Annotated in this window: 49 protein-coding genes, 4 tRNA genes, 2 rRNA genes and 3 pseudogenes (2 of these 58 cut by a window edge); 38 read left to right on the plus strand and 20 right to left on the minus strand. The window is 61.4% G+C overall.

All coding sequences use genetic code 11. From position 1 onward, the window contains the following. The 10 genes and pseudogenes from NMB38_RS05340 to NMB38_RS05385 all read left to right on the plus strand — a co-directional run. Nucleotides 1–1,767 (plus strand): 23S ribosomal RNA (locus NMB38_RS05340) (it extends 1,126 nt beyond the left edge of the window). A gap of 134 nt (nt 1,768–1,901) precedes the next feature. After that, nucleotides 1,902–2,017: ribosomal RNA gene (gene rrf, locus NMB38_RS05345) — 5S ribosomal RNA — on the plus strand. A gap of 218 nt (nt 2,018–2,235) precedes the next feature. After that, nucleotides 2,236–3,117 carry a nitrilase family protein gene (locus NMB38_RS05350; RefSeq protein ID WP_049696444.1) on the plus strand — a complete coding sequence of 294 codons (882 nt, stop codon included), beginning with the start codon at nt 2,236–2,238 and terminating at the stop codon, nt 3,115–3,117. 115 nt (nt 3,118–3,232) lie between these two features. Then, a complete protein-coding gene (locus NMB38_RS05355) occupies nt 3,233–3,784 on the plus strand; it encodes a UPF0149 family protein (protein ID WP_027914186.1) in 552 nt (183 codons plus the stop codon). A 14-nt stretch (nt 3,785–3,798) separates the two neighbouring features. Continuing rightward, nucleotides 3,799–3,867: pseudogene (locus NMB38_RS05360) on the plus strand (UPF0149 family protein); the annotation flags it as partial. Next, entirely contained in the window at nt 3,867–4,298 is a 432-nt protein-coding gene (locus NMB38_RS05365) for a UPF0149 family protein (RefSeq protein ID WP_494354915.1), read from the plus strand. The pseudogene NMB38_RS05360 and the gene NMB38_RS05365, both read left to right, overlap by 1 nt. 208 nt (nt 4,299–4,506) lie before the next feature. Further along, nucleotides 4,507–5,136: a glutathione S-transferase family protein gene (locus NMB38_RS05370; RefSeq protein WP_027914188.1), complete on the plus strand. Its 630-nt coding sequence runs from the start codon at nt 4,507–4,509 to the stop codon at nt 5,134–5,136. Nucleotides 5,137–5,163: 27 nt separating this feature from the next. Beyond that, a pseudogene (locus NMB38_RS05375) lies at nt 5,164–7,188 on the plus strand (pyridoxamine 5'-phosphate oxidase family protein). Between the two features lie 71 nt (nt 7,189–7,259). Continuing rightward, nucleotides 7,260–8,156, plus strand: a complete 897-nt coding sequence (locus NMB38_RS05380; RefSeq protein ID WP_027914190.1) for a LysR family transcriptional regulator — start codon at nt 7,260–7,262, stop codon at nt 8,154–8,156. Nucleotides 8,157–8,268: 112 nt separating this feature from the next. Continuing rightward, entirely contained in the window at nt 8,269–8,727 is a 459-nt protein-coding gene (locus NMB38_RS05385) for a hypothetical protein (protein ID WP_027914191.1), read from the plus strand. 54 nt (nt 8,728–8,781) lie between these two features. On the opposite strand, the gene NMB38_RS05390 is transcribed toward NMB38_RS05385, so the two are convergent. From NMB38_RS05390 to NMB38_RS05405, 4 genes and pseudogenes are all read right to left on the minus strand, one after another. Then, nucleotides 8,782–10,068: an MFS transporter gene (locus NMB38_RS05390; protein WP_027914192.1), complete on the minus strand. Its 1,287-nt coding sequence runs from the start codon at nt 10,066–10,068 to the stop codon at nt 8,782–8,784. 201 nt (nt 10,069–10,269) lie between these two features. After that, nucleotides 10,270–10,529 (minus strand): annotated as a pseudogene (locus NMB38_RS05395) (IS5/IS1182 family transposase); the annotation flags it as partial. A gap of 139 nt (nt 10,530–10,668) precedes the next feature. After that, nucleotides 10,669–11,922: a ribonucleotide-diphosphate reductase subunit beta gene (locus NMB38_RS05400; protein WP_023536270.1), complete on the minus strand. Its 1,254-nt coding sequence runs from the start codon at nt 11,920–11,922 to the stop codon at nt 10,669–10,671. A 215-nt stretch (nt 11,923–12,137) separates the two neighbouring features. Then, nucleotides 12,138–15,017 carry a ribonucleoside-diphosphate reductase subunit alpha gene (locus tag NMB38_RS05405; protein WP_023536265.1) on the minus strand — a complete coding sequence of 960 codons (2,880 nt, stop codon included), beginning with the start codon at nt 15,015–15,017 and terminating at the stop codon, nt 12,138–12,140. Between the two features lie 675 nt (nt 15,018–15,692). Here NMB38_RS05405 and NMB38_RS05410 point away from each other — a divergent pair. Both NMB38_RS05410 and NMB38_RS05415 read left to right on the plus strand, forming a co-directional pair. Continuing rightward, nucleotides 15,693–16,391, plus strand: coding sequence for a response regulator (locus NMB38_RS05410; protein ID WP_236165739.1), 699 nt, complete (start codon nt 15,693–15,695; stop codon nt 16,389–16,391). Nucleotides 16,392–16,420: 29 nt separating this feature from the next. After that, nucleotides 16,421–17,992: an ATP-binding protein gene (locus NMB38_RS05415; protein WP_280076972.1), complete on the plus strand. Its 1,572-nt coding sequence runs from the start codon at nt 16,421–16,423 to the stop codon at nt 17,990–17,992. A 3-nt stretch (nt 17,993–17,995) separates the two neighbouring features. On the opposite strand, the gene NMB38_RS05420 is transcribed toward NMB38_RS05415, so the two are convergent. Together NMB38_RS05420 and NMB38_RS05425 are read right to left on the minus strand one after the other, a co-directional pair. Continuing rightward, nucleotides 17,996–18,697 (minus strand): 4'-phosphopantetheinyl transferase family protein, encoded by a 702-nt coding sequence (locus NMB38_RS05420; RefSeq protein WP_111475394.1) that lies wholly within the window; start codon nt 18,695–18,697, stop codon nt 17,996–17,998. A 156-nt stretch (nt 18,698–18,853) separates the two neighbouring features. Next, nucleotides 18,854–19,648 (minus strand): dienelactone hydrolase family protein, encoded by a 795-nt coding sequence (locus NMB38_RS05425; protein ID WP_027914197.1) that lies wholly within the window; start codon nt 19,646–19,648, stop codon nt 18,854–18,856. A gap of 129 nt (nt 19,649–19,777) precedes the next feature. Between NMB38_RS05425 and NMB38_RS05430 the strand changes: the two genes are divergently transcribed. The 4 genes from NMB38_RS05430 (at nt 19,778) to NMB38_RS05445 (ending at nt 24,161) form a co-directional block, all read left to right on the plus strand. Beyond that, entirely contained in the window at nt 19,778–20,383 is a 606-nt protein-coding gene (locus NMB38_RS05430) for an outer membrane beta-barrel protein (protein ID WP_023536250.1), read from the plus strand. Nucleotides 20,384–20,533: 150 nt separating this feature from the next. Beyond that, nucleotides 20,534–21,211, plus strand: coding sequence for a response regulator (locus NMB38_RS05435; RefSeq protein WP_023536231.1), 678 nt, complete (start codon nt 20,534–20,536; stop codon nt 21,209–21,211). Continuing rightward, entirely contained in the window at nt 21,208–22,554 is a 1,347-nt protein-coding gene (locus NMB38_RS05440) for an ATP-binding protein (RefSeq protein ID WP_028687377.1), read from the plus strand. Before NMB38_RS05435 ends, NMB38_RS05440 begins: the two co-directional genes overlap by 4 nt. Nucleotides 22,555–22,838: 284 nt before the next feature. Then, nucleotides 22,839–24,161, plus strand: a complete 1,323-nt coding sequence (locus NMB38_RS05445) for a dicarboxylate/amino acid:cation symporter (RefSeq protein WP_027914199.1) — start codon at nt 22,839–22,841, stop codon at nt 24,159–24,161. A 119-nt stretch (nt 24,162–24,280) separates the two neighbouring features. Here the strand turns inward: NMB38_RS05445 and tsaA are convergent, their stop codons facing one another. The 5 genes from tsaA to rimO form a co-directional block, all read right to left on the minus strand. Then, nucleotides 24,281–24,973 carry a tRNA (N6-threonylcarbamoyladenosine(37)-N6)-methyltransferase TrmO gene (gene tsaA / locus NMB38_RS05450; RefSeq protein ID WP_111475464.1) on the minus strand — a complete coding sequence of 231 codons (693 nt, stop codon included), beginning with the start codon at nt 24,971–24,973 and terminating at the stop codon, nt 24,281–24,283. 6 nt (nt 24,974–24,979) lie between these two features. Then, nucleotides 24,980–25,441 (minus strand): YehS family protein, encoded by a 462-nt coding sequence (locus NMB38_RS05455; RefSeq protein WP_027914201.1) that lies wholly within the window; start codon nt 25,439–25,441, stop codon nt 24,980–24,982. A 49-nt stretch (nt 25,442–25,490) separates the two neighbouring features. Next, a complete protein-coding gene (locus NMB38_RS05460; protein WP_023536258.1) occupies nt 25,491–26,201 on the minus strand; it encodes an rRNA pseudouridine synthase in 711 nt (236 codons plus the stop codon). A 75-nt stretch (nt 26,202–26,276) separates the two neighbouring features. Then, on the minus strand, nt 26,277–26,732 hold the full coding sequence (locus NMB38_RS05465; protein WP_111475395.1) for a GNAT family N-acetyltransferase: 456 nt from the start codon (nt 26,730–26,732) through the stop codon (nt 26,277–26,279). A gap of 104 nt (nt 26,733–26,836) precedes the next feature. Beyond that, the gene (gene rimO / locus NMB38_RS05470; protein ID WP_023536322.1) at nt 26,837–28,168 is read right to left on the minus strand and encodes a 30S ribosomal protein S12 methylthiotransferase RimO; all 1,332 of its coding nucleotides are present in this window, start codon (nt 28,166–28,168) and stop codon (nt 26,837–26,839) included. Between the two features lie 235 nt (nt 28,169–28,403). Here rimO and NMB38_RS05475 point away from each other — a divergent pair, with 235 nt between their 5' ends. After that, entirely contained in the window at nt 28,404–30,314 is a 1,911-nt protein-coding gene (locus NMB38_RS05475; protein WP_027914203.1) for a potassium transporter Kup, read from the plus strand. Nucleotides 30,315–30,723: 409 nt separating this feature from the next. On the opposite strand, the gene NMB38_RS05480 is transcribed toward NMB38_RS05475, so the two are convergent. The 5 genes from NMB38_RS05480 to NMB38_RS05500 form a co-directional block, all read right to left on the minus strand. Beyond that, on the minus strand, nt 30,724–32,016 hold the full coding sequence (locus NMB38_RS05480; protein ID WP_104925898.1) for a virulence factor family protein: 1,293 nt from the start codon (nt 32,014–32,016) through the stop codon (nt 30,724–30,726). Beyond that, a complete protein-coding gene (gene mprF / locus NMB38_RS05485) occupies nt 32,016–34,658 on the minus strand; it encodes a bifunctional lysylphosphatidylglycerol flippase/synthetase MprF (protein WP_027914205.1) in 2,643 nt (880 codons plus the stop codon). The genes NMB38_RS05480 and mprF overlap by 1 nt, the downstream gene beginning before the upstream one ends. A 258-nt stretch (nt 34,659–34,916) precedes the next feature. Beyond that, nucleotides 34,917–34,993, minus strand: a tRNA-Met gene (locus NMB38_RS05490). A gap of 160 nt (nt 34,994–35,153) precedes the next feature. Then, nucleotides 35,154–35,230, minus strand: a tRNA-Met gene (locus tag NMB38_RS05495). Between the two features lie 135 nt (nt 35,231–35,365). Beyond that, nucleotides 35,366–35,442: transfer RNA gene (locus tag NMB38_RS05500), tRNA-Met, on the minus strand. A 208-nt stretch (nt 35,443–35,650) separates the two neighbouring features. Between NMB38_RS05500 and dinB the strand changes: the two genes are divergently transcribed. Then, nucleotides 35,651–36,715 carry a DNA polymerase IV gene (gene dinB, locus NMB38_RS05505; protein WP_088523113.1) on the plus strand — a complete coding sequence of 355 codons (1,065 nt, stop codon included), beginning with the start codon at nt 35,651–35,653 and terminating at the stop codon, nt 36,713–36,715. Nucleotides 36,716–36,893: 178 nt separating this feature from the next. On the opposite strand, the gene NMB38_RS05510 is transcribed toward dinB, so the two are convergent. From NMB38_RS05510 to NMB38_RS05520, 3 genes are all read right to left on the minus strand, one after another. Then, nucleotides 36,894–37,844: a hypothetical protein gene (locus NMB38_RS05510; RefSeq protein WP_027914207.1), complete on the minus strand. Its 951-nt coding sequence runs from the start codon at nt 37,842–37,844 to the stop codon at nt 36,894–36,896. A gap of 20 nt (nt 37,845–37,864) precedes the next feature. Next, the gene (locus NMB38_RS05515; RefSeq protein WP_027914208.1) at nt 37,865–39,580 is read right to left on the minus strand and encodes a proline--tRNA ligase; all 1,716 of its coding nucleotides are present in this window, start codon (nt 39,578–39,580) and stop codon (nt 37,865–37,867) included. A gap of 159 nt (nt 39,581–39,739) precedes the next feature. Next, entirely contained in the window at nt 39,740–41,011 is a 1,272-nt protein-coding gene (locus NMB38_RS05520) for an OprD family porin (protein ID WP_027914209.1), read from the minus strand. A gap of 586 nt (nt 41,012–41,597) precedes the next feature. Between NMB38_RS05520 and NMB38_RS05525 the strand changes: the two genes are divergently transcribed. Both NMB38_RS05525 and NMB38_RS05530 read left to right on the plus strand, forming a co-directional pair. Beyond that, nucleotides 41,598–42,029 carry an HIT domain-containing protein gene (locus NMB38_RS05525; protein WP_028687382.1) on the plus strand — a complete coding sequence of 144 codons (432 nt, stop codon included), beginning with the start codon at nt 41,598–41,600 and terminating at the stop codon, nt 42,027–42,029. After that, entirely contained in the window at nt 42,019–42,225 is a 207-nt protein-coding gene (locus NMB38_RS05530; protein WP_027914211.1) for a SlyX family protein, read from the plus strand. The genes NMB38_RS05525 and NMB38_RS05530 overlap by 11 nt, the downstream gene beginning before the upstream one ends. Nucleotides 42,226–42,303: 78 nt before the next feature. Here the strand turns inward: NMB38_RS05530 and NMB38_RS05535 are convergent, their stop codons facing one another. Beyond that, the gene (locus tag NMB38_RS05535; RefSeq protein WP_027914212.1) at nt 42,304–42,897 is read right to left on the minus strand and encodes a cold-shock protein; all 594 of its coding nucleotides are present in this window, start codon (nt 42,895–42,897) and stop codon (nt 42,304–42,306) included. 273 nt (nt 42,898–43,170) lie between these two features. Here NMB38_RS05535 and NMB38_RS05540 point away from each other — a divergent pair, with 273 nt between their 5' ends. The 18 genes from NMB38_RS05540 to NMB38_RS05625 all read left to right on the plus strand — a co-directional run. Further along, nucleotides 43,171–43,644 carry a Dps family protein gene (locus tag NMB38_RS05540; RefSeq protein ID WP_023536324.1) on the plus strand — a complete coding sequence of 158 codons (474 nt, stop codon included), beginning with the start codon at nt 43,171–43,173 and terminating at the stop codon, nt 43,642–43,644. 138 nt (nt 43,645–43,782) lie between these two features. Next, nucleotides 43,783–44,112: a ribbon-helix-helix domain-containing protein gene (locus NMB38_RS05545; protein ID WP_027914213.1), complete on the plus strand. Its 330-nt coding sequence runs from the start codon at nt 43,783–43,785 to the stop codon at nt 44,110–44,112. 92 nt (nt 44,113–44,204) lie between these two features. Further along, complete coding sequence (locus tag NMB38_RS05550; RefSeq protein WP_023536249.1) at nt 44,205–44,426, plus strand: FmdB family zinc ribbon protein; 222 nt, start codon at nt 44,205–44,207, stop codon at nt 44,424–44,426. A 93-nt stretch (nt 44,427–44,519) separates the two neighbouring features. Next, nucleotides 44,520–46,295, plus strand: coding sequence for an aspartate--tRNA ligase (gene aspS / locus NMB38_RS05555; RefSeq protein WP_027914214.1), 1,776 nt, complete (start codon nt 44,520–44,522; stop codon nt 46,293–46,295). Nucleotides 46,296–46,402: 107 nt separating this feature from the next. Continuing rightward, on the plus strand, nt 46,403–47,149 hold the full coding sequence (locus NMB38_RS05560) for a YebC/PmpR family DNA-binding transcriptional regulator (RefSeq protein WP_023536325.1): 747 nt from the start codon (nt 46,403–46,405) through the stop codon (nt 47,147–47,149). A gap of 160 nt (nt 47,150–47,309) precedes the next feature. Further along, the gene (gene ruvC, locus NMB38_RS05565) at nt 47,310–47,834 is read left to right on the plus strand and encodes a crossover junction endodeoxyribonuclease RuvC (protein ID WP_023536229.1); all 525 of its coding nucleotides are present in this window, start codon (nt 47,310–47,312) and stop codon (nt 47,832–47,834) included. Nucleotides 47,835–47,942: 108 nt separating this feature from the next. Next, the gene (gene ruvA, locus NMB38_RS05570; protein WP_027914215.1) at nt 47,943–48,560 is read left to right on the plus strand and encodes a Holliday junction branch migration protein RuvA; all 618 of its coding nucleotides are present in this window, start codon (nt 47,943–47,945) and stop codon (nt 48,558–48,560) included. Continuing rightward, complete coding sequence (gene ruvB / locus NMB38_RS05575) at nt 48,557–49,603, plus strand: Holliday junction branch migration DNA helicase RuvB (protein WP_023536242.1); 1,047 nt, start codon at nt 48,557–48,559, stop codon at nt 49,601–49,603. Before ruvA ends, ruvB begins: the two co-directional genes overlap by 4 nt. A gap of 125 nt (nt 49,604–49,728) precedes the next feature. Further along, nucleotides 49,729–50,181, plus strand: coding sequence for a tol-pal system-associated acyl-CoA thioesterase (gene ybgC / locus NMB38_RS05580; protein WP_027914216.1), 453 nt, complete (start codon nt 49,729–49,731; stop codon nt 50,179–50,181). Nucleotides 50,182–50,183: 2 nt separating this feature from the next. Beyond that, nucleotides 50,184–50,879, plus strand: a complete 696-nt coding sequence (gene tolQ, locus NMB38_RS05585) for a protein TolQ (protein ID WP_027914217.1) — start codon at nt 50,184–50,186, stop codon at nt 50,877–50,879. Between the two features lie 14 nt (nt 50,880–50,893). After that, complete coding sequence (gene tolR / locus NMB38_RS05590) at nt 50,894–51,346, plus strand: protein TolR (protein ID WP_003254760.1); 453 nt, start codon at nt 50,894–50,896, stop codon at nt 51,344–51,346. Further along, nucleotides 51,346–52,467: a cell envelope integrity protein TolA gene (gene tolA / locus NMB38_RS05595; protein WP_033694990.1), complete on the plus strand. Its 1,122-nt coding sequence runs from the start codon at nt 51,346–51,348 to the stop codon at nt 52,465–52,467. The genes tolR and tolA overlap by 1 nt, the downstream gene beginning before the upstream one ends. A 26-nt stretch (nt 52,468–52,493) precedes the next feature. Then, nucleotides 52,494–53,765, plus strand: coding sequence for a Tol-Pal system beta propeller repeat protein TolB (gene tolB, locus NMB38_RS05600; RefSeq protein WP_023536327.1), 1,272 nt, complete (start codon nt 52,494–52,496; stop codon nt 53,763–53,765). A 54-nt stretch (nt 53,766–53,819) separates the two neighbouring features. Then, nucleotides 53,820–54,323 (plus strand): peptidoglycan-associated lipoprotein Pal, encoded by a 504-nt coding sequence (gene pal, locus NMB38_RS05605; RefSeq protein WP_023536326.1) that lies wholly within the window; start codon nt 53,820–53,822, stop codon nt 54,321–54,323. A 6-nt stretch (nt 54,324–54,329) separates the two neighbouring features. Then, nucleotides 54,330–55,136, plus strand: a complete 807-nt coding sequence (ybgF, locus tag NMB38_RS05610) for a tol-pal system protein YbgF (RefSeq protein WP_028687384.1) — start codon at nt 54,330–54,332, stop codon at nt 55,134–55,136. Between the two features lie 174 nt (nt 55,137–55,310). After that, nucleotides 55,311–55,958, plus strand: a complete 648-nt coding sequence (queE, locus tag NMB38_RS05615; protein ID WP_028687385.1) for a 7-carboxy-7-deazaguanine synthase QueE — start codon at nt 55,311–55,313, stop codon at nt 55,956–55,958. Between the two features lie 15 nt (nt 55,959–55,973). Beyond that, a complete protein-coding gene (queC, locus tag NMB38_RS05620) occupies nt 55,974–56,648 on the plus strand; it encodes a 7-cyano-7-deazaguanine synthase QueC (protein WP_345956642.1) in 675 nt (224 codons plus the stop codon). A gap of 61 nt (nt 56,649–56,709) precedes the next feature. Beyond that, nucleotides 56,710–56,765, plus strand: a tRNA-Lys gene (locus NMB38_RS05625); it runs 20 nt beyond the window's last position.

The following is a 56,765-nucleotide window of genomic DNA, read 5'->3' on the forward strand; positions in this document are numbered from 1 at the left end:
GGGGCTCAAACCATGCACCGAAGCTACGGGTATCATCTTATGATGATGCGGTAGAGGAGCGTTCTGTAAGCCTGTGAAGGTGAGTTGAGAAGCTTGCTGGAGGTATCAGAAGTGCGAATGCTGACATGAGTAACGACAATGCGAGTGAAAAACTCGCACGCCGAAAGACCAAGGTTTCCTGCGCAACGTTAATCGACGCAGGGTTAGTCGGTCCCTAAGGCGAGGCTGAAAAGCGTAGTCGATGGAAAACAGGTTAATATTCCTGTACTTCCAGTTATTGCGATGGAGGGACGGAGAAGGTTAGGCCAGCCTGGCGTTGGTTGTCCAGGTTTAAGGTGGTAGGCTGAAATCTTAGGCAAATCCGGGATTTCAAGGCCGAGAGCTGATGACGAGTTGCCTTTAGGCGATGAAGTGGTTGATACCATGCTTCCAAGAAAAGCTCCTAAGCTTCAGATAACTGGGAACCGTACCCCAAACCGACACAGGTGGTTAGGTAGAGAATACCAAGGCGCTTGAGAGAACTCGGGTGAAGGAACTAGGCAAAATGGCACCGTAACTTCGGGAGAAGGTGCGCCGGCGAAGGTGAAGGGCTTGCCCCGTAAGCTTTTGCTGGTCGAAGATACCAGGCCGCTGCGACTGTTTATTAAAAACACAGCACTCTGCAAACACGAAAGTGGACGTATAGGGTGTGACGCCTGCCCGGTGCCGGAAGGTTAATTGATGGGGTTAGCGCAAGCGAAGCTCTTGATCGAAGCCCCGGTAAACGGCGGCCGTAACTATAACGGTCCTAAGGTAGCGAAATTCCTTGTCGGGTAAGTTCCGACCTGCACGAATGGCGTAACGATGGCGGCGCTGTCTCCACCCGAGACTCAGTGAAATTGAAATCGCTGTGAAGATGCAGTGTATCCGCGGCTAGACGGAAAGACCCCGTGAACCTTTACTATAGCTTTGCACTGGACTTTGAATTTGCTTGTGTAGGATAGGTGGGAGGCTTTGAAGTGGGGACGCCAGTTCTCATGGAGCCATCCTTGAAATACCACCCTGGCAACTTTGAGGTTCTAACTCAGGTCCGTTATCCGGATCGAGGACAGTGTATGGTGGGTAGTTTGACTGGGGCGGTCTCCTCCCAAAGAGTAACGGAGGAGTACGAAGGTGCGCTCAGACCGGTCGGAAATCGGTCGTAGAGTATAAAGGCAAAAGCGCGCTTGACTGCGAGACACACACGTCGAGCAGGTACGAAAGTAGGTCTTAGTGATCCGGTGGTTCTGTATGGAAGGGCCATCGCTCAACGGATAAAAGGTACTCCGGGGATAACAGGCTGATACCGCCCAAGAGTTCATATCGACGGCGGTGTTTGGCACCTCGATGTCGGCTCATCACATCCTGGGGCTGAAGCCGGTCCCAAGGGTATGGCTGTTCGCCATTTAAAGTGGTACGCGAGCTGGGTTTAGAACGTCGTGAGACAGTTCGGTCCCTATCTGCCGTGGACGTTTGAGATTTGAGAGGGGCTGCTCCTAGTACGAGAGGACCGGAGTGGACGAACCTCTGGTGTTCCGGTTGTCACGCCAGTGGCATTGCCGGGTAGCTATGTTCGGAAGAGATAACCGCTGAAAGCATCTAAGCGGGAAACTTGCCTCAAGATGAGATCTCACTGGGATCTTGAATCCCCTAAAGGGCCGTCGAAGACTACGACGTTGATAGGTTGGGTGTGTAAGCGCTGTGAGGCGTTGAGCTAACCAATACTAATTGCCCGTGAGGCTTGACCATATAACACCCAAGCAATTTGCTTCTGCAGATTGCGGTGGTGAAGATGACATGAGCCGAAAGTTCGCAACGCATCACAAACATCACATATCCGAATTCGCTGGGCTGTCCAACAGGACATTCTGGCTACAGAATTTCTTGACGACCATAGAGCATTGGAACCACCTGATCCCATCCCGAACTCAGTAGTGAAACGATGCATCGCCGATGGTAGTGTGGGGTTTCCCCATGTGAGAGTAGGTCATCGTCAAGATTCATTTCGCAAAACCCCTATCTGCGCATGCAGGTAGGGGTTTTGTCTTTGGGGCTACCCATAGCTATTGCAGCTGAAGACGTGATTTGAGCTGTAAGACCTCGCCTACCATCTGAACCGTAGAATCCTACCGACCTATCAGAAACGCCCGACTGTATCCGGTTAACGAAAGCCGGCTCTACTGGCTTCCTTCTAAACGATCAAAGAGGGAAGGCATCATGGCCGCATTCAGCCCGGCACGCATTGCAGTCATCCAGTTCGCCCCTCAGGTCGGGCTTGAACATTGCGCTGGTAACCTCGCCAAGAGCGTGGCATTGGCACGTAGCGCCGCGCGTGCTGGAGCCAACCTCATTGTGCTGCCCGAACTCACCAACACGGGCTACACCTTTGTGTCGCGAGCAGAAGCATATGCTCACGCCGAGACGCTTGAGCACGGCCCCAGCGTGCAGGTTTGGGCCGACCTGGCCGAGCAATATCAGATCTACCTGGCTGCCGGGTTCGTCGAACAGGATGGATTTAAACTGTATGACAGTGCGGTGCTGTTCGGCCCGAGCGGTTTGCTCGGGCATTACCGCAAGGCTCACTTGGGAGCCCAGGAAAACCTGTGGTGTACCCCAGGTAACTCGGGCTTTCCAGTATTCGAAACATCGATAGGCCGCATTGGTCTTTTGATCGGTTGTGATATCTGGTTCCCGGAAGTGCCCCGGGTGCTGTCAGCCCAAGGGGCCGATCTGATCTGCAGCCTCAATAACTGGGTCTGGACGCCACCCCCGCTATTCGATCAGACAGACCGGTGCATGGCCAATTACCTGACTATGACGGCCGCTCACGTCAATAACGTCTGCATCGCCGCTGCCAATCGTATCGGGAACGAGCGAGGTAAGCGGTTTCTGGGATGTTCGCTGATTGCTGGAACCAACGGCTGGCCTATCGGCGAGGTGGCAAGTGCAGAGGAGCAGACCACCGTCTTCGCCGATATAGACCTGAGCAGTGCTCGCTCGGCCGCTTGCAACGCCTTGAATGGCGTACCCCGCGATCGACGTACAGATCTTTACGACGTAACCCTCGGTTATCGCCTGCATGAGGCCATACCACGTTAAGGAGTTGAGCACGCCATTCAGGCAGACCTATATGATGCGTATGTGGCGCGCAGGCGCTGTGCACGAGGTCTTTATGTTAGGGTGCACGGACATCTGACTGCCAGGACCCTACTGCATGTTCTTACCGCTTACCGAAAAAGAGCTCAATCGCCTCGAAGACATGTTGATCGTCTACGGCAATGATTACTCGGTCATCAATCTGGCAGAGCTCAACGGGTTCTTCACCGCCCTGGCCAGCTCACCCAATACCGTCCAGCCTATGGAATGGCTACCAGCGGTAGCCGGCGGTCACGTTCCCAAGTTCAAGAAGCCGGCTGACGAAGAGGCCTATACGGCATTGATGCTGCGCTACGCCAGTCAGGTGGCCGAAGACCTGGAAGACAATGTCGATGGTTTCCAGCCGCTTTTCGAGCAAGGCGAGGGCGACCAGGGGACCGAAGTCGTCATGGAGGAGTGGTGCTTTGGCTACATGCGTGGCACCCAAGTCGCGGGTTGGGCTGCTCTGCCTCCAGAACAGGATGCGCTGCTCAAGACCATCTCGCTGCATGGGCTGGAAGATAACGTCGAGTTATTGGACCAGATGTCCGAACAGGATATCCAGCAGTGCGTGCCCCACGTCATCGATGCCGTTCGCCAGCTTTACCGATTTCATTCACAGCAGCGGTAAGGCAATGAGAGTTGTTGTTCAAGCACGGTAACGACAACGCCATACTTACCCTGTCCGAGCTGGACGGCTTCATGAACGCGCTGTGCAGCACACCGCGCGTTGTACCCCCAAGCGAATGGCTACCCGTGGTAGGTGGGGAAAGCTGCCTCATTTCAAAAGCAAGGCGCAGAGCCAGCGTTATTTTGATCTACTCATCAAGTTCCACAACCGTGTGTTGCAGATGCTTGCGCAGGCAACCGATGAACTTGAACTGCTATTCGAAGTACGAGAACTTCCAGACGGCGATGTCGTGGTTCTCGAGGACTGGTGCTTTGGCTACATGAAAGGGGTAGAAGTAGGTCAGTGGCCGCCTTTGCCTGCTGGGCTTCGACATCACTTCGATGCAATCGCGCTCCATGGCGAGGAGAAGAGTTTTCCATTGCTCGATAAGATGAGCTCTGAGGAACATCAAGCCACAGTTCCCCGCGTCGTAGAGGCTGTGCACCGGCTCTATCTCCACAACCGTCATTCCTGAAACACAAGCCCTTGCAGTCACTGCCGCACAGAGCTTGGTACATACGTGTGTCCGGTCACTGCATCACCCTTTATAGCCAGCGCTACACAGGCCAATTGTTTCGACCAGCGAAATTGAGGCTTGCTCCAGGCGCTGATTCTGCTCCTGCACCGATACATGCAGTATGGCTCTACCAGCGCTATGCCGGCGCTGATCAGGAGCCATGCCGATGTCCACCCCAATAAAGCTCTACAACTTCCCCAAGTCCGGTCACGCGCACCGCATCGAGCTCATGCTTTCCCTGCTTGGGTTGCCAACCCAACTGGTTTTCGTTGACCTGGCAGCAGGCGCACACAAGCAACCCGAGTTCCTGGCCCTCAACCCTTTCGGCCAGGTGCCGGTGATCGATGACAACGGCACGGTGATCGCTGATTCCAACGCCATCCTGGTGTACCTGGCCAAGAAATATGACAGCGGCGCATGGCTGCCCGAAGATCCGGTGGCAGCCGCTGCCGTGCAACGCTGGTTGTCGGTGGCTGCCGGCCCGCTGGCCTTCGGTCCGGCCGCCGCGCGCCTGGTGACCGTGTTTGGTGCGGCATTCGATACCGACGAGGTCATTGCACGCGCCCATGGGCTGCTCAAGGTGATCGATACCGAACTGGCCAAAAGACCGTTCCTGGTAGGCCATACGCCAACCATCGCCGATATCGCCAACTACTCGTACATCGCCCACGCACCTGAAGGCAATGTGTCGCTGGAGCCCTATGCCAATGTGCGCGACTGGCTGATGCGAATCGAAGCGTTGCCCGGCTTCGTGGCCATGCCACGTACCCAGATCGGGCTGCAGACCAACGCCTGACACCGTACCGCCCCCGAGGACGTCGCCATGCAGCACATACACGACCATCGCCCATCGCCCTGGCACCCAGGCGAGAAAACCCTGCAGGAAAAGGTGGGTGTAGCAGCGCGCATGGAGGCGGTGGGGCATAAGGTCATTCGCGACTACATGCCCGATCAGCACCGCGCCTTCTACCACCAGCTGCCGTTCATTGTTGCCGCCAGCGTGGACGCGCAGGGCCGTCCGTGGGCGACCTTGCTGGAGGGGCCGGAAGGTTTCATCCGCTCGCCCCATCCTCGTGAGCTGACAATCGATATCCAACCGCCAGCCGACGATCCGGCGACGCCAGGGCTGGCCGCCGGGCAGGCAGTCGGCCTGTTGGGCATCGAACTGCACACCCGTCGGCGCAACCGTCTCAACGGCCGCATCCACCAGACCACCCATGAGCAGTTGCAGGTGACTGTGGCTCAGTCATTCGGCAACTGCCCGCAATACATCCAACGGCGCGACTACATCCGGGTCGCGCAAATGCCACAAGGGCGTATCGATTCCACAGCGCTGGATGCCGATGCCGTCAGTCTGATTCAGGCAGCCGATACCTTCTTCGTCGCCAGTTATGTCGAGCACGCCGACGGCCGGCGAGCGGTAGACGTCTCCCACCGCGGCGGACGACCTGGGTTCGTCAGGGTTGAAGGCAGTCTCCTGACCATCCCCGACTACGCCGGGAACCTGCACTTCAATACTTTGGGCAACCTGCTGGCAAACCCCCGTGCTGGGCTGCTGTTCATCGACTTCAGCAATGGCAACGTGCTGCAACTGTATGGGCGTGCCAAGCTGCTGCTGGACAGCCCCGACATCCCATTGTTCGAGGGCGCCGAGCGCCTCTGGACGCTGGAGGTCGAGCATGTGGTATGGCGTCCGGGCGCAGTTGGCCTGCGTTGGGCATTCAAGGACTACGCGCCTACCACGTTGGCGACTGGCACCTGAGGCCATCTGTCGCAACGCTCGCAACAGGCGCCATGGCAACCCTGGCGCGTGTTGCGGGTGGAGCAGGAAAGCCGTGATATCCGCTCGTTCTACCTCGAGCCGCCTGGCGCTAGCGCAGTGACGTTCGCGCCAGGGCAACATGTGCCGGTGCAAATCCCGCTGGACCCGCATAAGCCGCTGATCCGCACCTACAGCCTGTCCAGCGCGCCTTCCGACGGTCATGTGCGCATCAGCGTCAAGGCACAGAGGCCCGCTTCGCGCTACCTGCATGAGCGCGTCGTGGCAGGCGATGTGCTGCAGGTGCGCCCGCCGGTAGGCGGCTTCACGCTGGATCTGAACAGCACTCGGCCGCTGGTGCTGATTGGCGCTGGCGTAGGCATCACCCCTTTGCTGGCCATGTTGCGCGAGCAGTTGAAGCAAGGGCCGGCGCGGGTCATTCATCTTTTCCAGGGCGCCCGTAGCTTGGCTGATCTGGCATTCCACAAGGAATTGGCACACTTGCAACATCACGCCGCAGGGCTGCTGCACGTGCACCGCACCCTGAGCCAACCCGAAGATCACGCCCGGCCAGGCCGTGATTATCAGTTTGCCGGCCGGCTGAGTATCGAGCACGTCAAAGCCACACTGACATTGGATGACTACGATTTCTACCTGTGCGGCCCAGGCAGCTTCACCCAGGACCTCTACCAGGGGCTACGCGGCCTGCATGTGCCGGACACGCGGATTCATGCCGAGGCGTTCGGCCCGTCTAGCCTTCGCCGCCACTTCGACGCCGGCCAGCCGACCCTGCAGCAACCGCCTGCTGCCAGCGAGTCAGTCGCGGTCCATTTTGCGGCATCAGCCAAACAGGCGCAGTGGTCACCCTCCAGCGGCACACTGCTGGAGTTGGCCGAGGCACATGGCCTGTCGCCGGAGTTCAGTTGCCGGGGTGGAACCTGCGGCACCTGCAAAACGCGGTTGCTCAGTGGCCAGGTGCATTACCCTAACCTCCCAGTCGAAATGCCGCAGAGCGGGAGCGCGCTGATCTGTTGTGCGGTGCCCGCGAAGGTGGATGAGCCAGGGCAGGCGCTGGTGCTTGATATCTGATCGGCCAGAACAGGCAGCACAAACGCCTTGAATCAAACATAATGCCTGTATTCCCACCCCCAGGAGCCCGCATGGACCAGATCCACCTGATGAAGGTGTTTGTCGCCGTAGGCGAACTGGAAAGCTTCGCCGCGGCTGCGCGTCGCCTGGATATCTCCCCAGCGGCCGTCACCCGTGCTGTCGTCGCCCTGGAGGAACAACTCGGTGTCAAGCTGGCGCTGCGCACCACCCGCAGTGTGCGCCTGACTGAAGCCGGCGGCCGCTACCTGGAGGACACCCGGCACATCCTCGCCAGCATTCACGAGGCCAACGAAGCCGCTGCCGGCATCAACGCCACCCCCAAGGGCGATCTGGCCATCACCGCCCCGAGCCTGTTCGGCAAGAAGTTCGTCATGCCGTGCATCGTGCAGTACTTGCAACGATTTCCGGAGGTCGACATTAGCGCCTACTTCCTGGACCGCATCGTGAATATGGTCGAGGAGGGCATGGACGTGGCCGTGCGCATCGGCCCCTTGCCCGATTCGGGCCTCAAGGCATTGCGCGTGGGCAAGGTACGCCGCATGTTGTGCGCCTCGCCTGAATACCTGGCCCGCTATGGCACACCCGAACATCCTTCCGACTTGGCAAGCCATGCGGTGATTGGCACCACCGACCTGTCACCGCGCGCTGGTTGGCGCTTCGGGGTGACCGACGAATCGACGTTGGTGCGGGTCAAGCCACGGTTGACCGTCACCAGCAACGACGGGGCGATTGCCGCCGCCAGTGGCGGGCTGGGAATCGCCCGCCTGCTGTCCTACCAGGTGGCTGACGAGCTGGCCAGCGGGCAACTGCGAGTGATCCTGGCTGAATACGAAGAAGCCCCGTGGCCGATTCATGTGCTGCATCGGGAGAGCAAATACGGTTCAACCAAGGTCCGGACCTTCATCGACCTGCTGGCACAAAGCCTGAGGGCCCAACAGTTGGATTGACCTGCTACCCAGCCCATGGGCGGGGTGGGTCTGTCTGGTAAAGTACCGAACTGTTCGCTGGCAGCCCGCCAGCGCGCAATGCTCACAAAAGATTACGCAAGGAAGCCGCTGGATGAACAAACGCTTCACACGCACCTGGCTCGCCGCGCTGCTGTTGCCATGGCTTGCCGCATGTAACGGCCAAAAAGTCGAGCGCGTGCTGGTTTATCAGAACACGGTCTACGACTGGCGCATCGAACACGTGGTGGCCCACAACTGGCCGGCCGGCCCGCACCAGTACTACGAGGTGTTCCTCAAAGGCCGCTTACTGATACTGCCGGCCAACACCTTCAACGACGTGCGCGACATCCGCGAGTTCGTCGCCGCAGGCGGCTTCGATACCAACAACTGGCGCAACGATACGATCATCGTGGCGTTCGAGAATGTGCAGGCGCGCAAGGGCGGCAACGAGCACTTTGTCCGCTCGCTGATGATCACCCCGACGCACCAGGAAGGGGAAGTGATACTGGCCGACATGACCACCCGCCAACAGGTTGCCGTGCAGCGGGTGGAGCCGGGTGGTGATCACTAAAAGTGGATAATGACTTGCGCTGCAACTGTAAGGTGAACAGCGACTCAGAAGGGTTCAAACTGGAACCCGGTCCTTCCTTGCTATTCGACGATACAACACAAGCGTCGCGCACAGCGCACACAGTGCAGCGAATGCGACCCAGTAAGCAGGCGCTGCTTTGTCACCGGTTTCATGGATCAACCAGGTCGACATGACCGGTGTGAAACCGCCGAACAGGGCCGTAGCCAAGCTGTAGGCTAGGGAAAAGCCCGCTACCTTCACTTCGACTGGCATGATTTCCGTGAGCGCCGGGATCATCGCACCGTTGTACATCGCATAGAGGAACGAGAACCACAGCAGTACCTCAAGCATGTGCGCGAAGCTTGCCGCATGGGCCAGGTAAGACAGTGCTGGGTAAGCGGTGAACAGGGTGAGTACGGTCATGGCGATCAGGATTGGTTTACGACCGAAACGGTCGCTGAGCGTGCCGCCGATGGGTAGCCAGATAAAGTTGGACACGCCTACCAGAAGCGTCACCAGCAACGCGTCATTTGTGCTCAGGTTGAGTACAGTCTTACCAAAGGTAGGAGCGTACACAGTGATCAGGTAGAAGGCACTGGTGGTCATGGCGACCATCAGCATGCCCGCGATGACTACCGATGAGTTGCGGCCTAGGGTGGCGATCACTTGCTTCATGGTCGGGCGATGCTGACGCTTCTCGAACGCTTCGGTTTCTTGCAGGTTACGGCGCAGGAAGAAGATGAACGGAATGATCATGCAGGCAGCGGCAAACGGAATTCGCCAGCCCCACTCGCTGATCTCGGCCGGCGCTAGGCTTTGATTCAGTCCGTAACCCAACGCGGCGGCGACCACGATGGCGACCTGTTGGCTGCCGGATTGCCAGCTGGTATAGAACCCTTTGCGACCCGGTGTAGCCATTTCGGCTAGGTAGACCGACACCCCGCCCAATTCAGCACCGGCGGAAAAGCCTTGCAGCAAGCGGCCAAGCAGTACGAGCGCGGGTGCCCAATAGCCGATCGTGGCGAAGCCGGGGACTAGGACGATGAGCAACGTGCCGCTAGCCATGATTGACAGCGTGACGATGAGGCCTTTGCGGCGGCCAACATCGTCGATGTAAGCGCCCAGAATTACCGCCCCCAATGGCCGCATGAGGAATCCGGCGCCGAACACAGCGAAGGTCATCATCAGCGAGGCGAATTCGCTGGAGGCTGGGAAGAAAGCTGAGGCGATTTGGGTGGCGTAGAAACCGAACAGGAAGAAGTCAAATTGTTCGAGGAAGTTACCAGATGTGACACGTAGAACCGCCGCGGCCTTGGACCGGGCGGGAGGCGAAGCAGGCATAGACGGTTCTCCAGCATGAATCTGTTCGTTGTTGAACGATCAATCCCCTCGATTATGCTGGACACATCCTGAAATGCTTAATGAAACATTCTGATCACTGCGGCGCAGGGCGCACAGGGGCCTTACGCGACAGGAGAGGTGACAAGCTCTTGATCCATTCGCAAAGCTCATCGTTTGACGAAAGAACCGATTTCAGCCGCAGATCTGCCAGATCACCGGCCTTCTTCCAGGCTCCGGCTGCTTCTCCAAGCCGGTACAACCCGCGTCGCCACAGATGACGCTACAGCGGCTACATTCGCCGCTATACCGTGTACAGGGTGCACCAGGCCCGATTCGGCATCGGCACTAACAGGCGCCTTCATGCCGAAGAAATATGAGTTACCTTTCTTCGCCTGGTGCATGTCGGGATCGCGCTTACGTTCCTTGTTCCTGGTCGAACTGGGGTGCGTGGATGATGAATCAGAAAAATTTCAGAGGGATTAAGTGCACAATGAGCTCATCCGGGCATTGTGCACTTAATCAGCATCGCTTGTAGTATCAGGACTACGTTTAGTATTGGTGAAAAAATTCAGCCGGAGGTGAACACCTACGCCTTGAAGATCAATCCCAGCTCAACGCCCCACCGGTCTGGTACTCGATAACTCGCGTCTCAAAGAAGTTCTTCTCCTTCTTCAAGTCCATGATCTCGCTCATCCACGGGAACGGGTTGGTCGTGCCTGGGTACTCTTCCTTCAGGCCGATCTGCGTCAGGCGACGGTTGGCGATGAACTTGAGGTAGTCCTCCATCATTGCCGCGTTCATGCCCAGTACGCCGCGTGGCATGGTGTCACGGGCGTATTCGATCTCCAGCTGAGTCCCCTGCAGGATCATCTGGGTGGCTTCTTCCTTCATCGCCGCATCCCACAGGTGCGGGTTTTCGATCTTGATCTGGTTGATCACGTCGATACCGAAGTTCAGGTGCATCGACTCGTCACGCAGGATGTACTGGAACTGCTCGGCAACGCCAGTCATCTTGTTGCGACGGCCCATGGACAGGATCTGGGTGAAGCCGCAGTAGAAGAAGATGCCTTCCAGAACGCAGTAGTAGGCGATCAGGTTGCGCAGCAGTTCCTTGTCGGTCTCGACGGTGCCGGTGTTGAACTCGGGGTCGGAGATGGCGCGGGTGTACTTAAGGCCCCAAGCCGCTTTCTTAGCGACCGACGGGATCTCGTGGTACATGTTGAAGATCTCGCCTTCATCCATGCCCAGCGACTCGATGCAGTACTGATAGGCGTGGGTGTGGATCGCCTCTTCGAAGGCCTGGCGCAGGATGTACTGGCGGCACTCGGGGTTGGTGATCAGGCGGTACACAGCCAGGGCCAGGTTGTTGGCAACCAGCGAGTCGGCCGTGGAGAAGAAGCCCAGGTTGCGCATGACGATGCGGCGTTCGTCCTCGGTCAAGCCGTCCTGGCTCTTCCACAGGGCGATGTCGGCGGTCATGTTGACCTCCTGCGGCATCCAGTGGTTGGCGCAGCCGTCGAGGTACTTCTGCCAGGCCCAGTCGTACTTGAACGGCACCAGCTGGTTAAGGTCGGCGCGGCAGTTGATCATGCGCTTTTCATCCACCGCCACACGGGCCGAGGAACCTTCCAGCTCAGCCAGGCCTTCGGCAACGTCCAGGGCGTCCAGGGCCGCCTTGGCGCGCTTGACGGCCTCGGAGTCCGACGCCGTGGCAGCGCGGGCTTCCAGGGCTGCGGCACCGCCGGCGCTGTCGAGTTTGTCGAGGGTGGCGGCGGCGTGAGCCTGCGCAGGGGTGTTGCCTTTGGCGGCGACTTCGCCGTCATCTTCTTTATCGAATTCGTCCCAGCTCAGCATGGTGAGAGTCTCCTGCTCGAGGGCCATCTGTGAAGTATGGCCGGTAGATCTTGGTTGCGGTGCGGTGCACGCAAATCAGCGGTGCCCATGGCGGGCTGGCCCCAGCGGCGTGGCTGCGGCTTTTGTATCGGGTAGCGGGGCGGCAGCGCCACACCCGCAGGCTTGCATACGGCTCTACAAAAAAGAGGCTTCCCGCAGGAAGCCTCGGCCTGGCCTTACTGGCAGGCTTCGCAGTCCGGCTCGTCGATCGCGCAGGCCTTGGGCACTGGTGCAGGGCCGGCTGCCTGGACCGGGGCGCTGTCGCCACCGCTGGACACGGCGTTGAGCTTGCCGGTGTTGATGGTCGACTTCTCGGTGCTGGTGGCGGCCAGGGCACGGAGGTAGTAGGTGGTTTTCAGACCACGGTACCAGGCCATGCGGTAGGTCACGTCCAGCTTCTTGCCCGAGGCACCGGCGATGTACAGGTTCAGCGACTGCGCCTGGTCGATCCACTTCTGGCGACGGGAAGCGGCGTCGACGATCCACTTGGTTTCCACTTCGAAGGCCGTGGCGTACAGGTCCTTGAGTTCTTGCGGAATACGCTCGATCTGCTGCACCGAACCGTCGTAGTACTTCAGGTCGTTGATCATGACCGAGTCCCACAGGCCACGGGCCTTGAGGTCGCGAACCAGGTACGGGTTGATCACGGTGAACTCGCCCGACAGGTTCGATTTCACGTACAGGTTCTGGTAGGTCGGCTCGATCGACTGCGACACGCCGGTGATGTTGGCGATGGTCGCAGTTGGCGCAATGGCCATGATGTTCGAGTTACGAATACCTTTCTGTACCCGGGCACGGACCGGCGCCCAATCCAGGGTTTCGTTCAGGTCGACGTCGATGTACTTCTGGCCACGGGCCTCGATCAGGATCTGTTGCGAGTCCAGCGGCAGGATGCCTTTGGACCACAGCGAGCCTTGGAACGTCTCGTAGGCGCCGCGCTCGTCGGCCAGGTCGCAGGAGGCCTGGATGGCGAAGTAGCTGACCGCTTCCATCGACTTGTCGGCGAATTCGACGGCAGCGTCGGAACCGTAGGCGATGTGCTGAAGGTACAGCGCATCCTGGAAGCCCATGATGCCCAGGCCTACCGGCCGGTGCTTGAGGTTCGAGTTACGCGCCTGCGGCACCGAGTAGTAGTTGATGTCGATCACGTTGTCGAGCATGCGCACGGCCGTGTTGACGGTGCGTTGCAGCTTGGCGGTGTCCAGCTTGCCATCGACGATGTGGTTCGGCAGGTTGATCGAGCCCAGGTTGCAGACCGCGATCTCGTCCTTGTTGGTGTTCAAGGTGATCTCGGTGCACAGGTTCGAGCTGTGCACCACGCCCACGTGCTGCTGAGGCGAGCGCAGGTTGCACGGGTCCTTGAAGGTCAGCCATGGGTGGCCGGTCTCGAACAGCATCGAGAGCATCTTGCGCCACAGGTCCTTGGCCTGGATGGTCTTGAACACCTTGATCTTGTTGTACTCGGTCAGGGCTTCGTAGTACTCGTAGCGCTCTTCGAAGGCCTTGCCGGTCAGGTCGTGCAGGTCCGGCACTTCCGAGGGCGAGAACAGGGTCCACTTGCCGTCGTCGAAGACGCGCTTCATGAACAGGTCAGGGATCCAGTTGGCGGTGTTCATGTCGTGGGTACGACGGCGATCATCACCGGTGTTCTTGCGCAGCTCGATGAATTCTTCGATGTCCAGGTGCCAGGTTTCCAGGTAGGCACACACAGCGCCCTTGCGCTTGCCACCCTGGTTGACCGCAACAGCGGTGTCGTTCACGACTTTGAGGAACGGCACGACGCCCTGGGACTTGCCATTGGTGCCCTTGATGTAGGAGCCCAGTGCACGCACCGGCGTCCAGTCGTTGCCCAGGCCACCTGCGAATTTGGACAGCATGGCGTTGTCGTGGATCGCGTGGTAGATGCCCGACAGGTCGTCCGGGACGGTCGTCAGGTAGCAGCTCGACAGCTGCGGGCGCAGGGTGCCGGCGTTGAACAGGGTCGGGGTCGAGGCCATGTAGTCGAAGGACGACAACAGGTTGTAGAACTCGATCGCGCGCGCTTCCTTGTCCTTTTCTTCCAGTGCCAGGCCCATGGCCACACGCATGAAGAAGACCTGCGGCAGCTCGAAGCGCACGCCATCCTTGTGGATGAAGTAGCGGTCGTACAGGGTTTGCAGGCCCAGGTAGGTGAACTGCTGGTCACGCTCGTGATCGATGGCCTTGCCCAGGCGCTCCAGGTCATAGGCTGCCAGGGCCGGGTTGAGCAGCTCGAACTCCACGCCCTTGGCGACGTAGGCCGGCAGGGCCTTGGCATACAGGTCGGCCATTTCGTGGTGCGTGGCGCTGTCAGCGACGTTCAGGAAGGCCAGGCCTTCGGCGCGCAGGGTGTCCATCAGCAGGCGAGCGGTGACGAACGAATAGTTCGGTTCACGCTCGACCAGGGTACGGGCGGTCATCACCAGGGCGGTGTTGACGTCCTTGATGGCCACGCCGTCGTACAGGTTCTTCAGGGTTTCGCGCTGGATCAGGTCGCCATCGACTTCGGCCAGGCCTTCGCAGGCTTCGCTGATGATGGTGTTCAGGCGCGCCATATCCAGCGGCGCCAGGCTACCGTCGGCCAGGGTGATGCGAATGCTTGGGTGCGGCTCGACCACGGCGTCGGTGCTGACGCGGGTGGCGCGCTCCTTGGCGCGCTGCTCACGGTAGATGACGTAGTCACGGGCGACTTTCTGCTCGCCGGCGCGCATCAGGGCCAGTTCGACCTGGTCCTGGATTTCTTCGATGTGGATGGTGCCACCCGATGGCATGCGACGCTTGAACGTGGCCGAGACCTGCTCGGTCAGGCGCGCGACGGTGTCGTGAATGCGCGACGAAGCGGCGGCGGTACCGCCTTCAACTGCGAGGAACGCCTTGGTGATGGCCACGGTGATCTTGTCGTCGGTGTAGGGGACGACAGTACCGTTACGCTTGATCACGCGCAGTTGGCCAGGGGCAGTGGCGGCCAGATCCTGATTGGATTCGGCAACCTGCGGGGCCTTGGCCTGCGGGTTCTCGCGAGTCGTGTCGGTTTGCATGGGTGGGTGTCTCCACAGTTTCTATATTGATCAGGCGCCCAATTGGGCGCCCACCGTTCCGTCCACTTGCTCGATTGCCTGGCGGGGATGCGCAACGCAAGCGCATCCGTCCGCGCGGGCGTACCGACTTCGGGACAGACTCAGGAATAAGGGCAATGGCTTGCCGCTCCCTGGCCGAAGTCAAAAGTTCCGGGTTGCCGGAATCCGTTGCTGATGAGTGCCAGGCTCGCCTGGTTCACCCATGCCCGAACAAGGCCCTGACAGGGCTTGCCTCGGTCGCCTCCGCAGGAGCGGTTTGGCTGCTGAAACCACCGTAAGTTCAGCCGAAAAATCCGATGATTTTGCGGGTTGACTTTTGTAAGTGATTTTGCGCGAACCCCTATATCTAGTGGTTCGTCGCGATCGCGATACAAGATAATGCGGTATGGGGGTGTTTGCAAGGCGAGCGGCTGTGGATATCTTGTGGGTACTTTGTGAGTGAAACGTGAGTATTCGCTGTAGGCCTTGTGCCCACTGGTTTGAAGTGTTTTTCTGCGTCTGCTTGCCGCTGGGCAGTTTTTTTCAGGGGCCGCCGACGCACCCGGATCATTGTCCACAGAACCACCCAAGTGGGTTGGCTCGACAGGGTCCTGGTCGTACTATCCAGGGAAAAACAACACCAACAGGCCCTACGCCATGGATCCAACGCTACCGCGCATCCTCATCGTCGAAGACGACCAGCGTCTGGCCGAACTGACTGCCGAGTACCTGAGCGCCCAAGGGTACGCGGTCAGTGTCGAGGGCGATGGCGCTCGCGCAGCGCGACGCATCATCGACACCCGGCCGGACCTGGTCATGCTGGATGTGATGTTGCCGGGCGAAGATGGCATGAGCATCTGTCGGCGCGTGCGCAGCCAGTACCCTGGGCCCATCCTGATGCTCACGGCGCGCACCGACGAGCTGGATCAGGTGCAAGGACTGGACATTGGCGCAGACGACTACGTGTGCAAGCCCGTACGCCCCCGGCTGTTGCTGGCGCGCATCCAGGCCTTGTTGCGTCGCAGCGAGGCGCCTGCGGGCAAACGCCAGGACCTGACCTTCGGTGCGCTGCGCATCGACAGCCGGGTGCGTGAGGCGTGGCTTGGCGATCGGCAGATCGAGCTTACCGGCGCCGAATTCGACCTGCTTTGGCTGCTGGCCAGCAACGCTGGCAAGGTGCTGACCCGCGAGCAGATCTCCACGGCGCTGCGCGGTGTGGGCTATGACGGCCAGGACCGCTCCATCGACATACGCATTTCCCGTATCCGCCCTCGCATCGGCGACGACCCTATCCAGCCCCGGCTGATCAAGACCCTGCGCAGCAAAGGCTATCTGTTCGTGGGCCAATGCCCGTGAACTCCATTTTCCTGCGCATCTATGGCGGCATGCTGGCGGTCCTGGTACTGGTGGCGCTGCTGGGGGTGCTCAGCCTGCACCTGGTCAACGAAGTGCGCGCCGCCCAGCACCGCGAGGGCCTGGCGCAAGGCACGTTCAGCCTCATGGCCGATAACCTGGCCGGACAGAGCGACACCGAGCGCAAGCGTTCCCTGCTGCTGTGGGGGCGGCTGCTGGGGGTACCGCTGCAGTTGCAGCCCATGTCGGCCTTCGCCCTCGATGGCGCACAACGCGCACGTCTGTACCGCAGCCTCGTCGTGGTCGAGAAGACCGGCCCGCATGCAGCTCGGGTGTTGCGCAGGGTAGGGCAGCAGGACCTGCTGCTGGTCGCCCAGGTCAGGCAGATCAGCGAGCAACTGGCGCGCGCTACCCTGTATCTACTGGCCGACGAGCTGGTGCGTTACCCGGTGACCGAACAGCAGCAGCGCCTGGAGCAGATCAAGCACGACAAGGGCTTCGGGTTTGGGGTTGCCTTGCAGCGTATCGAGCGGGCCAGCCTGGATGATGATCAGCGGCGCCGGGTGGAGGAGGGTGACACGGTGATGGCGCTGGGCATGGATGGCGATTCCATACGCGTGTTCGCTGGGCTCTCCGGCTCGCCGTGGGTGCTGGAGATCGGCCCCTTGCACCAGCTCAACCCCTACCCACCCCAGTTGCTGGTGTTGATCACCCTGGTTGGTTTGAGCCTCATTGGCCTGGTGGTCTACCTGCTGGTGCGCCAATTGGAGCGGCGCGTTTCCGGCCTGGCGCGGGCCGCGGCGGGCATCGCCCAAGGCAGCCTGGACACGCGTGTACCGGCAGGCGATGCCGATTCGATCGGGCGCCTGGCAGCGGCATTCAATGGCATGGCCGAGCACTTGCAGCGCTCGCTGTCCATGCAGCGCGAGCTGGTACGTGCCGTGTCGCACGAGCTGCGCACCCCCGTGGCCCGCTTGCGTTTTGGCCTGGAAATGGTCGAAAGCGCCGCCACCGAGCAGGCACGCGCCAAGCACCTTGCCGGCATGGACGGCGACATCCAGGACCTGGACAAGCTGGTCGACGAAATGCTCACCTACGCGCGCCTCGAGCAAGGCGCCCCGGCCCTGACGTTCCAGCGTATCGACCTGGATGCCTTGCTCGATCAGGTCATTGCCGAACTGGCCCCGTTGCGTCGCGACATACGCTTGTTGCGGGGCGATTGCCAGGGCGTCGAAGGCGAGACCGCCTGGGTCGAGGCAGAGCCCCGCTACCTGCACCGCGCCGTGCAGAACCTGGTGAGCAATGCCCTGCGCCACGCCGAGCACGAAGTGCGCGTGAGTTATCAGCTAGGCCCGCACGTGTGCCGTATCAATGTGGAAGATGACGGGCCAGGCATTCCGGAAGGGGTCTGGGACCGCATCTTCACGCCTTTCATGCGCCTGGATGACAGCCGCACCCGGGCCTCCGGTGGCCATGGCCTGGGTTTGTCGATCGTGCGCCGTATCATCTATTGGCACGCAGGCCGCGCCACGGTAGGCCACGGCACGGCCCTGGGTGGCGCCTGTTTCAGCCTTGCCTGGCCACGACAACAGGCGCCGTTGTAGGCCTCAGGCGCTAACCAGGCTCAGCAAGTGGCCATCCTGCAGACAGAATTGCCCCTGTAATTGGGCGCCCTTGCGCCATTGGGCGGACAGGTCGGTGAGCAGGCGCAGCGTGGCCAGCCCGTCAGCGGACCATTCCAGCAGCTCGGCATGTTCGAAGTAAAAGCGCTGGCCAGTCAGGGGGTAGAGCGTCTTGAACAGGCTTTCCTTGAGCGAGAAGGTCAGGGTCACGGCCAGGCCCAACTGCCGGTGGTCCAGACGCTCCAGCTCCATCGGTGTCAGGATCTCGCCCATCAAACGCTCGGCGCGCTCGTCATCGAGCAGCGCTTCCTGGTCCAACCCCAGCCCGCGGCAGTTGCTTTGAGCAGCAACCACCGCCGCCGCCCAGCCTTTACCGTGGGTAATCGAGCCCCGAATGCCGGCAGGCCAGATGGGGGAGCGGTCTTCGTGGGTGGTGGGCACGTAGTGCCGGCCGTCCAACTGCTGCAACGCCGCGCGCGCGCATACCCGCCCGGCGATGTATTCAGCCTGGCGCTTGGCAACTGAACGTTGCAGGCCCGCACTGGGCACGATGCCAGCACGCGCGAAGTCGTCCGGGGTCACGCTTGTGGGGTCGAAGGCGCAACTGACCAGTACCGCACCAGGCAAGGGACGGGGCAAGGGCCAGTGTTGCCGAAGCGAGGTACAGCAGGCAGGAAGGGTCGTCATGCGCGCTATTGTGCCAGCTGAGCAGGGGTTGCGGGAGGGGCAGGGCGATACAGCCCGGCACATGGGCGCAGTTTTCAACGCAAGCATGAAAACGCGCCCACTGCTGCCTACCTATTACGGTGATCGCTGGCGTCCCAGCATGGCTGCCCCGCGTGATCACTCATTGAACACCTGCTTGAAAAACGCCTGCATGTCTGCCCAGGAGCGTTCGTCGGCCGCCTTGTCATAACCGATGTCGGGCCCGCCGTGAGCGCCATGGCTCAGGCGGTCGGCATCAGGGTTGGTGAACCCGTGCTTGGCCCCGTCGAGGCTGACGAAACGGTAATTCACCTTCGCCGCGTCCATCTCCGCCTTGAAGGCCTGCACCTGTTCGGCGGTCACCATGCTGTCCGCTGCGCCGTGCTCCACCAGAATTGCCGCCCTCACCACCCCAGGCTTTGCGGGTGTAGTGGTAGCCAGGGCGCCATGGAAACTCACCACACCGTCGAGCTTCTCGCCGCGCCTGGCGGCATCGAGTACCACCTTGCCGCCAAAGCAGTACCCCACAGCGCCCAGGTCATGCTTGTTGGTGTTGGGCTGCAACTTGAGCAATTCCAGCCCGGCGTCGAAGCGCCTGGCAGCAGCCTTGGGGTCCTTGAGTGCTGCCGCCATGAACGCCTGGGCGTCCTGAGGGTGCTCGGTGTGCTTGCCGTCACCGTACATGTCGATGGCCAGGGCGTTGTAACCCAGCGCTGCCAAGTCCCGGGCGCGTCGTTTGGCGTAGTCATTGAGCCCCCACCACTCATGCACCACGACGATGCCTGGCCGCTTGCCGGTGACGGCGTCGTCATAAGCGTAATAGCCGACCAGCCGGTTGCCGTCGGCATCCTGGTAGGGGATCTCGCGGGTCTGTACCGCCGCCTGGGCAAAGGCGGCAGTACACATCAAGGTCAAGGCCAGCAAGGCGCGCATGGTGACTACTCCTGGATTGCAATCGGTTCGTTCAGTCAATGTTCAGCAAGGGTTCAGTCGAGGTTCAGTGTGCCCTGCTTACTCTAGCTTCCAGACCTCAACAGCGCACTCGACTGGAGTAACCTCACCATGAAAACATTCAATACCCTGCTTGCCGCCGTAGCCGTCTGCGCCGCTGGCATGACCAGCGCCCAGGCGGCCGACGAAAACTTCGCCAGCCTCACCTACGGCCAGACCAGCGACAAGGTTCGCAAGTCAGGCCTGCTGCAACGCAACACCGACCACCTCAACACCGACGGCGTCATCGCCAAGGACGGTACCTGGGGCGTGCGCCTGGGGCGCATCAATGACCAGGGTCGCTACTACATGACCTACGACAACGTTTCCGGTGACCACAGCGGCTTGAAACTTCGCCAGGAAAACCTGCTGGGCAGCTATGACCTGTTCCTGCCCGTAGGCGATACCACCAAGCTGTTCGGCGGCGGCACCCTCGGCATGACCAAGCTGTCCCAGGAATCGCCAGGCCTGAGCCGCGACACCGACTACGGTTATGCCTACGGCCTGCAGGCAGGCGTCATCCAGGACATCACCGACAAGGCCTCGGTCGAACTGGGCTACCGCTACCTGCGCACCAATGCCGCCACCGAGGTCAGCCCCCACGGCGCGCCGAAGGCCGGCACATTGCGCCTGAGCAGCAGCGCGCAGACCTATCTGGCGGCTTCCTACAAGTTCTGACCTGCCCGTCGCGTTATCCTGTAGCGACCCGGGTCTGGCAAGCCAGCTCCAACCAGTGCCATGCTGGGCCATCAGGCCGGTAGGCGCACGCGGTGGGGCTGGCTTGTCAGCATTGGGCACCGTACAGGCACATCCATCAAGGAGCTGCACATGAAACTGCTGGTGGTCGAGGACGAAGCCTTGCTTCGCCATCACCTCTATACCCGCCTGGGGGAAAGTGGCCACGTGGTCGAGGCGGTCGCCAATGCCGAGGAGGCGTTGTACCAGGCCGAGCAGTACCACTTCGACCTGGCGGTGGTCGACCTGGGGCTGCCGGGCATCAGTGGCCTGGAGCTGATCACGCGCCTGCGCAACCAGGCCAAGACCTTCCCCATCCTCATCCTCACGGCCCGCGGCAACTGGCAGGACAAGGTCGAAGGGCTGGCCGCTGGCGCCGACGACTACCTGGTCAAGCCGTTCCAGTTCGAAGAACTCGAGGCGCGCCTCAATGCGCTGCTGCGCCGCTCCAGCGGCTTCACCCAGTCAACCATCGCCGCCGGCCCGTTGGTCCTTGACCTCAATCGCAAGCAGGCGACGCTCGACGAGCAGCCACTGGGCCTGACTGCCTACGAATACCGCATCCTCGAGTACCTGATGCGTCATCACCAGCAGGTGGTGGCCAAGGATCGCCTGATGGAGCAACTCTACCCTGGGGATGAAGAACGTGATCCAAACGTCATCGAAGTGCTCATCGGGCGCTTGCGGCGCAAGCTCGAAGGCGAGTGCGGCTTCAAGCCCATCGATACCGTGCGCGGGCTTGGCTACCTGTTCACCGAGCGCTGCCGATGATTCGATCCCTGCGTGTGCGCCTGATGCTGGCCGCTGCCGTGCTGGCGGTGCTGTTCATGCTGGCGCTGCTGCCAGCTTTGCAGAAAGCCTTCAGCCTTGCCTTGCAGGAGTCGATCGAACAACGCCTGGCTTCGGACGTGACCACGCTGATTTCGGCGGCGCGTATCGAAAACGGGCAGTTGCAGATGCCGGCGTTGTTGCCGGACGAACGTTTCAACCTGCCCTATACCGGTCTGCTGGGGTACATCTTCGACCGCGCTGGCCAACTGGTCTGGCAGTCCCGGGCCACGGCGGCGCAGAACATCAACTATCAGCCTCGCTACGATGGCCGCGGAAACGAGTTCGCACGCATCCACCAGGCCAATGGCGAGGAGTTCTTCGTTTATGACGTCGAGATTAAGCTGCTGGGCGGCAAGAGTGCCGCCTTCAGCATCGTGGCCCTGCAGCCGGTGCGCGACTATCAGCGCACCCTCGATGGCCTGCGTGAAAAACTCTACCTGGGCTTCGGGGCTGCCTTGCTGGCACTGCTGGCGCTGCTCTGGGCCGGGTTGACCTGGGGGTTGCGCTCGCTACGCCGCCTTAGCCGCGAGCTCGACGATCTGGAATCCGGCGCGCGGGACGGCCTGAGCACACACCACCCCCGCGAACTGCTGCGCCTGACCGGCTCGCTGAACCGCCTGCTGCAAAGCGAGCGCGAGCAACGCCAGCGCTACCGGGATTCGCTGGACGACCTGGCGCACAGCCTGAAGACGCCCTTGGCCGTGTTGCAGGGGGTGGGCGAAAGCCTGCAGCAGCACAACGGTGAACGGGAGCAGGCCAGGGTCTTGCAGAGCCAGATCGAACGCATGAGCCAGCAGATCGACTATCAACTGCAACGTGCCAGCCTGCGCAAGAGCGGCCTGGTGCGTCATAGCGTGGTGCTACGCCCCTTGCTCGACAGCCTGTGTAGCACGCTGGCCAAGGTCTACCGCGATAAACACGTGGACGTGACCTTGCAGGTGCCGGACCAGGCGCGGGTACCCATGGAGCAGGGCGCATTGCTCGAACTGCTGGGTAACCTCCTGGAAAACGCCTACCGCCTGAGCCTGGGTCAGATAAGGGTCAGCCTGTTCAGAGAAGCTGGACGGCTCACGCTCTGTATCGAAGATGACGGTCCAGGCGTGCCCGCCAACCAGCGCCAGCGCATTCTGGAGCGTGGTGAGCGGTTGGACAGTCAGCACCCGGGGCAAGGCATCGGCCTGGCTGTGGTGAAGGACATCATCGACAGCTACGATGCCGAACTGAGCCTGGATGACTCGGCGCTTGGCGGCGCCGCCTTCCGTATCACCTTCAATCTGGAATGAGCCCAGGCGGTTTTCCGCCATCTGGGCTGCTCCAATTCCGCCAGCGGGCGGAAACCCGCCACCCTTCCTCACGTTTCGCCCCGACGTTGGGCATGGAAAGCCAGCAATAGCCCTGCCTGCACCCGGTTTGGGCATTTTGGCATCACCCTTGCTATCGCTATTGGCAGAGGCCTGCGAAGGCAGCTCTACCACAACGACAAATCCCTCCAAGTGCAGGAGGGTTAGCGATTCAGGTGCTGCACCCCTGGAACAGGGTGGCGCGGCACACTTGAGGAAAAACAGCCATGACGACACGTCAGCCGCTTTACAAATCCCTGTACGTCCAGGTGTTGGTTGCCATCACCATCGGTATTCTGCTCGGCCATTACTACCCGGAAACGGGCGTTGCCCTCAAACCCTTGGGTGATGGCTTCGTCAAACTGATCAAGATGGTCATCGCACCGATCATCTTCTGCACCGTGGTCAGCGGTATCGCCGGCATGCAGAGCATGAAATCCGTCGGCAAGACGGGCGGCTATGCGTTGCTGTATTTTGAAATCGTCTCCACCATCGCGCTGATCATCGGCCTGGTGGTCGTCAACGTGGTCAAGCCCGGCGCGGGCATGCACATCGACGTCAGCACCCTCAATGCCAGCAGCGTGGCTGCCTATGCCGCCGCTGGCGCGCAGCAGACCACCGTAGGCTTCCTGCTCAACGTCATCCCCAACACCGTGGTCGGCGCCTTCGCCAACGGCGACATCCTGCAAGTACTGATGTTCTCGGTGCTGTTCGGCTTCGCACTGCACCGCCTGGGCAGCTACGGCAAGCCGTTCCTGGACATGATCGATCGCTTCGCCCATGTCATGTTCAACATCATCAACATGATCATGAAGCTGGCCCCGATCGGTGCCTTCGGCGCCATGGCGTTCACCATCGGCCAGTACGGCGTGGGCTCGCTGGTGCAGCTGGGCTACCTGATGGCGTGCTTCTACATTACCTGCCTGCTGTTCGTGCTGGTGGTGCTTGGTGGCATCTGCCGCGCCCACGGTTTCAGCGTACTCAAGCTGATCCGCTACATCCGTGAAGAGCTGCTGATCGTGCTGGGCACGTCCTCGTCCGAGTCCGCGCTGCCACGCATGCTGGCCAAGATGGAACGCCTGGGTGCCAAGAAGTCCGTGGTAGGCCTGGTCATTCCGACCGGTTACTCGTTCAACCTGGACGGCACCTCGATCTACCTGACCATGGCTGCGGTGTTCATCGCCCAGGCTACCGACACCCCGATGGACATCACCCACCAGATCACCCTGCTGCTGGTGCTGCTGGTCGCCTCCAAAGGTGCCGCTGGCGTTACCGGTTCGGGCTTCATCGTGCTGGCGGCCACGCTGTCTGCCGTGGGCCACTTGCCGGTTGCCGGCCTGGCACTGATCCTGGGCATCGACCGCTTCATGTCCGAAGCGCGTGCCTTGACCAACCTGGTGGGCAACGCCGTTGCCACCGTGGTCGTAGCCAAGTGGGTCAACGAGATGGACAACGACAAGCTGGCGTCGGAGTTGGCTTCGGGTGGCGGTCCGCTGATCGACACCCGTCCGACCGACGACCTGGGCGTTGCCGAAGGTCCAGCACGTTGATTACAGCGTAACGGTACGAAAAAAGGCGACCCGGCGGGTCGCCTTTTTCATGGGCGGCTGTTGGTACTTGAGGCAGATGGCGACAGCACAACCCCCCCAGATGCAGCGCTATTGCACCTTCAAGCCAGCACCACCTCCAGCACACGGATCACATCCGTCTGCGGATAATGCCACCTGACCTGCACATCCCAGAACTTGACCCCATACACCCGTTCGGCCACAGGCACCTGATAGGCTGGCCGTGGGTCTTGCGCCAAGCATTGCTCGATCAATGCCACCAGGGGCTCGCCCAGGCGCAACGCATGCTCGCTGGCCTGGGGCAGGGCGCTGTCGGCCCACTGCACGGTAATGGCCACTGGCGCACCGCTGGCCATGTGGTTATGGGCACCCTCGACACTGTCGGCATAGGGTACGTAGGGCTTGATGTCCAGCACCGGCGTGCCGTCGAGCAGGTCGATGCCTGACAACAGCAAGCGGCCAGGTTCAACGCCCTCCAGCCGCACCACCGACTGGCCGATGCCGTTGGGCCGGTGCGTGGCGCGAGTGGCGAACACACCCATGCTCTTGTTGCCCCCCAGGCGCGGTGGGCGCACTTTGAGCCTGGGTTTTTCTTCCAGGGCCTGGTGGAACAGAAACAGCAGCCAGACGTGGCTGACCTGTTCCAGCCCTTCGACTGCCTCGGCTTGGTCGAACGGGGGCAGTAGCTCCAGCACACCGCGTGCGGCCGGCGCCAGTTGCGGCTGGCGCGGAATGGCGAACTTCTCCTTGAAACAGGAGCGCACGATCCCCACCGGCGCCACCGTATGCTGCATGACCATTCAGCCGTGCACGCGCTGGGTCAGGCCCTTCAGGAAGTTGCGCAGCAACTGGTCGCCGCACGGGCGGTAGTTGTCATGGCCGGCCTTGCGAAACAGTGCGCTGAGCTCAGGTTTGCTGACGGGGAAATCGACCGATTTCAAGATGGCGTGCAGGTCGTCCTCTTTCAGTTCGAAAGCCACTCGCAGCTTCTTCAGGATCTGGTTGTTGGTAACCGGCAGTTCGACAGGTTGTGCCGGACGGCTTTCATCCTTGCCGCGACGGTAGATGACCAGGCCGTCGAGAAAGTGCGCCATGACCCGGTCCGGGCAGCGCACAAAGCCTTCCTCTTCTTCTTTCTTCACATAGGTCGCCAGGACGACAGGGTTCACGTCCAGGCCGGTCAAACCGATGATCTCGGCCATCTTGGCGTCATTGACTTTCAACATGTAGCGCAGGCTGCGCAGGACGTCATTGTGGTTCATTGCTGCAAAATCCTGTTCTCGTGCCGCACGTCATCGCACGGCCTCTCACTTAGAAACGTTCAGTGCCCATCAGGTAGCGCCATTGGCCCAGCGCCAGCTTGCCCATCGAAACACCGCCCAGGCGTATGCGGCGCATGCCCAGCAACTCCAGGCGCAGGTAGGCGCACAGTTCGGAAATCTGGCCGGGTTGCGGGTTTTTCAGCACCAGGCGCAAATGGGTTTCGTTCTGCCAGCTGGCCTTGGCCTTGGGCAATTCGCGGTCATTGCGGGTCACACCGCGTGCCAGGCGCTCGAGCATCTGGGCACTGGCTTCACCGCGCACCTGGACCACGAACTCCTGTTCAAGCTTGCGCAGGTCGGCGTTGATCTTGCGGGTTACCCGCCAGTCCTGGGTAAACACCTGCAAGCCGCTGGCACCCGGTTCCAACGGTGCTACACAGGCCTGGCGGGTGAAATGCCCGTGCAAGGGGCGCACGCCTTCGCGATGGGCCTCGCTGAGGCTGGTCATGTTCAGGCCAAGCCGGGCAGTTTCGTTGTCCATGCCCGCGCCTTGGTGGAGCAGCAGCGTGACCGGCTCCAGGCTCTCGGCGCGCGCGCCGGGCAGCAGCTCGACGTGCTGCTGCTCGACCTTGAACTGCGGTTGCTCGACCACCACGCCGTCGACCGTCACCCAGCCTCCTTCGATATACAACTCAGCCTCGCGGCGGGAACAGCCAAGCTGCTCGACAAGGCGTTTGGACAGACGGACGGGTTCGGACATGACGACGATTCGCAAAGGCAAAGAAAGGCTGCATTGTACCCTTCCCGCCGGGCGAGGGGCGGGAATCTGTGTCAATCAGGCCGCGCTGTGCCTGCGCATGTGCAGCAAGGGATACGGTTGGCCCAGACCGTCCTTGGGCGAACGGCCCACGATCTCAAAGCCCTGGTGCAGATAAAAGCCCAGCGCCTGGGTGTTCTGCTCGTTGACGTCGAGGGTCAGGGCGTCCAACGCCTGCACCGCATGCTGCAGCAATTGTTTGCCGATACCTCGGCCATGCCACTGCGGGTCCACGAACAACATGTCGATGCGCCCGCCTGCCACGCCGATGAAACCCTGGATGCTGCGATCAGGCCCACGGGCACAGACCAGCATCACCGCGTCCAGATACCGCCGCAGCACCTTGTCGCGCAGCAGCACGATGTAGGGTTCGGGCATAAAGGCGTGCGTCGCACGTACCGCGTCTTCCCATACGCTGACCAGCCTGGGGTAGTCGCTCAGGTGAGGCGTTTCCAGGGTCGAGAAGGTGCGCATCGGGTCCTTGCTCCAGTGGCCGTCAAAACAAGGATAGATGCTGGAGGAGGGCGCGACCCGGGGCGGGCCGCGCCACTGCGACAGGAGGCAGGCAGGGCGCCCTGTCAGATGGGCTCTGCCCACATGTCGTATTCGTCGGCGTCCACCACGCGGCAACGTACCTTGTCGCCAGGCTTGAAGCCGTGGTTGCCATCGATGAAGACACTGCCGTCGATTTCTGGCGCGTCGAAGAAACTGCGGCCCACCGAGCCTTGCTCTTCGACCTCGTCGATGAGCACGTCGATTTCCTTGCCGATGCGCATCTGCAGGCGGGCGGCGCTGATGGCCTGCTGGTGCGCCATGAAGCGGTCCCAGCGATCCTGTTTGACGTCGTCCGGGACGTCGGCCAAGCCCAGGTCGTTGGCCGGGGCACCTTCGACAGGCGAGTACTGGAAGCAGCCCACGCGGTCGAGTTGGGCCTCGGTCAGCCAGTCCAGCAGGTACTGGAAGTCTTCCTCGGTTTCGCCTGGGAAGCCGACGATGAAGGTCGAACGAATGACCAGCTCCGGGCACTGCTCGCGCCACTGCTTGATGCGGGCCAGGGTCCGGTCTTCGAAGGCCGGGCGCTTCATCGACTTGAGCACCTTGGGGCTGGCGTGCTGGAACGGAATGTCCAGGTACGGCAGGATCTTGCCGGCAGCCATCAATGGGATCACATCGTCGACATTGGGGTAAGGATACACATAGTGCAGGCGCACCCACGCACCCAGGCTGCTCAGGGCCTCACACAACTCGAGCATGCGGGTCTTGACCGGGCGGCCGTTCCAGAAGTCGGTCTTGTACTTGACGTCTACGCCGTAGGCGCTGGTGTCCTGGGAAATCACCAAGATTTCCTTGACCCCGGCCTTGACCAGGCGCTCGGCCTCGCTCAGCACGTCGCCCACCGGGCGGCTGACCAGCTTGCCACGCATCGACGGAATGATGCAGAAGCTGCAGCTGTGGTTGCAGCCTTCGGAAATCTTCAGGTAGGCATAGTGGCGCGGCGTCAGCTTGACCCCTTGCGGCGGCACCAGGTCGATCAGCGGGTTGTGGTCCTGACGCGGCGGCACCACTTCGTGCACGGCGTTGACCACCTGCTCGTACTGCTGCGGGCCGGTCACCGAAAGCACGCTTGGGTGCACATCGCGAATGCTGCCTTCCTCGACACCCATGCAGCCGGTGACGATCACCTTGCCGTTTTCCTTGATGGCTTCACCGATCACTTCAAGCGATTCGGCCTTGGCGCTGTCAATGAAACCGCAGGTGTTGACCACCACCACGTCGGCATCCTCGTACGTTGGCACGACTTCATAGCCTTCCATGCGCAACTGGGTGAGGATGCGCTCGGAATCGACCAGGGCTTTGGGACAACCCAGGCTGACGAAACCGACCTTGGGGGTGGCGGGCGTGGTGGACATGACTAACCTCGGCGTTGAATACAGGTCGCCCAGCGTTGATCGGGGGCGACCTTGACGGGCGCTTTTGGCGCCTCTGATCAAAAAGTGCGCAATTCTAGCGAGCGATGGATCGATTGACCAGCAGAAATACGACGAACGCTGCGCTATGCTTCGCGCCGTTACGCCAGGCCCGGATGGGCGAACTGGCATGCACGCTGACAACAGTGGCCCTGAGGGCCTTTTGCGGGAGTGGTCGATGGTTCAGGCAAGCAGTCACGCCGAGGGCGGGCACGCAGCGAAGCAGGGGGCGACCCGGTCGCTGGGCCTGCTGGTGGCGGCGGTCGGGGTGGTTTATGGCGATATCGGCACCAGCCCGCTGTATACCCTGAAGGAAGTGTTCACGGGCGGTTATGGGGTGCAGGTCAACCACGACGGTGTGCTGGGAATCCTGTCGTTGATCCTCTGGTCGCTGCTGTGGGTGGTGTCATTCAAGTACGTGGTGTTCATCCTGCGTGCCGACAACCAGGGGGAGGGCGGCACCATGGCCCTGACCGCGCTGGCGCGGCGTGCCACGGCTGCGTATCCGCGCCTGCGCACCCTGATGGTGATCTGCGGTTTGATCGGCGCCTCGCTGTTCTATGGCGACAGCATGATCACCCCGGCAGTCTCGGTGCTCTCGGCCGTCGAGGGCCTGGGCCTGGCCTTCGATGGTATCGACCATTGGGTGGTGCCGGTGTCGCTGGTGGTGTTGGTGGCACTGTTTCTGGTGCAGCGCCACGGCACCGAGAAAATCGGCAAGCTGTTCGGCCCGGTCATGGTTCTATGGTTCGTGGTGCTGGCCGCGCTGGGGGTCCATGGCATCGCACAGACGCCCGAAGTGCTCCGCGCCTTCAACCCCGGTTGGGCGGTCAACTTCTTCATCGTCCATCCTGGCATGGGCGTGGCCATCCTCGGCGCGGTGGTGCTGGCGCTGACCGGTGCCGAGGCGCTCTATGCCGACATGGGGCACTTTGGCCGCAAGCCGATCGCACGGGCCTGGTTCGCCCTGGTGCTGCCGGCACTGGTGCTCAACTACTTTGGCCAGGGCGCCATGCTGCTGCAAAACCCCGAGGCTGCGCGCAACCCGTTCTACCTGCTGGCGCCCAGCTGGGCCCTGCTGCCGCTGGTCGGCCTTGCCACCCTGGCCACCGTGATTGCGTCGCAAGCGGTAATATCCGGCGCCTTCTCGCTCACCCGACAGGCCATCCAGCTGGGCTACATCCCGCGCATGCACATCCAGCACACCTCCAGTGACGAGCAAGGGCAAATCTACGTGGCGGCAGTCAACTGGACGTTGATGGTGGGCGTGGTGCTGCTGGTGATCGGCTTCGAGTCCTCGGGCGCTTTGGCCGCAGCCTATGGCGTGGCCGTCACCGGGACCATGTTGATGACGACCATTCTGGTGGCGGCAGTGATGTTGTTGCTGTGGAAGTGGCCGCCGATCCTGGCCGTGCCCCTCTTGCTGGGCTTTCTGTTCGTTGACGGGCTGTTTTTCGCCGCCAACGTTCCGAAGATCGTCCAGGGCGGGGCCTTCCCTGTGCTGGCAGGCGGTGTGCTGTTCCTGCTGATGAGCACCTGGAAACGTGGCAAGCAAATTCTCGTCGAACGTATAGACGAAGGGGCGCTGCCACTGCCGCTGTTCATCAGCAGTATCCGCATCCAGCCGCCGCACCGGGTGGAGGGCACGGCCGTGTTTCTCACCGCCCGCTCGGACGCCGTGCCCCATGCGTTGCTGCACAACATGCTGCACAACCAGGTGCTGCACAGCCAGGTCGTGTTGCTGACGGTGCTCAGCGAAGATCGACCTCGCGTGCCAGAGCAGGAGCGATTCGAGGTCGAGGCCTATGGCGATGGCTTCTTCAGGGTGGTCCTGCATTTCGGCTTCATGGATGAGCCGGACGTGCCGGCGGCGCTGAAACTCTGCCACCTGGACGAGCTGGACTTCACGCCCATGCGCACCACCTATTTCCTGAGCCGCGAAACCGTAATCGCGTCCAGGCTCGAAGGCATGTCGCGCTGGCGAGGCAACCTGTTCGCGTTCTTGCTGAAGAATGCCAACGGCAATTTGAGGTTCTTCAACCTGCCGCTCAATCGGGTAATCGAGTTGGGTACTCAGGTCGAGATCTGAAAAGGGCAGGGGAGGCGCTGAGGGCATTCCCCTGGGGCCTAGTGATGTTTGCGGCGATGCGCAGATACTGGGGCTGGTGCGCAGCCCATCGCGGCCGGTCCGGCGCCCCGGCGAGGCCGCTCTGACACTGACCGCGTAACGCCTGAGTCAGTAGCTTCACAGGGCTTTGCAGGAGCAACTGTCTGGCACCGCCCCTGACAGCTAGCAGATTTCCGGGTAGGAGCGGCCCTTGTGCCGCGATGGGCCGCAGCGCGGCCCCGGCAATATACGCTGCGAAGCTGAAATTTAAGGGCTGCTGCGCAGCTTATCGCGGCATGAGGTCATGCAGGGGGGCAGGGTAACCCCTGATTCGCGCTATCAGAGCCACCCGCTCGACCTGACCCCAGTGCCTGCTGTCCTTACCCAACCCTCAATTCTGCTCGGCCACACTCGACTTGCCCTGACGGGTCTCGATCTCATCGATCAGCCGCTTGGCCAGGGCAGGGTAGTTTTCATCGAAGTGGTGCCCGCCCGGCAGTTTCAGACGCTCGCCCACGGCGGTCTTGTCGGTGCAACCGCTTTCGTCGCTTTCTTCCACCCCGTATACGCACACCACTTTCGCAGCCGGCAGCTTGGCCATCTCAGGTCCAGTGGGCGCCTCTTGACCTTCCTTGCCCAGCCAGCCTTCGACTTCGATCTCGAAGCTGCCGCTGCGGGCAAAGGCCAGCAGCATGACAGCGTCAACCCGTTGCTGGTCTTCAGCCGGCAGGCGATTGTAGATGGCAGGCAGTACGTCAGCACCGAACGAGTACCCCGTCAGGACGAAACGCTTGGTCCCCCACTTCTGCCGATAGTGGTGCATCAGTTCGGACAGGTCGGCAGCACTTTGCTCCGGTGTCTTGTGTTGCCAGTAGTAGCGCAGGGTATCGATGCCCACCACCGGATAGCCCAGCTTGGCCATCTCCCCGGCCACGTCGCGGTCCAGGTCGCGCCAGCCGCCGTCGCCGGACAAGAACAGCGTGACGGTATCGGTGGTTTGACCGGCAGGGACCTCGACCACGGGAATCGCCAGTGCGTTGCCATCCTGGCCCACCAAGGCCTGGGTCAGCTGTGCCTTGAGCACTTGCGGCAGGTGGATGTCATAGTCGCTGATGCTGGTTTCGGCATTGTTCTGGTCACGCACGAAGGCCGCACTGGCATCGTCCGGATTATCGTTCCACGCCACGCTCCAGTGGCCGTGGGGCGCGGTCTTTGGCAGCGGTACCTGACACCCTGGCTGCTCGACCGTAAAGCCCACGGAAATTGCCCGGGCCTTGTCGTCGTTCTGGCTCGCCAGCCAGCGCCAGGCTTGGGTGGCACCCGGGCCAATGCCGGCGACCAGGGTCGGTTTGCTCGGCAACTGCGCCAGGGCCGTGTCCATGGCTTGCTGCTGCTTGGCGCAATCACCGGCAGGCAGCACCACTTGCACCAATTGCGCTTCGGCCGCCTGGCCAAGGTCCAGCAACTGCTTGTGGGTCAGGGCCTGGTCCTGTGGCACGCCGATCGCCACCCAGGCGGTGGGGTGCACCCCTGGGGTAACGCGGGTGATGCTGGCATCGTTGATTTGAAGTTGCTCAAGCTGTGCCTCAGGCGCCGGCCGCGTCCAGAACCAGAACGCCGTGGCGCCGGCCAGGGCGGCCAGCAGCAGGGTGATCAACGGGTAAAGCCAAAAGCGTCGGGTCATCAGCGTTTCACCAATCCAGTCAAGCCGCCGGCAATCAGGGCGGCAGTGTCGGCCAGTGCCACCAGCGGGTCGAGCCCGGCAGGCACGGCCATGTAGCGAGGTTCCCAGTCAGGCTGGAACTTGTCCTTGAACCGGCGCAGCCCCTGGAAGTTGTAGAGTTGCTCGCCACGGCGGAACACCATCGAGCCCAGACGCTGGGTCAAGGGCGCACCCCGCCGTGGTTGCAGCCCCGACAGCGGCACCATGCCCAGGCTGAACCGGCCGTAGTCATGGCTTTTGTAATGCAGGATCAAGCCAATCATCATGAACTCCATGGTCAGCTTGGGGGCCTCCGGGTGTGCACGCATCAGGTCGAGGCTGGCCAGCTCGTTGCTGTGGGTCTCGAGCAGGTTGGCAAAGGCCACGGGGCGGCCTTGGAAGCGAATCAGGGCGATACGGAAGTGCTGCAGGTAATCCGGGCTGAAACGGCCCAGCGAAAAGCCCTTTTCGCGAACGTTCTTGCCACTGAGCCATGCATCGGAAATTTCCTTGAGCTCAGCCAGCGGCGCATGGCCTGGCTCATGGATTTCCAGGCTCAGCCCGTCACGGCCGCCTCGGTTCCACGTGTAGCGCAGGTCCTTCATTTCCTTGCCTTTGGCATCGAGGTCGAAGCGGCGCAGGTCGACACGGGCTTCCTCGCCCAGCTTCAGGGCAGTCAGGCCGATGTCCATGTAGAACGGCAGGTTCTCTGCGCGCACCTGGTAAAACACTGGTCGAGCATGGTGCAGGTCGCACAGGTCGCGGAACTGCCAGATCATCTCGGCACGCTCCTGGGCCGGCCCGATCGGATCGTACAGCGCAACCAGACTACGACCACGGCGGGCATACATCAGAAACGCGTTGTCCCGGGGATGGAACAGCAGCGCCTTGTCGCCGGTCAGGGCCAGGCCGCCATCAGGCTGGTCGGACGCCTGCAGAATACGGTGAGCCCGTTGCAGTTCGGCTTCATCGGGCAGGTGGATCACCGGCGGTGCGGTGCGCAGCAACCAGGTTAGCGCCAGCGCTGCCAGCAGCAAGGCACTGCCCATCGCCGCACGCAGGCCACGGGGGGCATCGGCGTCCAGGGTGAACTGCCACCACAGTTGATGGCTGTAGGGCACATCCTGGTAGGCGAACAACAGCAGCCACACCGAGGCGCCCACCGCGCAGGCACTGGCCACCAGATACACCGGCGAGAACGGCAGTTCCATCAAGCGGCTGGGCCGATAGAACGAGCGGCGGAACAAAGCCAGGAGCGCGGCCGTGAACGTCAGCAGGCAGGCCTCTTCCCAGTCGAAGCCCTTGAGCAGCGAAAGCAATGCCCCCACCAGCAGCAGCACCGTGGTCAGCAGCCACGCGGCCGACAGGCGCCGGCGCAGGCCTTGGGCCAGCAACAGGCACAGCACGCCGATCAGGCTGGCGCCGAAGTGGGAGGCATCGATCAGCCGATGGGGGATCAGAAAGCCCATGTGCTCAAGGCGGGTATCGATCTCGGGCGTGGCGCCGGAAAACAGCAATACCACCCCCGAGAGGAAGACCATGATGGCCAGGATAGGCGCTGCCAGCCCAGAGGCAGCCTTCATGGCCTGCCGCGCGAACAGCAGACGCCGGGCTTCGTTGGCCAATAGCAGGACGCAGGCCAGCAGAAGGGGCAGCACCACATAGATGATGCGGTACAACAGCAATGCGGCTGCCAGCGGGGCAGCGCCCAATTGGTTGGCGAACGCGGCCAGCAGGATGGCCTCGAACACCCCAACACCACCGGGCACATGGCTGAGCACACCCGCGGCCAGCGCCAGTAGGTAGACCAGTACGAAGGCGCCGAAGGGGGGCGCTTCGGGCAGCAGCAGGTAGAGCACGGTGGCCGCGGCGGCCACGTCCAGGGCCGTGATCAGCAGTTGCAGGCCAGTCAGCCGTGCGCCGGGCAGTCGCAGCGTGCGCCGGCCCAGTTGCACCAACAGGTTGTCAGGCACTGGCTGCTCGGCCAACCGCTTGCGATACAGGCCAACTGCCAATAAGGCGCAGGCGGCCAGGACGGCAACCGCAACGCCAGCCAGCAAGCCCTGCGGCAACCGCAGGGCAGTCGAGGCGGCAGGCAGATTGCTCAGGGTGGCCAATGCCGCAAGCGGTGGCAAAGCACAACCGAGTGAAAGGCTGGCGAAGACCGTCATGCGTGCGACTTCGCCCGCGCCCACGCCTTGGCGTGCATACAGCCGGTAGCGCACCGAACCGCCGGATAGCATGGACAGGCCGATGGCATTGCCGATGGCAAAGGCGCTGAAACCACCCAGTACCAACGTTCGCGCAGGCAGCTTGACCCCAGCGTAGCGGCTGGCCGACCACTCGTAGCCCAGCAGGATCACGAAACCGATCACGGTCGCCAGCAGCGCGCCAAGCAGTGACTGCACTGGCACTTCGAGCATGGCATCGTGCAAGGCATAGATGTCCAGCTCGCTCAGCAGGTGGCGGCAGGCGATCAAGGCCATGGTGAACAGCACCAGCGTCACCGCCAGCCCAATCGGCTGACGATAGCGGCTTATCCGTTCAAGCAAAGGCAGGCGCTGCACGGCTCCGGGCAGCGCTGTGGCCAGCGGCACCGAAGGTTCAGGGTTCTGAGCGGTCATGGATTACCTCGGGCGTCAGGCACGAGGTGAAGAAGAGGCGCGGCCAAGTGAAAGTCCCTTTGGAAAACGTATCCAATATTACTCCGGCCATGGGCGCTTAACAGCCCGGCAGGGGTTAAAGATAGTTCATCCACGCAAGGGTAGCGCCCGCCGCTAATCGGGTATGCGCCAAGGCATGCAAGCGTCGCTTGCAAGTAAGGGGGTAGAAACGAAAAACCCCGCGCGTATCGCTACGCACGGGGTTTGTTCTGACGAATATGGTTGCGGGAGCCGGATTTGAACCGACGACCTTCGGGTTATGAGCCCGACGAGCTACCAGACTGCTCCATCCCGCGTCAGAGGTGCGCATTCTACAGCGAAGCGCATTGGTGTCAAGCGTTTAATGAAGCGCGAGGCCAACGCTTGAACAGAGCAGGGCGCATCCATGCTTACCCTGTTGCCGTTTGACAGGCAAAGAAAAAGGCCACTGCGTTAACAGTGGCCTTTTCTTGAACTTGGTTGCGGGAGCCGGATTTGAACCGACGACCTTCGGGTTATGAGCCCGACGAGCTACCAGACTGCTCCATCCCGCGTCTGTGGGGCGGATTCTACAGCTTCAGCCGGTGGTGTCAAGTGCTACTCATTGATTTAGCGAGGTTTTTTACGAATTGCTTTTCGCGCGCGCAAAGAAAAAGGCCACTGCGTGAACAGTGGCCTTTTCTCGAATCTGGTTGCGGGAGCCGGATTTGAACCGACGACCTTCGGGTTATGAGCCCGACGAGCTACCAGGCTGCTCCATCCCGCGCCTGTGAAATCGAATTCTACGGATTTATCATGCAGTGTCAAGCAAATAGTGTGAAAAGCCCTTTTTGTTCAATCCTTTAGGTGTGTAAGGCGCGGGCTTGGGTAGCGCTCATGCAGTGAATGCCGGCGCTGCCCAACCATGCCCATGCTGTTTGAACCTGAAACCATGCGCTATTATCTGTATGAATTTACAGTGCTTATGGTCATACATGTCCCTGCGCAAGATCATTCACGTCGACTGCGACTGCTTTTATGCCGCCATCGAAATGCGCGACGACCCTCGTCTTGCAGGTCGTCCCATGGCAGTGGGCGGGTCGGCCGAAAGGCGTGGGGTCATCGCCACGTGCAACTATGAAGCGCGTGCCTACGGGGTGCGTTCTGCAATGTCGTCCCGTCACGCCCTCAAGTTGTGCCCGGACCTGCTGATCGTCAAACCTCGCTTCGAGGCTTACCGTGAGGCTTCTCGAGAGATACATGCCATCTTTCGTGACTACACCGACCTGATCGAGCCGCTGTCGTTGGACGAGGCCTACCTGGATGTCAGCGAAAGCCAATGGTATGCCGGCAGCGCTACACGCATCGCCGAAGACATCCGTCGGCGCGTGGCTCGTACCCTGCACATCACCGTCTCGGCCGGGGTGGCGCCCAACAAGTTTCTGGCCAAGATCGCCAGCGACTGGCGCAAGCCCAATGGCCTGTTCGTGATCAAGCCTGATGAAATAGAAGCGTTCGTGGCGGCGCTGCCGGTCACCCGTTTGCACGGTGTGGGCAAGGTCACTGCAGACAAGCTGACCCGCCTGGGGATCGAGACCTGCTCGCAGTTGCGCGACTGGTCTCGCCTGGCGCTGGTACGTGAGTTCGGCACCTTTGGCGAGCGGTTGTGGGGGCTGGCGCGTGGCATCGATGATCGCGTGGTTCAAAACGACAGTCGACGGCAGTCGGTCAGCGTCGAGAATACCTACGACACCGACCTGCCGGACCTGCCCAGTTGCCTGGCACGGTTGCCGGAGTTGCTGCAGAGCCTGAACGAGCGCATTGAGCGAATGGACAGCACCTACCGGCCGGAAAAGCCTTTCGTCAAGGTCAAGTTCCATGACTTCACCCAGACCACCCTTGAGCAGGCAGGCGCCGGCAGGGACTTGGACAGTTACCGGCAGCTGGTGACGCAGGCGTTCGCGCGCGGTGGTAAACCTGTGCGATTGCTCGGTGTAGGGGTGAGATTACGGGACTTGCGCAGCGCGCATGAACAGCTGGAGCTTTTCCCGCCGGTATAGCGTGCAGTTGAAGGAAGGTGTTGAGAGGCGCGAAAGTGCCGCTGTCATGGCGTACTTCAGGTTTATCGCCGACATGTAGGCTTCCATTATGGGGCCAGGCAGCGCGTAAGGCCTTTTAAAAGCAGTTGCCGGCGTTGAACCCACCACGGGTTCAACGCAGGTCAACCACAGGCGGCCATCAATGCCCGGGGTCGGCAACCAGTCGGCCAGTGGCTTTGGTCAAGGACTGCAAGAACTCCTGTTGCAACTCAGGATCGTTGCGCGTCAGCTCGATCAGGCTCTGCTCCAACTCACTGGCTTCCTCTTCAAGGCCCAGCTCGGACAGCCGCTTGACCCGGTGCACCCACTGGCTCACCTCATCATCTTCGAGGTCGTCGAAAATCAGCTCGTGAGCTTCACGCAGCTTGTTGCGCAGCGTGGCGCTGATCAACAAACTGGCATCACCGCGCACGGCATTGTCCTCATCGACCACTTGCAGGTGCAAGGTGCCGACGTGGTTGAGGTTCTGCTCCGAGAAGGGGCTGTCGAGCAGGTTCAGGCGCAGAATGCCCGCGCGGTCAGTGGTCAACTCATAGGTGTTCTTGCCGGCCTTGACCTCCACCAGGCGCTCGCTCCACGGCATGCTCGTGGCCTCTTCGCGCTTGGCTTTCTGCACTTCGCTGATGCCTGCGAGGTTCTGCTGGGCGCGGCCATTGGAGGGCACGTTCATGAACGGATTAAGGCCGTCCACGCCATAACTGAGCCAATCGTGGGTAATGCTCTGGGGCAGGTTGCCCAGGGCGAAGACGTTGACCACGTTGGCACCCACGCCCGCCACCACCGCCACGGCGCCCAGCGGAATCTCGTAGATTTCCCGCCAGGGTTGGTAGGGGGTGTAGCGGTCGTAATGGCGCGTCACCTCGAACTCGGTGACCTCGAAACGCTTCTGCTCATGCACGCGTACACGTCGTTGCGGCAGCTCCATCACCTTCGGCTCGCCAACGTCGATCTGCAGGGTGTGTTCGAGCAGTTTGCGCTCGACGCGCTCCTCGTGGTCGCTGCGCTGGGGCATCTGGTTGGCGCAGCCGCTGACGAGCAGGACGCCGCACAGTGCGGCGCCCTTGAGCTTATAGGTACTTCGCTTGGACATGATCACTCGTGCATTGATTATCAGCGGCGAACGCGGGCCTGCAGGAAGGTCAGCACTTCTTCGAGTGGCAACACCTGGGCATCCTGCTCGGTACGGTGTTTGTATTCCAGGTTGCCATCGGCCAGGCTGCGATCGCTGACGACGATACGGTGCGGAATGCCGATCAGCTCCATGTCGGCAAATTTGATGCCGGGGCTGGTCTTCTTGTCGCGGTCGTCGAGCAGCACTTCGTAACCTGCCGCAGTCAGCTCGGCATACAGCTTGTCGGTGGCTTCGCGAACCACTTCGGTTTCATAGCGCAGGGGTACCAGGGCGATCTGGAAGGGCGCCAGGGCGTCGTTCCAGATAATGCCTTTTTCATCGTGGTTCTGCTCGATGGCCGCGGCCACCACGCGAGACACGCCGATGCCATAGCAGCCCATGGACAGCATGACCGGCTTGCCATTTTCGCCCAGGACCTGGCACTTGAGTGCCTCGCTGTACTTGGTACCCAGCTGGAAGATGTGACCCACTTCGATGCCACGCTTGATCACCAGGGTGCCCTGGCCATCCGGGCTTGGGTCGCCCTCGACCACATTGCGCAGGTCGGCCACCTGTGGCACTGGCAAGTCACGCTCCCAGTTCACGCCGAAATAGTGCTTGTCGTCGATGTTGGCACCGATACCGAAGTCGCTCATCAAGGCGACCGAACGGTCGATCACGCATTCGAGCGGCAGGTTCAGCGGGCCCAGCGAGCCTGCGCCAGCACCAATGGCCTCGCGCAGTTCGGCATCGGTGGCCATGACCAGGGGGTCAGCCACTTGTTCCAGCTTCGCGGCCTTGATTTCGTTGAGCTCGTGATCGCCGCGCACGATCAGGGCGACCAGCTTGCCTTCCTCGGCGCCGCGTACGATCAGGGTCTTGACGGTCTTTTCGATTGGCAGACCGAAGTTTTCGACCAGTTGGGCGATGGTCTTGGCATCGGGCGTGTCGACCAGGCGCAGTTCTTCGGTAGGGGCAGGGCGCACGGTTTCGCGCGGCACGGCCTCGGCCTTTTCGATGTTGGCGGCGTAGTCGGAGCTGTCGCTGAAGATCACATCGTCTTCACCGGACTGGGCAAGGACGTGGAATTCATGGGAATAGCTACCACCAATGGAACCGGTGTCGGCCTGCACTGGGCGGAAATCCAGCCCCAGACGGGTGAACACATTGGTGTACGCCTGGTGCATGCGGTCGTAGGTTTCCTGGAGGGAAGCCTGGTCGGCATGGAAGGAGTAGGCGTCCTTCATGATGAACTCGCGGCCACGCATCAGGCCGAAGCGCGGACGGATTTCATCGCGGAATTTGGTCTGGATCTGGTACATGTTCAAAGGCAGCTGCTTGTAGCTCGACAGCTCGTTGCGTGCCAGGTCGGTGATGACCTCTTCGTGGGTCGGGCCCACGCAGAAATCGCGCTGATGCCGGTCCTTGACCCGCAGCAGCTCGGGGCCGTACTGCTCCCAGCGGCCGGACTCCTGCCACAGTTCGGCAGGCTGGATGCTGGGCATGAGCACTTCAAGAGCGCCGGCGGCGTTCATTTCCTCGCGCACCACGTTCTCGACCTTGCGCATTACCCGCAGGCCCATTGGCAGCCAGGTGTACAGGCCGGAAGCCAGTTTGCGGATCATGCCGGCACGCAGCATGAGCTGATGGCTGATGACCACTGCGTCGGCAGGGGTTTCTTTTTGGGTGGCGAGCAAATATTGACTGGTGCGCATGGTTAGCCGTGTCGATTGCCTAAGACGTTGAAATAGCCCCGCATTGTACGGGGGTGAAGCCAAGGCGTACAGGATGCCCCAGGGCGTCCTGCTTGTCAGCCAAGAAAAAGCCCGGCGCGGTCGCCGGGCTTTTCAGGTGCGAAGCGTTGCAAGCCAGGCTTACAGGATGCTCAGCGGGTACTCCACGATCAGGCGCAGCTCGTCCAGGGATGGGGAGCCGTAGTAGACGCCATCGGAGGAACGGTAGGTGGCTTGACGAACGCGGAAGCTCAGGTCCTTGGCCGGGCCTTCTTGCATCACGTACTTGATGTCGATGTCGCGTTCCCATTCCTTGCCGTTGCTGGTGGTGCCGGTGTCGGCGCCGCTGCCACGCACGTAGCGGGTCATGAAGCTCAGGCCTGGAATGCCATACTCGGCGAAGTTCAGGTCGTAGCGAGCCTGCCAGGACTTCTCGCCCTCGGCGTTGAAGTCGGAACGGGCCACGGAGTTGGCCAGGAACACGGTACCGCCACCGTCGACGCCGTAGCCATAGTCGCCGTCGCCGGTGACTTTCTGGTAGGCCAGGGTGAAGGTGTGAGCGCCGATGTTGTACGCACCGGACAGGCTGAACGCACGGTTGTCGAGCTTGGTCACGCCGTCTTTTTCGGCGCGCTGCAGGCCTTGGCCGTCGCTCTTGGTGTCATAGAAGTTGAAGTCGAACACCAGGCCTTGCTTGTCCGACAGCGGCAGCGCCCAGTTGACGTTGGCGTAGTATTTGCGCCAGTAGTCTTCCACCTTGGAGTAGTACAGGCTGGTGGACAGGCTGTCGGTGAAGGCATAGGTGCCGCCGAATACGTCGGCTTCCTTCAGGCGCAGGCTGTCGCGGTTGGTCTGCTCCTGACCGGTCAGGCTGGTGAAGCGACCGGCGTGCAGGGTCAGGCCCTTGATGTCGTTGCTGGTCAGCAATGCGCCCTGGGCGATTTCCGGCAGCAGGCGGCTATCGTCGGTGGCGAATACCGGCAGGGCGGTGAACTGGTCGCCGACTTTCAGCACGGTGTCGGAGATACGGAATTTGACCGCGCCGCCACCCTTGGAGTAGTCATCCTGCGCACGGCCGTCCGAGCCGTTCGGGAACAGGCCGGTGCCAGCACGGCCCTTGCCGCTGTCCAGTTTCAGCCCGAGCATGCCGATGGCGTCGATACCCACGCCGACGGTGCCCTGGGTGTAGCCCGACTCGTAAGTGCCCACGAAGCCGAGGCCGGTTTCTTCACGGCGGCTCTGGCCGCCTTCGTTGTTGCGGAAATCACGGCTGAAATACAGCATGCGAGTTTTGACGCTCAGCTTGCTGTCTTCAATGAAACCTTTGGACTCATCCTGCGAAGAGGCCAGTGCCATCTGCGAGGACCCCGCCGAAACGGCCAGGGCGATCATGCTCCACTTCATCACGCGCATCGTGACTTGCTCCTTTGGTTTTTTTAGGAAGAGTACCGCTGCATCCAGGTGTTCTAGTTATAGGGTGCAGCTCTTTCTTGTTATGTCGGCGAAAATGTATAGCACGCTGAAGGTCGTTGGCGATATGGCGCAAAGCACTCTGAATGGAACTTTTTGGCCGTGTCGCTGTCGGGCACTTCAGCGTCGCATCCGAGGGTGGTAACGCCCGGTGTGCAGGTGTTGCAGAGAGCATGCCGACTTGGCGTGAAGGCAATGCAACAAGCGTGCTCAACCTGGGCTTGCATTGATGAATTTTTCACGAAATTTTCAGGAAACCGTTTTAACCGCCGTAAATACGGGGGTTGGTCGGACTGGGCGTCCAGCCCGCTCATCGCGTCCATTCAGTTGGCTAGCTTGCTATCAAAGTCAATGTGTTACCGCAACATGTTAAGGCGGTGTCAATTGTGGTGGGCCAAGGCGCCAGTCAGCGTGGCGAAGCACCTTATTGGTGCGAAAAGTAGCGCTGTGTTACCGCAATCGCGCAAGGTATCCTTGCCGCCGTCTCTACCGCCACCGTGCGGGTCGCTTTGCCTGAAGGAGGTACGCCGTGTTCGTTCTTGATCCACGCTTGCAGCAGGACACTTGGGTGCTGGGCGATTTCGCCCTGTGCCAGTTGCTGCTGAGCCGAGATGCCAACTACCCCTGGTTCATCCTGGTGCCCAGGCGTGCCGAGGTCAGCGAATTGTTTGACCTCAGCCTGGCTGAGCAGCACCTGCTCTGGCAGGAAACCACACAGCTTGCCGAGGCACTCAAGCGCAGCTACGGGGCCGACAAGATGAACGTGGCGACGTTGGGCAATGTGGTCAGCCAGATGCACATGCATGTGATCGTTCGCCAGCACGATGATGTGGCCTGGCCTGCACCGGTCTGGGGCAAATGCCCGGCCGTGGCCTATACCGACGCACAAGTACAGGCGGTACGCGCCCGCGTGCGAAATCTGCACCTTGAAGGTTTCCAGGAGGCCGCCCATGTCGCTTGAGCCAAGAATGGTCGAGCTGGAAACGCGCCAGGCATTCCAGGACGACACCCTGCAGGCGCTCAACGATGTGGTGGTCGAGCAAGGGCGCGTGATCGAGCGGCTGCAGTTGCAGATGGCCGAGCTGATCAAGCGTTACGAGGAGATGGCGGGTCAGTATGGCAGCGAGGGTGAAGAGGCGCCGCCGCCTCACTATTGATCATCGGGTCGTCAGGCCTGTCGCAGCCTTGGGCTGAGCGACAGGCCTGGTTTGAACGTGTTTAAGTCTGCTCGCCTGTCAGCGGCGCGTGACGGCGACCACGTCCTCGGCCTGCAGGCCCTTGTCGCGGTGCATCACCGAGAACTCGACGCGTTGACCTTCTACCAGGATGCGATGGCCTTCGCCGCGGATGGCGCGAAAGTGCACGAAGATGTCATCGCCTGAGTCCCGGGAAATGAACCCGAACCCCTTGGACGTGTTGAACCACTTGACCGTGCCCGTATCTCGGTTGCCGGCCTCGGTCAGTGGCTGTTGGCTGCTGCGTACCTTGCGCGCGCCCTGGGCAAAGCCTGCGCCCAGGTGCAGGGCCACAGCCAGTGCGGCGCACACCAGCGCCGCCAGGTTGCCAAGCTCTGGTCGAGCGAGCACGGTAAGGGTTTGAAGTACCACAGCCACCACCAGCAGGGCACAGGCTAGATATTGCAGTTGCTGCCTGGCACCTCGGTAGTACAGCGGTACGACAGGGGCCAGGATCAGGTTGAGCAAGCCGAACAGGGCCAGATAGACCGCGTCGGGTTGTTGCAGGAAAGGCGTTGCCTCGGTTTTAAGACTGGGAATGAACGCTAGCAGCAAGGCTGCCGCGCCTGTCACCAGGTGGACGATCTTGAACATGGGATTGGCTCACATTGATTGAAGCTGATCACGGGAAGAGCTGACGGCCCGGTGCGCATGAAGTGTTGGCGCGAACACGTGGCCTTCTGCCTATGCATTCGGCAATTACAGTCCGCACGAATGGCACGCTGCCTATTTAACCGTAAACCTGCAGGGTACTCAAACTGCCACCCGGCGCCCTGCCTGCGGCCACCTGGCAGAGGCACGGCGCTCAGAGTGTTGCTAAAGTGGTCGGCACCCGCTTGGGTTTCACGTTTTCTGAAGGGGAGCATCATGGCAATCGATATCGGCATCAGTGAAGAAGATCGCAAGTCCATCGTCGATGGGCTTTCCCGCCTGCTTTCAGATACCTACGTGCTGTATCTGAAAACCCACAATTTCCATTGGAACGTCACCGGACCCTCGTTCCGTACCCTGCACCTGATGTTCGAGGAGCAGTACAACGAGCTGGCGCTGGCGGTGGACGCCATTGCCGAGCGCATCCGCGCCCTGGGTTTCCCGGCGCCTGGGTCCTACGCGTTCTACGCCAAGCACTCTTCCATCAAGGAAGAGGAGGGGGTTCCCCCAGCCGATGAGATGATCCGGCAACTGGTGCAAGGGCAGGAAGCGGTGGTACGCACTGCCCGCAGCATCTTCCCGGCAGTGGACAAGGTCAGCGATGAGCCAACCGCCGACCTGCTCACCCAGCGCATGCAGGTGCACGAAAAGACCGCATGGATGCTGCGCGTACTGCTCGACGAGAAATAACCGGGCCATGCCGGCAGGCCTTTCCAGGGTGACTGGGCGGGCCTGCCGCTTTCTGTGCGGGAAGGGTTTGCCGCTGCTCTGCAATGGCCCGTTCGGCGCTTGATACACCCCTTGGTTCAATCATCAGGAGGTGTGCAGATGGCTCAGTCTGGGAAACGGACGGCAGGTCAGGGGCGCTGGCCCGGCAAGCAATGCGTCGACCCATTCACGGCAGATTTCGACATGCTGCAGACCCAGCCTGTGTCTCGCTCGGTGCGGCTCAACGGTTTTTCCACCTGCCTGCGCCTCGAGGCCGTGTATTGGGGTATCCTCGAGCGCATTGCCGCTGCCAACCAATGCTCGGTCAGTGCGGTGTTGTCCTATGTAGACCGTGAGGTGCACCTGCGCCAAGGGGGCGTGCGCAACTTCAGCGGCCTCATACGGGTGATCTGCGTGGCCTGGTTGCAGCAGCCGCCGACGTCGCACTGATCGCCCGGCGGGCTGCGCAGCGCTGGTTAACCATATATAATCCCGCCTTTTGCTGCCCAGGCAGCCAGCGTTATGGTTGACGAGAGACATCCATGCCCCTTTACGACTATCAATGTGCATCCTGCGAGCATCGCATGGAAGTGCTGCAGAAAATCAGCGCCGCGCCGCTCACCGACTGCCCGGCCTGCCAGGCGCCGGCGATGAAGAAACTGCTGTCGGTGCCCGGCTTTCGCCTGAGCGGCAACGGCTGGTACGAAACCGACTTCAAGACCGGTGCGAAAAAGAATCTGGCAGGCGGCGACAAGGCCGACTGAGTTGAATGCTATGACCGGGTCTTGCAGTATTAGCCCTCCGGGCGGCCAAGGCCTCCATCGAATACACGAATCACGAGAAGCGAAACCACCATCATGATGCGCAGCCATTATTGCGGCCAACTGAACGAGAGCCTGGACGGCCAGGAAGTCACCCTTTGCGGCTGGGTCCATCGTCGCCGGGACCACGGCGGGGTGATCTTCCTCGACATCCGTGACCGCGAGGGCATGGCCCAGGTCGTTTTCGATCCGGATCGCGCCGACACCTTCGCCGCAGCCGACCGTGTGCGCAGCGAGTACGTCGTGCAGATCACCGGCAAGGTCCGCCGTCGCCCGGAAGGTGCTGTGAACAGCAACATGGCCTCCGGTGCCATCGAAATCCTCGGCTATCAGCTCAACGTGCTGAACGAAGCCGAAACCCCGCCGTTCCCGCTCAACGAATACTCCGACGTTGGTGAGGAAACGCGTCTGCGCTACCGTTTCATCGACCTGCGTCGTCCTGAGATGGCCGACAAGCTGCGCCTGCGCTCGCGCATCACCAGCAGCATTCGACGCTTTCTCGACGAAAACGGCTTCCTCGATGTGGAAACGCCGATTCTGACCCGCGCCACGCCTGAAGGCGCGCGCGATTACCTGGTGCCAAGCCGCACCCACGCCGGCAGCTTCTTCGCCCTGCCGCAGTCGCCACAGCTGTTCAAGCAGTTGCTGATGGTCGCCGGTTTCGACCGCTACTACCAGATTGCCAAGTGCTTCCGTGACGAAGACCTGCGTGCCGATCGCCAGCCAGAATTCACCCAGATCGACATCGAGACCAGCTTCCTGGACGAGTCCGAGATCATGGGCCTGACCGAGAGCATGATCCGCAAGCTGTTCAAGGAAGTGCTGGACCTGGAGTTCGGCGAATTCCCGCACATGACCTTCGAGGAAGCCATGCGTCGCTATGGCTCCGACAAGCCAGACCTGCGCATCCCGCTGGAACTGGTCGACGTCGCCGACCAGCTCAAGGACGTGGACTTCAAGGTGTTCGCCGGCCCTGCCAACGATCCTAAATGCCGCGTCACCGCGCTGCGACTGCCAGGCGGCGCCAGCATGCCGCGCAGCAAGATCGACGAGTACACCAAATTCGTTGGCATCTACGGTGCCCGCGGCCTTGCCTACATCAAGGTCAACGAGCGTGCCAAGGGCGTTGAAGGCCTGCAGTCGCCGATCGTCAAGAACATCCCCGAGGCCAACCTCAACACCATCCTCGACCGCGTGGGCGCCGTTGACGGCGACATCGTGTTCTTCGGTGCCGACAAGTTCAAGGTGGTCAGCGAAGCGCTGGGCGCCCTGCGTATTCGCCTGGGTCACGACTTCGAACTGTTCACCTGCGAGTGGGCGCCGATGTGGGTCGTTGACTTCCCCATGTTCGAAGAAAACGAAGACGGCAGCTTCACCGCGCTGCACCACCCGTTCACCGCGCCCAAGTGCACGCCCGAGGAACTGGAGGCCAACCCGGCCACGGCCCTGTCCCGTGCCTATGACATGGTGCTCAATGGCACCGAACTCGGTGGCGGTTCTATCCGTATCCACCGCAAGGAAATGCAGCAGGCCGTGTTCCGCCTGCTGGGTATCGAAGCGGCGGAACAGGAAGAGAAGTTCGGCTTCCTGCTCGATGCCCTGAAGTTCGGTGCACCGCCTCACGGTGGCCTGGCCTTCGGCCTGGATCGCCTAGTCATGCTGATGACCGGCGCCCAGTCGATTCGTGAAGTGATTGCCTTCCCGAAAACCCAGAGCGCTGCGTGTGTCATGACCCAGGCACCGGGCATGGTCGACGCCAAGGCATTGCGCGAGCTGCACATCCGTCTGCGCGAGCAGACCAAGGTCGAGTAATCGGCCCGGGCGCAGCCGGCGGTTGCGCCCACGCGCTTCGGCGCAGTCTTTCCACGTTCCGCCCTTCGGGGCGGAACCTGTTTCTGTTACAAGGATCGGGAGTCGTTATGGCGGGTCATTCCAAGTGGGCGAACATCAAGCACCGCAAAGAGCGCCAGGATGCCAAGAGGGGCAAGGTATTCACCAAGTGGATCCGCGAGCTGACGGTCGCCGCCAAGCAAGGCGGCCCGGACCCTGCCTCCAACCCGCGCCTGCGCCTGGCGCTGGACAAGGCACTGGGTGCCAACATGAGCCGCGATATCATCGATCGCGCGGTGGCCCGTGGCGCCGGCACGAACGAAAGCGACAACGTCGAAGAGCTCAGCTATGAAGGTTACGGGCCGGGCGGTGTGGCGATCATGGTCGAGGCCATGACCGATAACCGCAACCGCACCGCTGCGGCAGTGCGCCATGCCTTCACCAAGTGCGGGGGCAACCTGGGCACCGACGGTTCGGTCGCCTACCTGTTCGAGCGCAAGGGGCAGATCAGTTTTGCTCCGGGCGTGGAGGAGGATGCCTTGATGGAGGCGGCGATGGAGGCCGACGCCGACGACGTGGTGGCCCACGAGGATGGCTCGTTTGACGTGTTCACCTCGTTCAACAGCTTCTACGCCGTGCGCAATGCCTTGGAAGAGGCCGGCTTCAAGGCGGCCGACGCCGAAATCGTGATGCAGCCGACCACCAGCGCCGAACTCGATCAGGAGGGCGCCGAGAAGGTACTCAAGCTGATCGACATGCTCGAAGACCTGGACGACGTACAGAACGTCTACTCCAATGCGCAGATTTCCGACGAGATCATGGAAAACCTCGGCTGAGGGCTTTCTGGCGCACCATACTGACGCCTTCGGGCGTTTGTACAGGCCCTTTCGCAGGGCGTCCGTGGCACAGGTGGCAGCACTGGCGACCTGGCCAGGGGGTTGACCTGCGAAAGGGCCTGTACTGTTTGCACACCGCTTCACTTCAACGACAGGCGCTATGACTCTGATTCTAGGTATCGACCCCGGCTCGCGCATCACAGGTTATGGCGTTGTTCGCCAGACCGCACGTGGTTGCGAGTACGTGGCCTCAGGCTGCATCCGCACAGGCAGTGGTGAACTGCACGAGCGTTTGCAGATCGTGTTTCGTGGGGTCAGCGAAGTCATCGGCCAGCATGGCCCGGTGACCATGGGCATCGAGCGAGTTTTCATGGCCCGCAACGCCGATTCGGCCCTCAAGCTGGGGCAGGCCCGAGGCGCGGCCATCGTCGCAGCGGCTGAAGCAGGGCTGGAAATCGCCGAGTACAGCGCCACCCAGGTCAAGCAGGCGGTGGCTGGTACGGGCGGGGCGAACAAGGACCAGGTGATGATGATGGTCATGCACCTGCTCAAGCTGACCCAAAAGCCCCAGATCGATGCTTCCGACGCGCTGGCCATTGCCTTGTGCCATGCCCACACCCGTTCGAGTCTGGTGCCCCATGGGCTGTCTACGGCGCGTCGGCGCGGTGGGCGCTTGCGTCTGTAAGCGCTTCATGCGCTGATACACATTTTGTGCAGGCGGAGCGTCCGCCTGCCGTATTTGCTGATAGGGTTGAGCGGCCATCGGGCAGCTCCCCGTGAAAAGGATCGAAACGTGATCGGACGTTTGCGCGGCACCCTGGCGGAAAAGCAGCCGCCGCACCTCATCATCGACGTCAATGGCGTGGGCTACGAACTGGAAGTCCCCATGACGACGCTCTATCGCCTGCCCAAGGTCGGCGAGCCGGTAACGGTGCACACGCACCTTGTGGTGCGTGAAGACGCCCACCTGCTCTATGGCTTTGCCGAAAAGCGCGAGCGCGAATTGTTCCGCGAGCTCATTCGGCTCAACGGTGTGGGCCCCAAGCTGGCCCTGGCACTGATGTCCGGGCTTGAGATCGATGAGCTGGTGCGCTGCGTGCAGGCCCAGGACGCCTCGGTATTGGTACGCGTACCCGGTGTAGGCAAAAAAACGGCAGAGCGCCTGCTGGTCGAGCTCAAGGACCGCTTCAAGGCTTGGGAAACGTCCCCGGCCATGTTCGCGCTGGTGTCCGATGGGCCATTGCCGGCCGCCAGCGAGTCCAGCGCCGAGGCGGATGCGGTCAGCGCCCTGGTGTCCCTGGGCTACAAGCCCCAGGAAGCGAGCAAGGCCATCGGCGCGATCAAGGACAAGTCGGGGCTTTCCAGTGAAGAGCTGATTCGCCGCAGCCTCAAGGGGATGATTACCAAGTGATCGAAGCCGACCGCCTGATCGCTGCCAGTGGCCGCGACCGCGAAGAAGTCCAGGATCGCGCCATCCGGCCCTTGCGGCTGGAGGAGTACATTGGCCAGCCTGTGGTGCGCGAGCAGATGGCACTGTTCATCCAGGCGGCGCGCGGGCGCAGCGAGTCGCTCGACCACACGCTGATCTTCGGCCCGCCAGGCCTGGGCAAGACCACCCTGGCCAACATCATCGCCCACGAGATGGGGGTGTCGGTCAAAAGCACCTCGGGGCCGATCCTCGAGCGCCCTGGCGACCTGGCCGCCATGCTGACCAACCTTGAGCCTCATGACGTGCTCTTCATCGACGAGATCCACCGGCTGTCGCCGGTCGTCGAAGAAGTGCTCTATCCAGCCATGGAAGACTTTCAGCTCGACATCATGATCGGCGAAGGCCCGGCGGCCCGCTCGATCAAGCTCGACCTGCCACCTTTCACGCTGGTCGGTGCCACGACGCGCGCCGGCATGCTCACCAACCCGCTGCGCGACCGTTTCGGCATCGTGCAGCGGCTGGAGTTCTACAGCGACAAGGACCTGGCGACCATCGTCAGCCGTTCGGCCAACATCCTGGGCCTGGTCATCGAGGACCTCGGTGCCTATGAGATCGCGCGCCGTGCCCGCGGCACACCGCGCATTGCCAACCGCTTGCTGCGGCGGGTGCGCGACTACGCCGAGGTACGCGGCAAGGGCCAGATCACCAAGGCCGTGGCCGACATGGCGCTCAACCTGCTGGACGTCGATGAGCGCGGCTTCGACCATTCCGACAGGCGCCTGCTGCTGACCATGATCGAGAAGTTCGACGGTGGCCCGGTCGGCGTCGACAACCTTGCCGCCGCCATCAGCGAAGAGCGTCACACCATCGAGGACGTGCTTGAGCCTTACCTCATCCAGCAGGGCTACATCATGCGTACGCCCCGTGGCCGTGTGGTGACCCGACACGCCTACCTGCACTTCGGGCTGAATGTTCCCGGGCGATTGGGGGAGGGCGCGGATTTTTCCGAGCCGGGTGATGAATGACAGATCGAAACACGCTTTTCGTGGTCCTACCGCTGGCATGCCCAGGGGGCCATGGCACCCGGATATCGATAGTGAAAAAACAGTTGTCACAGCGGATTGGCAAGCCAAGGAGTAAGCACTAGAGTATGCGCGCGCAAAAAGGCCTGGAACCGTTCGCACACCGTTGTCGCGTCTATTACGAAGATACCGATGCCGGTGGTGTGGTGTATTACGTCAATTACCTGAAATTCATGGAGCGCGCGCGCACCGAACGCTTGCGGCACCTGGGCTTTTCCCAGTCGCAACTGGCTGAAGACAACCTGCTGTTCGTGGTCCATTCCAGCGAAGCGCGTTACCACGTGCCGGCGCGGCTGGACGATGAATTGCGGGTGACCGCGCAAGTACTTGAACTCAATCGCGCCAGCTTGCGCTTCGTGCAGCAAGTGTGGCGGGAAAAGGACGACGCACTGCTTTGTGAAGGGCGGTTTCTGATCGCCGCCGTGCGCGCCGACACTTTCAAACCCCGAGCCATACCTCCCCAGCTGCGCGACGCCTTTGCGGCAGACGGCTCGGGTAATCAATCGAATGCAGGAGAATAAGCGTGGAAGCTAACGTCGTCGACCATACCTCCATGTGGAGTCTGGTCAGTAACGCCAGCGTTGTGGTGCAGCTGGTGATGCTGACCCTGGTGGCCGCCTCGGTCACCTCGTGGATCATGATTTTCCAGCGCAGCACCATGCTGCGCGCCGGTCGTCGTGCGCTCGATGCTTTCGAGGAGCGCTTCTGGTCGGGTATCGACCTGTCCAAGCTGTACCGTCAGGCAGGCAGCAACCCGGACCCGGACTCGGGTGTGGAGCAGGTCTTCCGTGCAGGCTTCAAGGAGTTTTCCCGTCTGCGCCAGCAACCTGGCGTTGATCCGGACGCCGTGATGGAAGGGGTTGGCCGTGCCATGCGCGTCGCCATCTCCCGCGAAGAAGAAAAGCTCGAGCAGAGTTTACCGTTCCTGGCGACCGTGGGTTCGACCAGCCCCTATATCGGCCTGTTCGGGACCGTGTGGGGCATCATGAACTCCTTCCGCGGCCTGGCAAGTGCGCAACAAGCCACGCTGGCTACCGTTGCCCCCGGCATCGCCGAAGCGCTGATCGCCACGGCCATCGGCCTGTTCGCAGCCATTCCGGCGGTCATCGCATACAACCGCTTTGCGGCCCGCAGTGAAACGCTGATCAGCCGTTACTACACCTTCGCCGACGAGTTCCAGGCGATCCTGCACCGCAAAGTGCACACCAGCGAAGAGTAATCAGGTACAAGCCCATGGCCCGAGTTCGCCACAAACGCAAGCCCGTCGCCGAGATGAACGTGGTGCCCTACATCGACGTGATGCTGGTGCTGCTGGTCATCTTCATGGTGACGGCGCCCATGCTCAATCAGGGCGTGAAGGTCGATCTGCCCAAGGTTTCCAGCGAAGCCTTGCCGCAGGACAACAACGTCCAGATCCTCACCATTTCCATCAAGGCCGACAAGACCTACTACTGGAACCTTGGCAGCGAAGTCGATACCGACAAGCAAATGGACAAGGCTATGACCTTGCCGGCCATGACCGACGCCGTTACCAAGATCATCGCGGCCGGTCGCGACCAGGGCAAACAGACCCAGGTATTCATCCGTGGCGACAAGGCGGTGGACTACGGCGCGGTCATGGGTGCCATGGGCGGGCTGCAGAAAGCCGGTGTCGGTAACGTCGGCCTGATTACCGAGGCACCCTGATGCAACAGCGAGAGCCCTCTGCCTCGGAAAGCTACTTCTGGCCCAGTGTCTGGGCCATCGGCCTGCATGTGCTGGTGTTTGGCATGCTGTTCGCAAGCTTTGCCATGACGCCTGAACTGCCACCGTCCAAGCCGATCGTTCAGGCTACGCTCTATCAGCTCAAGTCCAAGAGCCAGGCGACTACCCAGACCAACCAGAAGATTGCCGGGGAAGCGAAGAAAACCGCTTCGCGTCAGACCGAGGTCGAGCAGCTTGAGCAGAAGAAGGTCGAGCAGGAAGCGGTGAAAGCCGCGGAACAAAAGAAAGCCGACGCTGCTCAAAAGGCCCAGGAGGCACGCGAGGCTGCCGAGGCCAAAAAGGCCGAGGACGCGGCCAAGGCTGCCGAAACGGCCAAAGCTGCTGAAGCCAAGAAAGCGGCCGAAGCCAAGAAGGCCGATGAGGCGAAGAAGGCTGCCGAGAAACAGCAAGCTGACATCGCTAAGAAAAAGGCTGAAGAAGAAGCGAAGAAAAAAGCCGAAGAAGAGGCCAAGAAGCAGGCCGCTGAAGAGGCGAAGAAGCAAGCTGCCGAGGAGGCCAAGAAGAAAGCCGCCGAGGATGCGAAGAAAAAAGCGGCCGAAGACGCCAAGAAGAAGGCGGCAGCGGCCGAAGAAGCGAAGAAGAAGGCAGCCGAGGACGCCAAGAAAAAGGCCGCAGCGGATGCCCAGAAGAAAAAGGCACAGGAAGCAGCTCGCAAGGCGGCTGAAGACAAGAAGGCACAGGCCCTGGCCGAGCTCTTGTCCGACACCACCGAGCGGCAGCAGGCGCTGGCCGACGAGCAGGGTGACCAGGTGGCCGGCGACTTCGACGACCTGATCCGTATGCGCGCGGCAGAAGGCTGGGCTCGCCCGCCATCGGCGCGTAAAGGCATGACGGTGGTACTGCAGATCAACATGTTGCCCGATGGCACCATCACCAGCGTCAGCGTGGCCCGGTCAAGCGGTGACGGCCCCTATGACAGCTCGGCGGTGGCAGCGGTGAAGAACATCGGTCGCCTGACTGAAATGCAGGGCATGAAGCCGAGCGATTTCAACCAATATCGCTCGTTCAAGATGACATTTACACCTGAGGATCTAGCGTTGTGATTAAACGTCTGAGAGGACTGCTGGTCATGCTGTGCTGCGTGGCAGGCATGGCCGTAGCAGAGGAAAAGAACATCCTGGTCACCAGTGGCAGTGACCGGGCAACGCCAATTGCAGTGGTGCCGTTCGCTGTTCAGGGTGGCAGTGTGCTGCCTGAAGACATGGCCGACATCATCGGCAACGACCTGCGCAACTCCGGCTACTACTCGCCCATCCCGCGCCAGAACATGATCAGCCAGCCCTCCCAGGCCAGCGAAGTCATCTTCCGCGACTGGAAGGCGCTGGGTGCCCAGTACGTGATGGTGGGCAGCATCGTGCCCTCCGGTGGTCGCCTGCAGGTGCAATACGCCCTGTTCAACGTCGCCACCGAGCAGCAGGTCCTGACCGGCAGCGTTGCCGGCACCACCGACCAGCTGCGCGACATGTCGCACTACATCGCCGACCAGTCGTTCGAGAAGCTCACCGGTATCAAGGGTGCCTTCTCCACGCGCATGCTGTACGTGACGGCCGAGCGCTTCTCTACGAACAACACGCGCTACACCTTGCAGCGTTCGGACTATGACGGTGCCCGCGCCGTGACCCTGCTGCAGTCCCGCGAGCCGATCCTGTCGCCGCGCTTCGCGCCCGATGGCAAACGCATCGCCTATGTATCGTTCGAGCAGAAGCGCCCGCGTATCTTCGTTCAACACATCGACACCGGTCGCCGTGAACAGGTCACCAACTTCGAGGGCCTCAATGGCGCACCTGCCTGGTCGCCCGATGGTTCGCGCCTGGCCTTCGTGCTGTCCAAGGATGGGAACCCGGACATCTATGTGATGAACGTGGCCTCGCGTCAGATCAGCCGCGTGACTGCCGGCCCTGGCATCAATACCGAGCCATTCTGGGGTAAGGACGGCAACACCCTGTACTTCACGTCCGACCGTGGCGGCAAACCGCAGATCTACAAACAGTCGGTCAGTGGCGGCAGCGCCGAGCGTGTAACGTTCGTGGGTAACTACAACGCCAACCCGAAACTCTCGGCAGACGAAAAGACCCTGGTGATGATTCACCGCCAACAGGGTTTCACCAACTTCAAAGTTGCCGCTCAGGACTTGCAACGCGGAAGTGTAAAGATTCTCTCGGAAACAAGTCTTGATGAGTCTCCCACTGTTGCGCCCAACGGCACCATGCTAATCTACGCCACCCGCCAGCAGGGCCGGGGAGTCTTGATGCTCGTGTCGCTTAATGGCCGCGTGAGGCTCCCACTTCCTACCGCTCAAGGCGAAGTCAGAGAACCGTCCTGGTCCCCTTACCTGAACTGATTGCGGCGTAATACGTTTTGCTTAACACACTGGGGTTTCATTAGGAGTTTCACGATGGAAATGCTGAAGTTTGGTAAATTCGCTGCGCTGGCTCTGGCCATGGCTGTGGCTGTAGGTTGCTCCTCCAAGGGCGGTGACAACGCAGGTGAAGGCGCTGGCGCCGTTGATCCGAACGCTGGCTACGGTGCCAACACCGGCGCAGTCGACGGTTCCCTGAGCGAAGAAGCCGCTCTGCGCGCAATCACCACCTTCTACTTCGAATACGACAGCTCGGACCTGAAGCCAGAAGCCATGCGCGCTCTGGACGTTCACGCCAAGGACCTGAAAGCCAACGGCAACCGCGTTGTCCTGGAAGGCAACACCGACGAGCGCGGCACCCGCGAGTACAACATGGCTCTGGGTGAGCGTCGTGCCAAGGCCGTTCAGCGCTACCTGGTTCTGCAGGGCGTTTCCCCTGCTCAGCTGGAAGTGGTTTCCTACGGCGAAGAGCGTCCAGTTGCTACCGGCAACGACGAGCAGTCCTGGGCTCAAAACCGTCGCGTAGAACTGCGTAAGTAAGTTCCTATGCGTAAGTGCCGCCGTGCAGTAACCGTCCTCGCACTCAGCCTGCCCCTTTCGGCGTGGGCTGCAGTCCCTGTAGTAGATGACAACACAGGCAGCTATCCGCCTGCGGGTTATGGCACGAGCGGCGCCTATGCCGGGTCAGGGGCTTCGGCCCCTGCCTCTGCACAGGGCCAGCTGTTCATGCAGCTGCAACAGATGCAGGATCAGCTTTCCCGCCAGCAAGGCATCATCGAAGAGTTGCAAAACGATGTGTCTCGCATGAAGCAGGAAAACCTGGAGCGATACCAGGACCTGGACCGTCGCATCAACAGTGGCGCCGCGCCTGCCGCGACCCCTGACAATTCTTCCGCCGGTGGTGCCTCTGGCGCCGCCGCGGGGGCTGCAGCCGGTGCTGCTGCCCAACAACCGGCCGCCAGTAGCGAGCCCGGTGATCCGGCCAAGGAAAAGCTCTACTACGATGCTGCCTTCGACCTGATCAAGCAAAAAGACTTCGACAAGGCCAGCCAGGCGTTCAACGCCTTCCTGCGCAAGTACCCCAACAGCCAATATGCCGGTAATGCACAGTATTGGCTGGGCGAAGTGAACTTGGCCAAAGGTGACCTGCAGGGTGCAAGCCAGGCATTCGCTCAGGTAAGCCAGAAGTACCCCAAGCACAGCAAGGTGCCAGACTCCTTGTACAAGCTGGCCGATGTCGAGCGTCGTCTCGGTCACACGGACAAGGTGAAGGGTATTCTCCAGCAGGTGGTGACCCAATATCCGGGCACATCGGCTGCGCAATTGGCGCAACGAGACCTGCAAAAGCTGTGAAGTGATGCGGCGCTTGCCTGCCGTTCGAAAGAAACCCGCGCCTGGCGCGGGTTTTTTCGTTAGAATCACCGCCCTTTTTTCGTAAACACGCTGTCACGGATAACGCTATGTCGAGTCCGTGCCAGTGCCTGACGGAGGCGGGCAGCCTGTTTTGCTGTCACGCCCGTGGCGATCATGCAAGATACATTACGCATCACCGAAGTCTTTTACTCATTGCAGGGTGAAACACGAACGGCTGGGCTGCCCACGGTATTCGTGCGGCTCACCGGTTGCCCCCTGCGCTGCCAATACTGCGACAGCGCCTATGCCTTCAGTGGCGGCACACTGCGCAGCCTCGATTCGATCCTTGAACAGGTGGCTGGCTTCAAGCCGCGTTATGTCTGCGTGACGGGCGGTGAGCCCCTTGCCCAGCCTAACGCCTTGCCCCTGTTGCAGCGCCTGTGCGATGCCGGTTACGAGGTTTCGCTGGAAACCAGCGGCGCGCTCGATATCGCCGGCACCGACACCCGTGTCAGCCGCGTCGTCGACCTGAAAACCCCGGGTTCGGAAGAATCGCACCGCAACCGCTATGAGAACATTGAGCACCTGACGCCCAACGACCAGGTCAAGTTCGTCATCTGCTCTCGCGAAGATTACGACTGGGCGGTGTCCAAGCTGATCCAGTACAACCTGGCCGAGCGCGCCGGCGAAGTATTGTTCTCGCCGAGCCACCACCAGGTGAGCGCCACTGACCTGGCTGACTGGATCGTTGCCGACAACTTGCCTGTCCGTTTTCAGCTTCAGCTGCACAAGCTGTTGTGGAACGACGAACCTGGGCGCTGAGCAAGAGAGTGAGACATGACTGATAAACGCGCAGTAATTCTTCTGTCCGGTGGCCTGGACTCGGCAACGGTAGTGGCCATGGCCAAGGCCCAGGGCTATGCCTGCTATACCATGAGCTTCGATTACGGCCAGCGTCACCGCGCCGAGCTTAACGCCGCTGCACGGGTCGCCCAGGACCTGGGCGTGGTAGAGCACAAGGTGATTGGGCTGAACCTGGATGGCATCGGTGGCTCGGCCCTGACTGACAGCAGCATCGATGTGCCGGAAACGCCGGGCGAGGGTATCCCGGTGACCTACGTGCCAGCGCGCAACACGGTGTTTCTGTCGCTGGCGCTGGGCTGGGCTGAAGTGCTGCAAGCCCGTGACATTTTCATCGGGGTCAACGCCGTGGATTATTCCGGCTACCCGGACTGCCGCCCCGAGTTCGTCGAAGCTTTCGAGCGCATGGCCAACCTGGCCACCAAGGCAGGCGTCGAAGGGCAGGGTTTCCGCATTCAGGCACCCTTGCAGAACATGAGCAAAGCCCAGATCGTCCAGGCCGGCGTGGCGCACGGGGTCGACTATAGCCTGACCGTATCGTGCTACCAGGCTGATGACGACGGGCGTGCTTGTGGCAGGTGCGACAGCTGCCGCCTGCGGGCTGAGGGCTTCAAGGCAGCCGCCGTGGCGGACCCGACGCGCTATTTTTAAGAAATTTTACCGAGGGGTGTTGATTTCTCTATAGAAATCAGTATTATACGCGCCATCCAACGGGTCGTTAGCTCAGTTGGTAGAGCAGTTGGCTTTTAACCAATTGGTCGTAGGTTC

The organism is Pseudomonas sp. FBCC-B35 (genome assembly GCF_059133755.1).

What these genes read in the sequence shown, in the direction of transcription:
- tolA (WP_033694990.1), top strand. Translation starts at nt 51,346, where the DNA reads ATGCAACAGCGAGAGCCCTCTGCCTCGGAAAGCTACTTCTGGCCCAGT.
- NMB38_RS05405 (WP_023536265.1), bottom strand. Translation starts at nt 15,017, where the DNA reads ATGCAAACCGACACGACTCGCGAGAACCCGCAGGCCAAGGCCCCGCAG.
- NMB38_RS05550 (WP_023536249.1), top strand. Translation starts at nt 44,205, where the DNA reads ATGCCCCTTTACGACTATCAATGTGCATCCTGCGAGCATCGCATGGAA.
- NMB38_RS05430 (WP_023536250.1), top strand. Translation starts at nt 19,778, where the DNA reads ATGAAAACATTCAATACCCTGCTTGCCGCCGTAGCCGTCTGCGCCGCT.
- NMB38_RS05515 (WP_027914208.1), bottom strand. Translation starts at nt 39,580, where the DNA reads ATGCGCACCAGTCAATATTTGCTCGCCACCCAAAAAGAAACCCCTGCC.
- NMB38_RS05465 (WP_111475395.1), bottom strand. Translation starts at nt 26,732, where the DNA reads ATGCGCACCTTCTCGACCCTGGAAACGCCTCACCTGAGCGACTACCCC.
- NMB38_RS05355 (WP_027914186.1), top strand. Translation starts at nt 3,233, where the DNA reads ATGTTCTTACCGCTTACCGAAAAAGAGCTCAATCGCCTCGAAGACATG.
- dinB (WP_088523113.1), top strand. Translation starts at nt 35,651, where the DNA reads ATGTCCCTGCGCAAGATCATTCACGTCGACTGCGACTGCTTTTATGCC.
- NMB38_RS05460 (WP_023536258.1), bottom strand. Translation starts at nt 26,201, where the DNA reads ATGTCCGAACCCGTCCGTCTGTCCAAACGCCTTGTCGAGCAGCTTGGC.
- NMB38_RS05520 (WP_027914209.1), bottom strand. Translation starts at nt 41,011, where the DNA reads ATGCGCGTGATGAAGTGGAGCATGATCGCCCTGGCCGTTTCGGCGGGG.
- NMB38_RS05370 (WP_027914188.1), top strand. Translation starts at nt 4,507, where the DNA reads ATGTCCACCCCAATAAAGCTCTACAACTTCCCCAAGTCCGGTCACGCG.
- NMB38_RS05410 (WP_236165739.1), top strand. Translation starts at nt 15,693, where the DNA reads ATGGATCCAACGCTACCGCGCATCCTCATCGTCGAAGACGACCAGCGT.
- queC (WP_345956642.1), top strand. Translation starts at nt 55,974, where the DNA reads ATGACTGATAAACGCGCAGTAATTCTTCTGTCCGGTGGCCTGGACTCG.
- NMB38_RS05390 (WP_027914192.1), bottom strand. Translation starts at nt 10,068, where the DNA reads ATGCCTGCTTCGCCTCCCGCCCGGTCCAAGGCCGCGGCGGTTCTACGT.
- NMB38_RS05535 (WP_027914212.1), bottom strand. Translation starts at nt 42,897, where the DNA reads ATGTTCAAGATCGTCCACCTGGTGACAGGCGCGGCAGCCTTGCTGCTA.
- queE (WP_028687385.1), top strand. Translation starts at nt 55,311, where the DNA reads ATGCAAGATACATTACGCATCACCGAAGTCTTTTACTCATTGCAGGGT.
- NMB38_RS05455 (WP_027914201.1), bottom strand. Translation starts at nt 25,441, where the DNA reads ATGAACCACAATGACGTCCTGCGCAGCCTGCGCTACATGTTGAAAGTC.
- NMB38_RS05540 (WP_023536324.1), top strand. Translation starts at nt 43,171, where the DNA reads ATGGCAATCGATATCGGCATCAGTGAAGAAGATCGCAAGTCCATCGTC.
- NMB38_RS05440 (WP_028687377.1), top strand. Translation starts at nt 21,208, where the DNA reads ATGATTCGATCCCTGCGTGTGCGCCTGATGCTGGCCGCTGCCGTGCTG.
- pal (WP_023536326.1), top strand. Translation starts at nt 53,820, where the DNA reads ATGGAAATGCTGAAGTTTGGTAAATTCGCTGCGCTGGCTCTGGCCATG.
- tolR (WP_003254760.1), top strand. Translation starts at nt 50,894, where the DNA reads ATGGCCCGAGTTCGCCACAAACGCAAGCCCGTCGCCGAGATGAACGTG.
- NMB38_RS05425 (WP_027914197.1), bottom strand. Translation starts at nt 19,648, where the DNA reads ATGCGCGCCTTGCTGGCCTTGACCTTGATGTGTACTGCCGCCTTTGCC.
- NMB38_RS05445 (WP_027914199.1), top strand. Translation starts at nt 22,839, where the DNA reads ATGACGACACGTCAGCCGCTTTACAAATCCCTGTACGTCCAGGTGTTG.
- NMB38_RS05545 (WP_027914213.1), top strand. Translation starts at nt 43,783, where the DNA reads ATGGCTCAGTCTGGGAAACGGACGGCAGGTCAGGGGCGCTGGCCCGGC.
- NMB38_RS05510 (WP_027914207.1), bottom strand. Translation starts at nt 37,844, where the DNA reads ATGTCCAAGCGAAGTACCTATAAGCTCAAGGGCGCCGCACTGTGCGGC.
- NMB38_RS05420 (WP_111475394.1), bottom strand. Translation starts at nt 18,697, where the DNA reads ATGACGACCCTTCCTGCCTGCTGTACCTCGCTTCGGCAACACTGGCCC.
- ruvC (WP_023536229.1), top strand. Translation starts at nt 47,310, where the DNA reads ATGACTCTGATTCTAGGTATCGACCCCGGCTCGCGCATCACAGGTTAT.
- NMB38_RS05560 (WP_023536325.1), top strand. Translation starts at nt 46,403, where the DNA reads ATGGCGGGTCATTCCAAGTGGGCGAACATCAAGCACCGCAAAGAGCGC.
- NMB38_RS05435 (WP_023536231.1), top strand. Translation starts at nt 20,534, where the DNA reads ATGAAACTGCTGGTGGTCGAGGACGAAGCCTTGCTTCGCCATCACCTC.
- ybgC (WP_027914216.1), top strand. Translation starts at nt 49,729, where the DNA reads ATGCGCGCGCAAAAAGGCCTGGAACCGTTCGCACACCGTTGTCGCGTC.
- NMB38_RS05480 (WP_104925898.1), bottom strand. Translation starts at nt 32,016, where the DNA reads ATGACCCGACGCTTTTGGCTTTACCCGTTGATCACCCTGCTGCTGGCC.
- aspS (WP_027914214.1), top strand. Translation starts at nt 44,520, where the DNA reads ATGATGCGCAGCCATTATTGCGGCCAACTGAACGAGAGCCTGGACGGC.
- tolB (WP_023536327.1), top strand. Translation starts at nt 52,494, where the DNA reads ATGCTGTGCTGCGTGGCAGGCATGGCCGTAGCAGAGGAAAAGAACATC.
- NMB38_RS05380 (WP_027914190.1), top strand. Translation starts at nt 7,260, where the DNA reads ATGGACCAGATCCACCTGATGAAGGTGTTTGTCGCCGTAGGCGAACTG.
- NMB38_RS05415 (WP_280076972.1), top strand. Translation starts at nt 16,421, where the DNA reads ATGCTGGCGGTCCTGGTACTGGTGGCGCTGCTGGGGGTGCTCAGCCTG.
- rimO (WP_023536322.1), bottom strand. Translation starts at nt 28,168, where the DNA reads ATGTCCACCACGCCCGCCACCCCCAAGGTCGGTTTCGTCAGCCTGGGT.
- NMB38_RS05385 (WP_027914191.1), top strand. Translation starts at nt 8,269, where the DNA reads ATGAACAAACGCTTCACACGCACCTGGCTCGCCGCGCTGCTGTTGCCA.
- NMB38_RS05530 (WP_027914211.1), top strand. Translation starts at nt 42,019, where the DNA reads ATGTCGCTTGAGCCAAGAATGGTCGAGCTGGAAACGCGCCAGGCATTC.
- NMB38_RS05350 (WP_049696444.1), top strand. Translation starts at nt 2,236, where the DNA reads ATGGCCGCATTCAGCCCGGCACGCATTGCAGTCATCCAGTTCGCCCCT.
- NMB38_RS05400 (WP_023536270.1), bottom strand. Translation starts at nt 11,922, where the DNA reads ATGCTGAGCTGGGACGAATTCGATAAAGAAGATGACGGCGAAGTCGCC.
- tsaA (WP_111475464.1), bottom strand. Translation starts at nt 24,973, where the DNA reads ATGCAGCATACGGTGGCGCCGGTGGGGATCGTGCGCTCCTGTTTCAAG.
- mprF (WP_027914205.1), bottom strand. Translation starts at nt 34,658, where the DNA reads ATGACCGCTCAGAACCCTGAACCTTCGGTGCCGCTGGCCACAGCGCTG.
- NMB38_RS05475 (WP_027914203.1), top strand. Translation starts at nt 28,404, where the DNA reads ATGGTTCAGGCAAGCAGTCACGCCGAGGGCGGGCACGCAGCGAAGCAG.
- ybgF (WP_028687384.1), top strand. Translation starts at nt 54,330, where the DNA reads ATGCGTAAGTGCCGCCGTGCAGTAACCGTCCTCGCACTCAGCCTGCCC.